Source organism: Cupriavidus phytohabitans, from assembly GCF_017815025.1.
GTDB lineage: Bacteria > Pseudomonadota > Gammaproteobacteria > Burkholderiales > Burkholderiaceae > Cupriavidus.
This window is the reverse complement of the sequence record NZ_JAGIQB010000009.1, coordinates 113,944-171,614: the sequence shown is the minus strand read 5'-3', so window position 1 is coordinate 171,614 and position 57,671 is coordinate 113,944. Positions and strand designations below refer to the sequence as shown.

The 57,671-nt window shown below is 67.4% G+C and carries 47 protein-coding genes and 1 other RNA gene (2 of these 48 only partly in view); 36 read left to right on the top strand and 12 right to left on the bottom strand.

Annotated elements, in window-relative coordinates; genetic code table 11:
* The 6 genes from J8I34_RS08785 to trxA form a co-directional block, all read right to left on the bottom strand.
* On the bottom strand, positions 1–1,352 hold the 5' portion of the coding sequence (locus J8I34_RS08785) for an MATE family efflux transporter (RefSeq protein ID WP_209805836.1). The gene continues 1 nt to the left of window position 1, outside the view; 1,352 of the gene's 1,353 nt are visible here — the first part of the coding sequence; the start codon lies at positions 1,350–1,352; its stop codon straddles the left edge of the window (only 2 of its three bases are visible, at positions 1–2).
* Positions 1,353–1,468: 116 nt separating this feature from the next.
* A complete protein-coding gene (locus J8I34_RS08780) occupies positions 1,469–3,256 on the bottom strand; it encodes an ArnT family glycosyltransferase (RefSeq protein ID WP_029046115.1) in 1,788 nt (595 codons plus the stop codon).
* A gap of 270 nt (positions 3,257–3,526) precedes the next feature.
* A complete protein-coding gene (locus tag J8I34_RS08775; RefSeq protein ID WP_012353195.1) occupies positions 3,527–3,787 on the bottom strand; it encodes a type B 50S ribosomal protein L31 in 261 nt (86 codons plus the stop codon).
* Between the two features lie 205 nt (positions 3,788–3,992).
* Positions 3,993–4,844, bottom strand: coding sequence for a M90 family metallopeptidase (locus tag J8I34_RS08770; RefSeq protein ID WP_209805835.1), 852 nt, complete (start codon positions 4,842–4,844; stop codon positions 3,993–3,995).
* A gap of 92 nt (positions 4,845–4,936) precedes the next feature.
* Positions 4,937–6,199, bottom strand: coding sequence for a transcription termination factor Rho (gene rho / locus J8I34_RS08765; protein WP_029046117.1), 1,263 nt, complete (start codon positions 6,197–6,199; stop codon positions 4,937–4,939).
* Between the two features lie 180 nt (positions 6,200–6,379).
* Positions 6,380–6,706, bottom strand: a complete 327-nt coding sequence (gene trxA, locus J8I34_RS08760) for a thioredoxin TrxA (protein ID WP_029046118.1) — start codon at positions 6,704–6,706, stop codon at positions 6,380–6,382.
* A 443-nt stretch (positions 6,707–7,149) separates the two neighbouring features.
* Here trxA and J8I34_RS08755 point away from each other — a divergent pair, with 443 nt between their 5' ends.
* From J8I34_RS08755 to J8I34_RS08745, 3 genes are all read left to right on the top strand, one after another.
* The gene (locus J8I34_RS08755; protein WP_116322035.1) at positions 7,150–7,422 is read left to right on the top strand and encodes a hypothetical protein; all 273 of its coding nucleotides are present in this window, start codon (positions 7,150–7,152) and stop codon (positions 7,420–7,422) included.
* A 174-nt stretch (positions 7,423–7,596) separates the two neighbouring features.
* A complete protein-coding gene (locus J8I34_RS08750) occupies positions 7,597–10,512 on the top strand; it encodes a PD-(D/E)XK nuclease family protein (protein WP_135705518.1) in 2,916 nt (971 codons plus the stop codon).
* Positions 10,509–14,132: a UvrD-helicase domain-containing protein gene (locus J8I34_RS08745; protein WP_245175838.1), complete on the top strand. Its 3,624-nt coding sequence runs from the start codon at positions 10,509–10,511 to the stop codon at positions 14,130–14,132. The genes J8I34_RS08750 and J8I34_RS08745 overlap by 4 nt, the downstream gene beginning before the upstream one ends.
* Positions 14,133–14,345: 213 nt before the next feature.
* On the opposite strand, the gene ffs is transcribed toward J8I34_RS08745, so the two are convergent.
* Positions 14,346–14,444, bottom strand: an RNA gene (ffs, locus tag J8I34_RS08740) — signal recognition particle sRNA small type.
* 218 nt (positions 14,445–14,662) lie between these two features.
* On the opposite strand from ffs, the gene J8I34_RS08735 reads away from it, so the two are divergent.
* From J8I34_RS08735 to J8I34_RS08685, 11 genes are all read left to right on the top strand, one after another.
* Positions 14,663–17,146, top strand: coding sequence for an adenosylcobalamin-dependent ribonucleoside-diphosphate reductase (locus tag J8I34_RS08735; protein WP_195431964.1), 2,484 nt, complete (start codon positions 14,663–14,665; stop codon positions 17,144–17,146).
* A 120-nt stretch (positions 17,147–17,266) separates the two neighbouring features.
* Complete coding sequence (locus J8I34_RS08730; RefSeq protein ID WP_209805834.1) at positions 17,267–19,606, top strand: DNA polymerase III subunit gamma/tau; 2,340 nt, start codon at positions 17,267–17,269, stop codon at positions 19,604–19,606.
* Positions 19,607–19,679: 73 nt separating this feature from the next.
* Positions 19,680–20,012, top strand: a complete 333-nt coding sequence (locus tag J8I34_RS08725; protein WP_012353187.1) for a YbaB/EbfC family nucleoid-associated protein — start codon at positions 19,680–19,682, stop codon at positions 20,010–20,012.
* 20 nt (positions 20,013–20,032) lie between these two features.
* Positions 20,033–20,647, top strand: a complete 615-nt coding sequence (gene recR, locus J8I34_RS08720; RefSeq protein WP_029046124.1) for a recombination mediator RecR — start codon at positions 20,033–20,035, stop codon at positions 20,645–20,647.
* Positions 20,648–20,703: 56 nt separating this feature from the next.
* Positions 20,704–21,609 carry a LysR family transcriptional regulator gene (locus J8I34_RS08715; RefSeq protein ID WP_029046125.1) on the top strand — a complete coding sequence of 302 codons (906 nt, stop codon included), beginning with the start codon at positions 20,704–20,706 and terminating at the stop codon, positions 21,607–21,609.
* A 184-nt stretch (positions 21,610–21,793) separates the two neighbouring features.
* On the top strand, positions 21,794–22,990 hold the full coding sequence (locus J8I34_RS08710) for a CaiB/BaiF CoA transferase family protein (RefSeq protein WP_209771769.1): 1,197 nt from the start codon (positions 21,794–21,796) through the stop codon (positions 22,988–22,990).
* Positions 22,987–23,955, top strand: a complete 969-nt coding sequence (locus J8I34_RS08705; RefSeq protein ID WP_209805833.1) for a hydroxymethylglutaryl-CoA lyase — start codon at positions 22,987–22,989, stop codon at positions 23,953–23,955. The genes J8I34_RS08710 and J8I34_RS08705 overlap by 4 nt, the downstream gene beginning before the upstream one ends.
* 50 nt (positions 23,956–24,005) lie before the next feature.
* Positions 24,006–25,034 (top strand): Bug family tripartite tricarboxylate transporter substrate binding protein, encoded by a 1,029-nt coding sequence (locus J8I34_RS08700; RefSeq protein WP_209805832.1) that lies wholly within the window; start codon positions 24,006–24,008, stop codon positions 25,032–25,034.
* Between the two features lie 285 nt (positions 25,035–25,319).
* Entirely contained in the window at positions 25,320–26,363 is a 1,044-nt protein-coding gene (locus J8I34_RS08695) for an ABC transporter substrate-binding protein (protein WP_209805831.1), read from the top strand.
* 116 nt (positions 26,364–26,479) lie between these two features.
* Entirely contained in the window at positions 26,480–27,292 is an 813-nt protein-coding gene (locus tag J8I34_RS08690; RefSeq protein ID WP_209771791.1) for an ABC transporter ATP-binding protein, read from the top strand.
* A 41-nt stretch (positions 27,293–27,333) separates the two neighbouring features.
* Complete coding sequence (locus J8I34_RS08685; RefSeq protein ID WP_029046131.1) at positions 27,334–28,125, top strand: ABC transporter permease; 792 nt, start codon at positions 27,334–27,336, stop codon at positions 28,123–28,125.
* Here J8I34_RS08685 and J8I34_RS08680 read toward each other — a convergent pair.
* Together J8I34_RS08680 and J8I34_RS08675 are read right to left on the bottom strand one after the other, a co-directional pair.
* Positions 28,097–29,551 (bottom strand): sensor histidine kinase, encoded by a 1,455-nt coding sequence (locus J8I34_RS08680; protein WP_209805830.1) that lies wholly within the window; start codon positions 29,549–29,551, stop codon positions 28,097–28,099. The two genes, J8I34_RS08685 and J8I34_RS08680, sit on opposite strands and share 29 nt — an antisense overlap.
* Positions 29,548–30,240: a response regulator gene (locus J8I34_RS08675; RefSeq protein ID WP_029046132.1), complete on the bottom strand. Its 693-nt coding sequence runs from the start codon at positions 30,238–30,240 to the stop codon at positions 29,548–29,550. Before J8I34_RS08675 ends, J8I34_RS08680 begins: the two co-directional genes overlap by 4 nt.
* Positions 30,241–30,489: 249 nt before the next feature.
* Here J8I34_RS08675 and J8I34_RS08670 point away from each other — a divergent pair, with 249 nt between their 5' ends.
* Positions 30,490–31,548, top strand: a complete 1,059-nt coding sequence (locus J8I34_RS08670) for a porin (RefSeq protein ID WP_209805829.1) — start codon at positions 30,490–30,492, stop codon at positions 31,546–31,548.
* Between the two features lie 203 nt (positions 31,549–31,751).
* Here the strand turns inward: J8I34_RS08670 and J8I34_RS08665 are convergent, their stop codons facing one another.
* A complete protein-coding gene (locus J8I34_RS08665) occupies positions 31,752–32,726 on the bottom strand; it encodes an NADPH:quinone oxidoreductase family protein (RefSeq protein ID WP_209805828.1) in 975 nt (324 codons plus the stop codon).
* 231 nt (positions 32,727–32,957) lie between these two features.
* On the opposite strand from J8I34_RS08665, the gene surE reads away from it, so the two are divergent.
* Genes surE through J8I34_RS08640 form a run of 5 tightly spaced genes read left to right on the top strand, consistent with a single transcriptional unit; the run spans position 32,958 to position 37,549 of the window.
* Complete coding sequence (gene surE, locus J8I34_RS08660) at positions 32,958–33,710, top strand: 5'/3'-nucleotidase SurE (protein ID WP_029046135.1); 753 nt, start codon at positions 32,958–32,960, stop codon at positions 33,708–33,710.
* 28 nt (positions 33,711–33,738) lie between these two features.
* On the top strand, positions 33,739–34,656 hold the full coding sequence (locus J8I34_RS08655; RefSeq protein ID WP_029046136.1) for a protein-L-isoaspartate(D-aspartate) O-methyltransferase: 918 nt from the start codon (positions 33,739–33,741) through the stop codon (positions 34,654–34,656).
* An 8-nt stretch (positions 34,657–34,664) separates the two neighbouring features.
* Positions 34,665–35,525, top strand: coding sequence for a peptidoglycan DD-metalloendopeptidase family protein (locus J8I34_RS08650; protein WP_029046137.1), 861 nt, complete (start codon positions 34,665–34,667; stop codon positions 35,523–35,525).
* A 6-nt stretch (positions 35,526–35,531) separates the two neighbouring features.
* Complete coding sequence (gene rpoS / locus J8I34_RS08645) at positions 35,532–36,713, top strand: RNA polymerase sigma factor RpoS (protein ID WP_209805827.1); 1,182 nt, start codon at positions 35,532–35,534, stop codon at positions 36,711–36,713.
* Complete coding sequence (locus J8I34_RS08640) at positions 36,710–37,549, top strand: 3'-5' exonuclease (RefSeq protein WP_029046139.1); 840 nt, start codon at positions 36,710–36,712, stop codon at positions 37,547–37,549. Before rpoS ends, J8I34_RS08640 begins: the two co-directional genes overlap by 4 nt.
* Positions 37,550–37,582: 33 nt before the next feature.
* Here the strand turns inward: J8I34_RS08640 and J8I34_RS08635 are convergent, their stop codons facing one another.
* Positions 37,583–38,437 (bottom strand): endonuclease/exonuclease/phosphatase family protein, encoded by an 855-nt coding sequence (locus J8I34_RS08635; RefSeq protein ID WP_209771881.1) that lies wholly within the window; start codon positions 38,435–38,437, stop codon positions 37,583–37,585.
* Between the two features lie 236 nt (positions 38,438–38,673).
* Here J8I34_RS08635 and rlmD point away from each other — a divergent pair, with 236 nt between their 5' ends.
* Entirely contained in the window at positions 38,674–39,978 is a 1,305-nt protein-coding gene (gene rlmD / locus J8I34_RS08630; protein WP_245175846.1) for a 23S rRNA (uracil(1939)-C(5))-methyltransferase RlmD, read from the top strand.
* 67 nt (positions 39,979–40,045) lie between these two features.
* Here rlmD and J8I34_RS08625 read toward each other — a convergent pair whose 3' ends face one another.
* Positions 40,046–40,750 carry a Bax inhibitor-1/YccA family protein gene (locus J8I34_RS08625; RefSeq protein ID WP_029046142.1) on the bottom strand — a complete coding sequence of 235 codons (705 nt, stop codon included), beginning with the start codon at positions 40,748–40,750 and terminating at the stop codon, positions 40,046–40,048.
* Between the two features lie 374 nt (positions 40,751–41,124).
* Here J8I34_RS08625 and ndk point away from each other — a divergent pair, with 374 nt between their 5' ends.
* The 15 genes from ndk to J8I34_RS08550 form a co-directional block, all read left to right on the top strand.
* A complete protein-coding gene (gene ndk, locus J8I34_RS08620) occupies positions 41,125–41,550 on the top strand; it encodes a nucleoside-diphosphate kinase (RefSeq protein ID WP_012353167.1) in 426 nt (141 codons plus the stop codon).
* Positions 41,551–41,587: 37 nt separating this feature from the next.
* A complete protein-coding gene (gene rlmN, locus J8I34_RS08615) occupies positions 41,588–42,742 on the top strand; it encodes a dual-specificity RNA methyltransferase RlmN (protein ID WP_209805826.1) in 1,155 nt (384 codons plus the stop codon).
* Positions 42,739–43,518, top strand: a complete 780-nt coding sequence (pilW, locus tag J8I34_RS08610) for a type IV pilus biogenesis/stability protein PilW (RefSeq protein ID WP_209805825.1) — start codon at positions 42,739–42,741, stop codon at positions 43,516–43,518. The genes rlmN and pilW overlap by 4 nt, the downstream gene beginning before the upstream one ends.
* Complete coding sequence (locus J8I34_RS08605) at positions 43,511–44,509, top strand: RodZ domain-containing protein (RefSeq protein WP_209805824.1); 999 nt, start codon at positions 43,511–43,513, stop codon at positions 44,507–44,509. The genes pilW and J8I34_RS08605 overlap by 8 nt, the downstream gene beginning before the upstream one ends.
* Before the next feature lie 52 nt (positions 44,510–44,561).
* Complete coding sequence (ispG, locus tag J8I34_RS08600) at positions 44,562–45,854, top strand: flavodoxin-dependent (E)-4-hydroxy-3-methylbut-2-enyl-diphosphate synthase (RefSeq protein WP_209805823.1); 1,293 nt, start codon at positions 44,562–44,564, stop codon at positions 45,852–45,854.
* A 38-nt stretch (positions 45,855–45,892) separates the two neighbouring features.
* Positions 45,893–47,287 carry a histidine--tRNA ligase gene (gene hisS / locus J8I34_RS08595; protein ID WP_029046147.1) on the top strand — a complete coding sequence of 465 codons (1,395 nt, stop codon included), beginning with the start codon at positions 45,893–45,895 and terminating at the stop codon, positions 47,285–47,287.
* Between the two features lie 86 nt (positions 47,288–47,373).
* Positions 47,374–48,006 (top strand): YfgM family protein, encoded by a 633-nt coding sequence (locus J8I34_RS08590; protein ID WP_209805822.1) that lies wholly within the window; start codon positions 47,374–47,376, stop codon positions 48,004–48,006.
* A 50-nt stretch (positions 48,007–48,056) separates the two neighbouring features.
* Complete coding sequence (gene bamB, locus J8I34_RS08585) at positions 48,057–49,232, top strand: outer membrane protein assembly factor BamB (protein WP_209805821.1); 1,176 nt, start codon at positions 48,057–48,059, stop codon at positions 49,230–49,232.
* Positions 49,233–49,457: 225 nt separating this feature from the next.
* Positions 49,458–50,801, top strand: a complete 1,344-nt coding sequence (gene der, locus J8I34_RS08580) for a ribosome biogenesis GTPase Der (protein WP_209805820.1) — start codon at positions 49,458–49,460, stop codon at positions 50,799–50,801.
* A 211-nt stretch (positions 50,802–51,012) separates the two neighbouring features.
* Complete coding sequence (gene hfq / locus J8I34_RS08575; protein ID WP_029046151.1) at positions 51,013–51,252, top strand: RNA chaperone Hfq; 240 nt, start codon at positions 51,013–51,015, stop codon at positions 51,250–51,252.
* A gap of 277 nt (positions 51,253–51,529) precedes the next feature.
* Positions 51,530–52,774: a GTPase HflX gene (gene hflX / locus J8I34_RS08570; RefSeq protein ID WP_035877109.1), complete on the top strand. Its 1,245-nt coding sequence runs from the start codon at positions 51,530–51,532 to the stop codon at positions 52,772–52,774.
* 161 nt (positions 52,775–52,935) lie between these two features.
* On the top strand, positions 52,936–54,294 hold the full coding sequence (hflK, locus tag J8I34_RS08565; protein ID WP_029046152.1) for an FtsH protease activity modulator HflK: 1,359 nt from the start codon (positions 52,936–52,938) through the stop codon (positions 54,292–54,294).
* An 11-nt stretch (positions 54,295–54,305) separates the two neighbouring features.
* Positions 54,306–55,214, top strand: a complete 909-nt coding sequence (gene hflC / locus J8I34_RS08560) for a protease modulator HflC (protein WP_209771937.1) — start codon at positions 54,306–54,308, stop codon at positions 55,212–55,214.
* A 193-nt stretch (positions 55,215–55,407) separates the two neighbouring features.
* Positions 55,408–56,559 (top strand): ATP phosphoribosyltransferase regulatory subunit, encoded by a 1,152-nt coding sequence (locus J8I34_RS08555; protein ID WP_029046154.1) that lies wholly within the window; start codon positions 55,408–55,410, stop codon positions 56,557–56,559.
* Positions 56,560–56,644: 85 nt separating this feature from the next.
* Positions 56,645–57,671, top strand: the 5' portion of a protein-coding gene (locus J8I34_RS08550) for an adenylosuccinate synthase (RefSeq protein WP_063238110.1). 314 nt of this gene lie beyond the right edge of the window; 1,027 of the gene's 1,341 nt are visible here — the first part of the coding sequence; its start codon is at positions 56,645–56,647; its stop codon lies beyond the right edge, outside the window.

Genomic DNA, 57,671 nt, shown 5'->3' with positions numbered 1-57,671 from the left:
CAGTCCTCCACCTCGGCGCTTACCCGCGCGAAATACCGCACCAGCAATCCGCCGGCAATGGCAAGGCTTACGCTGTTGGCCAGCCAGAACCCACTGGCCCCCTGGGTGAACGCCGGCAGGCCTTCGATCAGGCCGAACCCCAGCACATAGCCGCCGCCCAGCCCGATGCCCCACAACGACCCGGCGTAGATCAGCGTTGGAATCACCGCGATCTTGTAGGCGCGCAGGATAAACGCCGTCATCACCTGCACGGCATCGAACGCCTGGTAGAAGGCCACGAACAGCACCAGCGGCAGCGCGGCCGCCACCACGGCGGGATCGCTCGCATAGGCGTGCAGGATGGGTTCGCGCAGCAGCCACAGCAGCAACCCGGTCAGCATGGCCAGTGCCACGGCCGCACGGATGCCGCGCCAGGCAATGCGGCTTGCACCGGCGAGATCGCGTGCGCCGACATGCTGCGCGACCAGCGTCGAGGTGGCGATGCCCAGCGACAGCGGCAGCATGTAGGCAACGGCGCCCAGATTGGCGATGATCTGGTGCCCCGCCAGGGTGACCGTGCCCAGCCGCGTGATAAAGATCGACATCAGCGTGAACGAGGTGATCTCGATCAGGTAGGTCAGCCCCATCGGCACGCCCAGGCGCAGCAGCGCGCGCAGCGGCGCGGCTGCCGGCCAGCTCCAGGTGGCGAAGATCCGCAGCGGCCGGTAGGCGGCGCTGTGGCGCAGGATCAGCAGCCCGGCGATGCACCACGTCCAGCTGATCAGCGTCGAGGCCAGCCCGCAGCCGGGACCGCCCATGGCGGGCACACCCAGGCCGCCGTGGATAAACCAGGCATTGAGCGGAATCTTCAGCGCCAGCCCGCCGACCTGCAGCACCGTGACCATGATCGGGCGCGACATCGCATTGTTGAGCGCCGAATAGATGCGGAAGGCGAGCGCCGCGGGCAGCCCGAAGGCGCCGAAATGCAGGTAGGCGGTGGCCTTCTCGACCAGCTCGGGCGGCGCCTTGGCGAAGGTCAGCAGTGGTGCCGGGAAGGCCAGCAGCAGCACCCCGGGGACCGCCAGCGCGGCGCCAAGCCACGCGGCCTGCCGCACCTCGGCGCCGATCGCCTCGACGCGGCCGGCGCCATAGAGCTGGCCGGCGACAGGCGCCAGCGCCTGCAGCACGCCCATCAGGCTGATATAGATCGTGATGTAGATCGAACCGCCAAGGCCGACGGCCGCAAGATCGGTGGCGGAAGCGCGGCCTGCCATCACGGTGTCGATAACGCCGAAGGCGATCACGGCCAGCTGGCCGGCCAGTACCGGCGCGGCCAGGCTGAAGATGCGGCGAAGGTCTTGGAACAGGGTCATTCAGGCCTCAGGGGCGATGTCAGGGGCGTAGACCGGGCACGATGCCCGCAGCCGCCTGCGGCCGGAATGGTTCGATGGCCCTGCGGGAGCTTAGCGGGGCTCGTACCGGTGCTGGATCAGGGCTGCCGCGGCAGGCGGCGGCGCGGCAGGTCGGGACGCGGGTGCACGGCGCGCGCGGTATCGACCAGCCGGTACATGCGGAAGCGCTCGTCGCGGTCCGCGGGGCGGCGGCCTTCCCAGATCAGCCGCCATTCGAAATGCGAGATATTGCCGGGCTCGCCATAGTCCACCGCATCGTGGCGCAGCAGTACGTCGCAGCCGTCGCCGGGTCCGCCAAAGCGGATATGGCCGAAGTAGGCGAACGACGCCAGCTGCGCATCGCCCATGCGGATCGGCTGCACGCACTGGTATGCGGGCGGCAGCGCCATCGCCGCGGCCTGCGCCACGTCACGGTAGGTCTTGCCGTAGTTGATCGACGGCAACCACAGCGTCATCGCCATCACCCACATCAGCGTGGTGCCGGCGGCCGAGATCACCACCGGCCGCCAGATCTGCTTGGGCGCGCGCGACAGGCGCCAGCGCACGATCAGCACCCAGGCAATGGTCGCCGCCAGCGCGATCAGCACCGCGGTGATCGTGAACTCATGCTGGTAGCCCGGCAACTGGCGAAACACGTTGCGCGCGACGCGCGGCGGCCAGCCGGTGGTCTTGGCGATCCACATGAACCAGACCGTGCCGCCGAAGATGGTGAAGAACAGCAGCGCGAACCAGTCGATCGCGTTGATCACGCCGCGCGCCAGCGTCGGCAGCGCGAAGGCTGCCAGCACCGCCATCGGCGGCAGCAGCAGGATGAACTGCACGTCGCCGCCGCTGCGTTGCAGGAACAGCAGCACCACGACAGGCAGCAGCACCGCCAGCGGCATGGCCACGTGGGCGGCACGGCGCATGCCGGCCCAGGCAACCCATGCCCACGCCGCGATCGGCCAGACCGGCCACGTGTACAGGAACAGGTTGCGCATGTTGAAGCCGAACGTCTGCATGTTCGGCGAACCATAGTTGCGCCGGTCATAGCGCGCCCATTCGCGGATAAAGGTCACGGCTTCGGTACGGTCCATCGCGCCGAAATACGCCGCGGCCAGCCAGGCCGCGACGATTAGCAGCGCCAGCGGGATGCCGATGGCGGCAAGCCGACGCCACGGCAGCGGCTTGCACGCCAGCGCGCAGACCGCGGTGCCGAACAGCAGCGCCAGCGGCAGGATGGGGCCGCTGGCCAGCGCCAGGCCGCCGAGCGCGGCGCCATAGACCAGGCTGCCCATCAGCGGCTTGTCGAGGCTACGCACCAGCGCATACAGCGCCAGCGCGATGAAGGCTACCTGGCCAACCTGCGGCGTGGTCTCGTGCCCGCGCATGGCCAGGCCGACGCAGGCGAGGAAGATCAGCAGCGCGCCGTCGGCCAGCGTGCGGCCATAGTCGCGCGCATTGGGCTGGCCGCCGAACGCATAGGCGAACGGCTGGACCTCGTCGCGCCGGCCCAGCAGGTAGGTGCTGTACCAGATGCAGGCGCAGGTCGAGAAGAAGAACAGGGCTGTGGCCAGGCGCGCGGCGTCGGTGGGTCCCAGCCAGCTGCCGAAGCCGCGGATCATCAGGGCGCCGATCCAGAACACCAGCGGGCCGTCTTCCGTGAAGGGCCGGCCGACGATGTTCGGCATCAGCCAGTCATGCAGGCCGCCGGTAGCCAGTTGCCACATCACTCCGAAGCCGGCGGCGTCCTCGTTCTTCCACGGATCGCGGCCGAACAGGCCAACCAGGCCGTAGATGATGCAGATCGCCAGCAGCAGCGCGCGCGGCAGGGCGCCGGTCGCGGCAGCGGTCAACTGGACGGGTGAAGTATTGGCTTGACGCATCGATGCTCGGGTCGGGCCGTGGCGCAATGGCGCGAAGGCCACAGTATCGCGCATGCGGCGGCCGCGAGGGCCGTGACATGCCGTAGAAGCCTCACGCGGGTGAGGGATTCCGGTGGATACAACAGTGAACAGTGCCGGCGCCGGTCGGCCGGTGGCACGCAACTGGCGGGCACAAAAGAAAAGAGGCAGCCGATGCTGCCTCTTTGCTGGTTCGCGCCGGCCCGGAGCATCTGTCCGCGGGCCGCGCGAAGCGGGGTTCGCCGAAAGCGATTACTTCGCAGCCTTGCCCAGCTTGTTGCCGAACTTCTGGCGGAACTTCTCGACGCGGCCAGCCGTGTCCATGATCTTCTGGGTGCCGGTGTAGAACGGGTGCGATTCCGACGAGACTTCGATCTTGGCCAGCGGGTATTCCTTGCCGTCCTTCACGATCGTGTCCTTGGTCTGGATGGTCGAGCGGGTGATGAAGCTGAAGTCGCTGGACATGTCCTGGAACACGACTTCGCGGTAATTCGGGTGAATGCCTTCTTTCATGATGAGTCCTTTCTGGTTGGGTAGCCAGTCCGTTGCGATCCGCGCTTTACTGCTGAATTCACCGCTGAAAACACGACGCGTCGACGAACGAACCACTTGCCGGTAACGGGCAAACCGGAATTATGGCAGAAAAACAATGACTTGGGGAAGAGTAAGAGGCATATCACGCGCTGCCCGGGCTGGAAGGCTGGATATGACTTTTTACTCACATCGCTGCGGGATCCTGGCGATAAAAAGAGGCTAGCGACTCGTAGATAACCGGCCAATGCCGGGACAGGCCGCCCGGCTCGACAAAAAATGCTTCCGACGTCACCGCAAAGAATTCGCCGGGTGTCTCGCTACCGTATGGGTCGATGATGCGCAGCGCCGGCGGCAGCCGTTCGGGATGCTCCCAATCCGACTCCTTGCGCGCCTCCCACGCCTCGGCAAAGCGGTCGTACTCGGTGAGGAAGGTTTCCGCCCACGCTTCAGCATCGATATCCGGATGCAGCACGCGCGAGAAGGGCGGTACGCCGTCCGGCTCGCCGTCGAGCATGTCCAGCTTGTGGGCAAACTCATGGATGACCACGTTGTAGGTGTCGGCCGGCAACTCGTGTTCGCTGTCGATGCCGGCGCCCGGCGTGTGCACGTCCGGCCAGGACAGGATCACGGGGCCATGTTCCCAGGCTTCGCCGCTGGCTTCCTCCACCACGCCGTGCACGAGGCCGATCTCGTCCTGCACGGTACGGCGGATAATGAATTCGCCGGGGTACAGCACGATGCCGTGCCAGCCACGGTACCACGCCAGCCCAAGCTTCAGGATCGGCACGCACGCCTGCACGGCGACGCTGACGACCATGTCGTCGGCCAGCGGCAGTTCGTGCGCGGTGGAGTATTCCTTCTCCGCAATGAACAGCGTGGCCAGCTCGCGCAGGGCGGCCAGGTCTTCGCTGCCATAGCGCTGCACGAACGGCAGCGTGGCGATGGTGCTCTCCCACAGGTCGTCGGGGATCGCATAGTGCTCCAGCTTGCGGGCCCTGGAGCGGGTGCGCAGGAAGGCAGTCAGTTTGCCGAGCATAGGAAACCCATCGGACAACAAAAAAAGCGTGCCGTGGCACGCCTTTTTGTTCGTCTTACGGCGCGTCTCTGAGCGGTATGCCGCAGCGAGGCTTAGCCGCCTCTGCGCATCATATCGAAAAACTCCGCGTTGTTCTTCGTGGCCTTCATCTTGTCCATGATGAACTCCATGGCCTGCACTTCGTCCATGTCGGAGATGAACTTGCGCAGCACCCAGATCTTCTGCAGGATGTCCGGCTTGATCAGCAGTTCTTCGCGGCGCGTGCCCGACTTGTTCAGGTTGATCGACGGGTAGACGCGCTTCTCGGCCAGGCGGCGTTCCAGGTGCACTTCCATGTTGCCGGTGCCCTTGAACTCTTCATAGATCACGTCGTCCATGCGGCTGCCGGTTTCGATCAGCGCAGTGGCGATGATGGTCAGCGAACCACCTTCTTCCAGGTTGCGCGCGGCGCCGAAGAAGCGCTTCGGACGCTGCAGCGCGTTGGCGTCGACACCGCCGGTCAGCACCTTGCCCGAGGCCGGCACCACCGTGTTGTAGGCACGCGCCAGGCGGGTGATCGAGTCCAGCAGGATCACCACGTCGCGCTTCAGCTCGACCAGGCGCTTGGCCTTCTCGATCACCATTTCGGCGACCTGCACGTGGCGGATGGCCGGTTCGTCGAAGGTGGACGCTACCACTTCGCCGCGCACCGAACGCTGCATCTCGGTCACTTCTTCCGGACGCTCATCGATCAGCAGCACGAACAGGTCGGCTTCCGGATGATTGTTGGCGATCGCGTGTGCAATGTGCTGCAGCATCACGGTCTTGCCGGACTTGGGCGAGGCCACCAGCAGCGCGCGCTGGCCGCGGCCGATCGGCGCGATCATGTCGATGATGCGGCCGGTGATGTTCTCTTCCGCCTTGATGTCGCGTTCGAGCGTGAGCGGCCGATTCGGATGCAGCGGCGTCAGGTTCTCGAACATGATGCGGTTCTTGACCGCTTCGGGAGGCTGCCCGTTGACCTTGTCCACCTTCACCAGCGCAAAGTAGCGCTCGCCGTCCTTGGGCGTGCGCACTTCACCTTCGATCGAGTCGCCGGTATGCAGGTTGAAGCGGCGGATCTGCGACGGGCTGATGTAGATATCGTCCGTGCTGGCCAGGTACGAAGTCTCCGGCGAGCGCAGGAAGCCGAAGCCGTCTGGCAGAACTTCCAGCGTGCCGTCTCCGAAGATGGTTTCGCCCATCTTGGCGCGCTTCTTCAGGATCGCAAACATCAGTTCCTGTTTGCGCATCCGCTGTGCGTTGTCGATCTCGAGCGTTGCCGCCATTTCGAGAAGCGCAGACACGTGAAGCGATTTGAGTTCTGTCAGGTGCATAGACGAGGGGTACAGATTTGCCCGGACGGGCGAGACTGAAAGAGAAGGGGGAAAAATGAGCGAACGCTCGGGGAGTTGTTGGTGGCATCTTAGCACAATCCGACCGGTGCGCCAGGGTGTGGCGCACGCACGTCGGATCGTGACAAAACCGGAGCGGCTGGTCTGGCTCCGGTGCGCAGCTTACAGGTTGCCGTCGAGGAAGGCAGTCAGTTGCGACTTGGACAGCGCGCCGACCTTCTGGGCCGCGACCGCGCCGTTCTTGAACAGGATCAGCGTCGGGATGCCGCGGATGCCGAACTTGGCCGGGACCTGCTGGTTTTCATCGACATTGATCTTGGCGACCTGCAGCTTGTCGCCATAGTCCTTGGCGACTTCGTCCAGGATCGGGGCGATCATCTTGCAGGGGCCGCACCATTCGGCCCAGAAATCGAGCAGGACGGGCTTGTCGGACTGGAGGACGTCGGCGTCGAAGGAGGCGTCGCTCACATACTTGATTTGTTCGCTCATGGCGGAAAACCTCTGGTTTCGCTCTGTTTATGTTGAAGGCCGGGAAACTGGGTAGGGCAGAACCGTAACCTTACACGAGATTGCGCGGACCCGCCGGGGACGCCATTGCCGCCTGCCGGCTGGCTCTGGCGGCCGTAGCCGCGCCCGTTGCTGCCGATATGTTACCAGTTTGCCGATTTTCAAGACCGGCACCGGTGTGGGGCTGAAAACCCGCCGGCAACGGTAATGATTCTGCTGCAATCGGGTGATTAGTAGAAATGCTTATTTTCAATGGCGCCAAGAGATTCAGCCAATCGGGGTGGGTGCCATGGCGTGCACATGGGGGCGCGGCGCAGTGCCGGATCCGCGTTGCGTGCGCGTAGAATAGAAAGCGGGCCGCGCGCCGGCCGGCCGATCCTCACGAACCCTGCTCTCCCCAGAAGGCCATCGACAAGGTCATCGATATGAACACCGATCCCCGCAAGCCTACCCAGCCCGAGTCCGGCCAGGCGCCGGACGTGGACCACCTGAGCGATGCGCTGGACCATATCAGCAGCGCGGTCGAGACCAACAGCATTGCCAGCGGCGCCGCCAAGGGCCTGGTCTACAGCATCATCGAGACGCTGGGTACCCTGGTGGGCGACCCGGACCTGCCCGAGCATGCGCGCTCCGGCTACGAGGGCCTGCTCGAGACCGCGCGCGAGATCCGCGCCAGGCTGGAGGGCGGCACGCACTGAGCGGCCCGCCCGCGCGCAAGCCGCTCCGCCCACCGGGGCCCTTCCATGAATCGCCGCCGGCCGTGCTGGCCGGCGGCGTGCGGTATTCTCTTTGCCCCCTGACGCCCTGACGCCTGACTTCTTCCCCGACCGATGCAGTTACCGCAGCCACGCCGCGCTGCGGCTCAAGAGCCCATGACGTCGCTGAGTTTTCGCCCTGGCCCTGATTTCCTCGAGCAGGCGGCCACTGCTGCCTGGTTTTTCCTGGACCGCTGCGGCGCGCCCGAAGCCGGCGCACACGTAGTGGTGCCGACCGCCGCGCAGATTCCTGGCGTGCGCGAGGCGCTCGATGCCGCCGCGCGTGCGGCCGGACGGCCGCGCCTGTTGCCGCGCGTGCTGACGCTGGGCCACTGGCTGCTGGACCTGCCGCCCGACGGCACGCCGTTACGCAGCCATGCGGCGCGGCTGTTGGCGGTGCAACAGGCCGTGCGCGGGCAAGAATGGCTGCGCCGCGCCTTCGGCGCGCAGAACGAGACCGCGGCGTGGGGCCTGTCGCAAACGCTGCTTGCGATTTGCGACGAGCTGAATGCGCGCTGGCTCGAGGACGCCGCCATCCGCGATGACGACGACATTGACGGCGACGACCGCGCCGCGTTGCTGCAGGGCGCGCTGGAACGCACCTACTCGCACCTGTCCGAACGCTTCCTCGGCGAAGAGGCGCGCATCGTGCTGGCGTTCTGGCAGGCGCTGTCGGGGCCCGACGATCCGCTGCCGGCGCGGCGCCGCGCGCTGCGCGAACTGTCGCAGCAGCTGCGCGGCCCGGTGGTGTGGATCGCGCCGACGCCCCCTACGCCGCTCGAAGCCGCGTTCCTGCGCGATGCCGCCGAACTGGTGCCGGTACTGCAGGTCGGGTACGACTGGGCGGGGCAGGGAGATGTGGACTCCGATGCGGACGCCGCCGACTGGTACCAGACGCTGCTGTCGCTGTGGCCCGAAGCACGGATTGCCGAAGATGGAGACGTCACTGCGCCGCCCGCCATGCCGGCACTGCCCGAACAACGCCCGGCCATCCGCGTGATCGGCAGCGCGCGCTTCGAGGACGAAGCCGCGGCCGCAGCGGCGCAGCTGGTGCAATGGCTCAACGAAGGCCGCCGCCAGGTTGCGCTGGTGGCCCATGACCGCGTGGTGGCGCGGCGCGCGCGGGCGCTGCTGGCGCGTGCCGGCGCACCGGTGCGCGACGAGACCGGCTGGAAGCTGTCGACCACACGCGCGGCCGCCGCGCTGATGCGCTGGTTCGACCTGCTGGTGCGCGACGGCGATACCGCGGCGCTGCTCGACCTGTTGAAAAGCCCGTTCTGCCTGCCCGATTTCGCCGAGCGCGGCGCGGCCATCGCGCTGCTGGAGCGCCAGGTGCGGCGCGAGGGCATCACCGGCGGCTGGCCGCGCCTTCGGCAATTGTTCGGCAGCGTACCGACCAGCGCGCCCGAGCCTGGCAGCTACGAGGACGAACAGGCGGACGAACAGGCGGACGAGGCAGCCCAGGCGCCGCGTCGCGCCGCACGTGCATTGGTCGCCGTGTTGGCCGACGAGGCGGCACGCTGGCCGCGCGGCCTTGCGCAGCATCCGCTGGCAACGTGGCTGGAGCGGCTCGACGGCATGCTCGACGGCCTTGGCATGCGCGCCGCGCTGGCCGCCGACGATGCCGGCAGCCAGCTGCTCGACGCACTGGCCCGGCTGCAGGAGCTGCCGCACGATGAAACCGGCGGCCACGCCACGCTGTCGCAGGGCGAGTTCCGCGCCATGTTGTCGGCGCTGCTCGAATCGGTCGCATACAAGGAGCCTTCGGCAAGCGGCCCGGCGCGCATCACCATCCTGCCGCTGAACGGCGCGCGCATGCGCCGTTTCGAGGGCGTGGTGATCGTAGGTTGCGACGATGCGCAATTGCCGTCGAGCGCGGCCGAGCTGATGTTCTTCTCCAACCAGATGCGCCGCGAGCTGGACCTCGAAGACCGCGAGGCGCGCTTCGCCCAGCAGGCGCGCGACCTGGCGGAGGTGCTGCTGAACAACGCCGACGTGGTGATGACCTGGCAGCGCTTCGGCGGCCGCGGCGAACCGCATCACGTGTCGGGCTGGATCGAGCGGCTGGCGGCATGCTGCGCACGCAGCGGCGTCGTCATCGACGGCAACGCCGTGCCGCAGGCCCATGAAACCTTCGCCGAACCGCAAGGCATGCCCGCGCCGTCCGCGTTGCCGGAGCTGGTGCCGCAGCGCTGGAGCGCGCAGGCCTACAACATGCTGCGCCGCTGCCCGTACCAGTTCTTCGCCGGCCGCATGCTCGGCCTCGCCGGGCTCGAGACCGTCAGCGACGAACTGGAAAAGCGCGAGATCGGCGAGCACCTGCACCGCGTGCTGCTGCGCTACCACAAGGACCTGCACGCGCGCCGCGAGCGCGGCGAAACGCTGCCGCAAGACCAGCGCCTGGCGCGGCTGCGCGAGATTTCGGACGATGTGTTCGGCGCGCTGATGGCCGAGGACGGCAATGCCATTGCCTATTACCGGCGCTGGTGCGAGGTGCTGTCGTCGTATGTCGCCTGGCAGTCGGCGCGCGAGGCCGAGGGCTGGTTCTGGCGCGGCGGCGAGCTCGATGCCGGCATCGACCTGCCCATGCCCGACGGCCAGCCCTTGCGGCTGACCGGACGCATCGACCGGCTCGACCAGGGGCCGGACGGCGCGCATGCGGTGCTCGACTACAAGACGCAGAGTGCCACGCGGCTCAAGCGCAAGCTGGCCGAGGTCGAGGAAGACTGCCAGCTGCCGTTCTACGGGCTGTTGCGCGCCGATGCGGTGGACGGCAGCTGGGTGTCGCTTGAAGGCGCGAAGGAAAGCGCGCGCGACACCTCGGCGGCAGCGCAACGCGAGGTCGGGCTGCCCGACTTCCAGGCCGCCGTCACCTGGCTCGAACGGCAGATGCGCCATGACGTGATGCGGCTGCGGCAGGGGGCTAAGCTTCCAGCATTTGGCGATGCCTCGGCCTGCGTGTATTGCACCGCCCGCGGCCTGTGCCGCAAGGGCTTCTGGGAATCCACCGCCGTGCCGGTGCTGAAAACATGATGGTCCACGATCCGCTCAATACCCAGGTCCAGCCTTACCAGCGCGATGGCCATCCCGTGTCGGAGGCCGAGTTCACCTGCGCGGCCTGCGATCCTGCGCGCTCCGTCGTGGTCGAGGCCTGCGCCGGCAGCGGCAAGACCTGGCTGCTGGTGGCGCGCCTGGTGCGCCTGCTGCTGGCCGGCGCCGCGCCGCACGAGATCCTCGCGATCACCTTCACGCGCAAGGCCGCCGAAGAAATGCGCGACCGCCTGCTGGAAGTGCTGGCGCAACTGTCGCGCGATCCCGACGACGACGTCATCGCCGCGCTGGTGCAGCGCGGCCTCAGCCCGGAAGCAGCGCGCGAGGCGCTGCCGCGCGCGCGCCGCCTGCACGCGCAGGTGCTGGCCGCGCCCGGGCGCATGGCCATCGATACCTTCCACGGCTGGTTCGGCACGCTGCTGCGCGGCGCGCCGCTGGCGTCGGGCATCGTGCCCGGCGCGTCGCTGCGCGAAGATGCGTTGCGCATGAAGCGTGAAGCGTGGGCGCCGGTCTGGCGCGCGCTGGCCACGCCGCAATACGAAGACCTGCGCGCCGCATGGGAAACGCTGGTCGACACCGTGGGGGACTTCCAGGCGCGCGCGCTGCTCGACGCCATGTTCCACGCCCGCAGCGAATGGTGGGCGATGCAGGAGGGCGGCAGCCCGCTGCAGGCGCTGTCCGACTGCCTTGGTGAAGACGCCCAGGGCGACGTGCTGCTGCAGGCGCTGGCCGACGAAGGCTGGCGCGATGCCTGCGAGACGCTGGCACTGCGCCTGGGCGGCGGCGGCAAGACCGAGCAGACCCATGCCACGCGCATCACCGACGCGCTGATGGCCATTACTGCCTGGCGCGAAGCCGGCGCGGCGCCGGGCAAGGCCGCCGAACGCGTGTTCGCACAATTGCGCGCGGCGTTCTTCACCACCACGGGCGAGCCGCGCTCGCTGCGCCGGACCAACGCCCTCGTCAAGGCCGCGGGAGGCGAGGGCATGGTCGATACGCTGCTCGACCAGCATGCTTCCATCTGCGCGATGCTCGACGAGATCAGCGCCCGCTGCTGCGAGGCCGCGGTGCTCGCCATCAACCAGGCGCTGTTCTGCATCGGCGACGCGTTGCTGACGCGCTACCAGCAGCACAAGCAGGAACAGCGCGCGATGGACTTCGCCGACCTGGAATGGCAGGCCGCGCAGCTGATGTCCGACGAAGAGACCGCGACCTACCTGCAGGTGCGGCTCGATGCGCGCTACCGCCACCTGCTGCTCGACGAATTCCAGGACACCAACCCGCTGCAGTGGCGCATCCTGCAGGGCTGGCTGGCTGGCTACGCAGGCCTGGGCGAGCGCCCGACGGTGTTCCTTGTGGGCGATCCCAAGCAGTCGATCTACCGCTTCCGCCGCGCCGACGCGCGCCTGTTCGGCGCTGCCGGCGAGATGCTGCGCGACGCGTTCGGGGCGACGGTGCTGCGCACCAACCGCACCCGGCGCAATCGCGCCGAGGTGCTGGAGTGGGTCAATGCCGTGTTCGACGCGGCGCGCGCGGAAGGGCGCTACCCGCTGTACGAGACGCAGACCTCGGCGCTGGCCGAAGGCGGCGGTCCGGTGTGGCTGCTGCCGCTGGTAGAGGCCGAAGAGAAAGCCGAAGGCAAGGCGGGCGACAGCGAAGCGAGCGAGACGGAAGCGCAGGCCGGCGACGGCGCCATGCACCGCGACACGCTGCTGCAGCCGCGCCGGCAGGCCGGCGATTCGCTGCGCCTGGAGGAAGGCCGGCGCGTGGCCGCGTGGCTGCGCCATGTGCGCGACACCGTGCCGGTCCACGAGAACGGCGCCACGCGCCCCGCCCGCTGGAGCGACATGCACCTGCTGGTGCGCCGCAAGACCCATCTCGCCGACTACGAGCGCGCGCTGCGCGAGCGGGGCATCCCATGCCTGAGCCCGCGCCGCGGCGGCCTGCTGGCCACGCTGGAAGCGCTGGACCTGTCGGCCTTGCTGGCCTTCCTGATGACACCGGAGTCCGATCTCGATCTCGCCCATGTGCTCAAGAGCCCGCTGGTCGGCGCGACCGACGATGACCTGCTGGCCCTGGCGCAGCTGGAAGGCGAGGGCGGCTGGTGGGCGCGCATCGAAGCCAGCGGCCTGCCCGGGCACGTCTCGGACGCATTGCGCGCAGGCGTGCCGCGGCTGCGCCAGTGGCTGCGCGTCGCGCCGCACCAGCCGGTGCACGACCTGATCGACCAGATCTTCCACGGCGGCGAAGTCCGGCGCCGTTATGCCGAAGCCGCGCCGCCGGATATCCGCGAGCAGGTGCTGGCCAATCTTGATGCCTTCCTGAAGCTGTCGCTGGATCTGGACGGCGGCCGTTACCCGAGCCTGCCCAAGTTCATCGACGAGCTGCAGGAGATCCGCCGTGGCGACGAGGGCGAGAGCCCCGACGAAGGCGGCATGGGCGACAACGCCGAAGACGTCGAACCGGCGGAGGACGATGCCGCCTTTGCCGGCCTCGACGCAGTTCACATCCTGACCGTGCATGCGGCCAAGGGCCTGGAGGCGCCGTTCGTGGTGCTTCTCGATGCCAACCACAGCGATCCCGCCGCGGACAAGGGCGGGATCCTGGTCGACTGGCCGCCGTCGTCGCCGGTGCCGCGGCATTTCTCGGCGTATGGCAAGCGCAGCGAACGCGGACTGGCGCGCGCGCCGATGTTCGAGGCCGAGGCTGCGCTGGGCGAGCGGGAGAATTGGAACCTGCTCTACGTCGCCATGACGCGGGCGCAGCAGGGCCTGCTGGTCAGCGGCGTGAAGGGCCGCGCCAGTCGCGCCGCCGCCGGCGAGAACAACGCGGAAATCGCCGGCAGCTGGTACGTGCGGCTGCAGGGCGCGGGCGTGGGCGAGATGTTGCCCGCGTACCCAGGGCAACCGGAACAAGCGGGCGACAGCGAGGCGCCAGTACTGGCACGCCTGAGCGAGCCGGTGCGCTTCACCGACTTCCGCCTGCGCTACCGCGACGCCGGGGCGCTGCCATCGTTCGAGGACGACGCGCGGGCCGAGGAGGATCCGTCGGCAGACGACGGCATCGTCTTCAACGCCGCGGCAGCCCGCCACGGCGAACTGGTGCACGCCCTGCTGGAGCGGCTGACGCGCTATCCGGAAGCCTTTGCCGGCATTCCGGACATCGACACGGTGCTGCGCTGGTTCCCGCTCACCGGCGCGCATACCGTCGAGGCACGGCAAGCGTGGCGCGAGCAGGTAGATGAAGCGCTCGCGGCGGTGCGCGCGATGCTGGGCGCGCCGGCGCTGGCGCCACTGCTGTCGTCGGACGAGGCCGGCAGCGCGCGCAATGAAGTCGAGCTGTATGACGCGCGCGGCCGGCTGCTGCGCATCGACCGGCTGGTCGAGTTCGACGACCGCGTCGTCATCGTCGACTACAAGCTGAGGCTGCTGCCGCAGGAGCACGCCGCCTATCGCGCGCAGCTGGGGCGCTACGTGGCGGCGGTCGCGCCGCTGTTCCCGGGCAAGCGCATCGAGGCCGGCGTGGCCACTGCCGACGGCCAGTGGATTCCCGCCGAGCGGCTGGCGCCGCCGATGCTGACGCAGCAGGGTTCGCTATTCTGAGTGGCGATCGCGCCGGACAGCTTCCGCAAATCGGCGCAGAATGGGCCGTGGGTGCGCCGGGTCCGGCGCGCGCCAGATGGCATGCTGTACTAAAGTGACAGGGACGGCGCTGCAGGCGGCGTGCGCATGTCGATGCGGAAACGATGCGGAAAGCTGTTCGCGTAAGCGTGGGGTGAAGCGGTGGAAGGGTGAAGCAGGAGGGATAGCGGGGAGGTGGACGAGCCTGACCCTCGGCACTGGTGGAAAACGGCTGTGGCTGCTTCGTTCCCGACCTGACCAGGTTGACCGCGCCACCATGCGAGGAGGCCCGTCCGAGCGGCATTGTAACCTAGTCCGAGGCATCGCGTCGAATTGCCTTGTCCGCCACGGGTCATTGCATGCGGCAAGGCGCCGGCTTGATCTGGCGCAGGCAGTGCAGGCCGCGCTGGCCCGACCATGACAGGCCGCCGCATTGCAGCGGCGCGGCGCGCCGGCGATGCGCGTCCCGGATCCACCGATTCACCCAACCTCGGAGCGTGGTGAGCCCAGACATGAACGCAAACGACCAGATCATTCACGGTGCCATGGCGCCGCAGGAAATCTCCACCGAAGTCCTGATCGAAAAATACGCCAAAGGCGAAGAAGGCAGCATTGCCGACGTCAGGCAGCGTGTGGCGCTGGCGCTGGCCCAGGCCGAGCCGGAGGACCAGCGCGAGGCCTGGAGCGCGCGCTTCCTGTGGGCGCAGGAAAACGGCTTCGTGCCCGCCGGGCGCATCAATTCCGCCGCCGGCACCGGTATCCAGGCCACGCTGATCAACTGCTTCGTGCAACCGGTGGGCGACTCGGTGTCGGAAGCGCGCGACGGCCGGCCCAGCATCTACACCGCGGTGGCGCAGGCGGCCGAAACCATGCGCCGCGGCGGCGGCGTCGGCTATGACTTCTCGGCGATCCGGCCGGCGGGCGCGCTGGTGCGTGCGACGCATTCGCGCGCGTCGGGGCCGGTGTCGTTCATGAAGGTATTCGATGCCTCGTGCGCGACGGTGGAATCCGCCGGCGCGCGCCGCGGCGCGCAGATGGGCGTGCTGCGCTGCGACCATCCCGATATCGAGAGCTTCATCCACGCCAAGGACAAGGGCGACCTCACCAACTTCAATATCTCGATCGGCGTCACCGACGAATTCATGCGCGCGGTGCAGGCCGACGGCGAGGTCGAGCTGATCCATGAAGCCGAGCCCGGCGCCGACATGATCGCCGCCGGCGCCTATCGCCGCGACGACGACCAGTGGGTGTACCGCCGCCTGCCGGCACGGCAGCTGTGGGATCAGGTGATGCAGGCCACCTACGACCACGCCGAGCCTGGGATCCTGTTCCTGTCGCGCATCAATGCCGACAACAATCTCTATTACTGCGAGCGCATCGAGGCCACCAATCCCTGCGCCGAGCAGCCGCTGCCGCCGTATGGCTGCTGCTGCCTGGGTTCTATCAACCTGACGCGTTTCGTGCGCCAGCCGTTCTCGCCGCAGGCTGAATTCGACTTCGATGCCTTTGCCGAAGTGGTGCGCGTGGCCACGCGCATGCTCGACAACGTGCTCGACGTGACCTTCTGGCCGTTGCCCGAGCAGCAGGCCGAGGCCCACGCCAAGCGCCGCGTCGGCCTGGGTTTCCTGGGGCTGGGCAGCGCGCTGGTGATGCTGGGCCTGCGCTACGACACCGAGCCGGCGCGGCAACTGGCGGCGCGCATTGCCGAGCGCATGCGCGACGAGGCCTACCTGGCCTCGACCGAACTGGCGGCGCTGAAGGGCGCCTTCCCGCTGCTGGATGTCGACGCCTACCTGCAGAGCGGCTTCGCCAGCCGGCTGCCGCAGGCCGTGCGCGATGCCATTGCGCGCAACGGCCTGCGCAATTCGCACCTGCTGTCGATCGCGCCGACCGGCACGATCACGCTTGCCTTTGCCGACAATGCCTCCAACGGCATCGAGCCGGCCTTCTCCTGGACCTACAACCGCCGCAAGCGGATGCCGGACAACAGCTACCGCTCGTTCGAGGTGGCGGACCACGCCTGGCGCCTCTACCGTCACATGGGCGCCGACATGGCGCAGCTGCCGGACAGCTTTGTCACGGCGCTGCAGATGTCGGCGCTGGACCATATGCGCATGCTGGAAGCGGTGCAGCCGTATATCGACACCAGCATCAGCAAGACCGTCAACGTGCCGGAGGACTATCCGTACGAGGCCTTCCGCCACCTGTACCTGGAGGCTTGGCAGGCGGGGCTGAAGGGGCTGGCGACCTATCGCCCCAATCCGGTGCTTGGCGCGGTGCTGTCGGTCGACGCGCCAGCGGCAGCGCCTGCTGCGGTGGCCGACGACAACCCGCTGGTGCGCCCGTTCAACAGCCGGCCGGTCGGCGACCTGGAGGGCGTGACCTCCAAGGTCGAATACCTGACCTACGAAGGCCACAAGACCGTCTACCTGACCGTCAATTTCATGCGCGTGGCGGGCGTCGCCGACGGCAGGCCCGTGGCCATCGAGCGGCCGGTGGAGTTCTTCATGCCGGCGGGGCAGCGCAGCGAGGGCCAGCAGTGGATCACCTCGACCATGCGGCTGCTGTCGATGGTGGCGCGCTCGGGCGGCTCGGTCGCCAAGGCGCTGGCCGACATGCGCAACGTGGTGTGGGACAAGGGTACCGTGCGCTATGGCTCGCTGGTGCGGCAGGACGGCACCGAGGTGCCGCGCTTCCATGACTCGGAAGTGGCGGCGCTCGGCTATGCGCTGCAGCGCATCCTGATCAAGCGCGGCTTCCTCGATGCGGAAGGCGGGCAGGTGCCGGTGGCGGCGCTGGCAGCCCGCCTGGCGCAGCGCGAGGCGGGCGGGGCGGCGGCCGCGGAGGCCGGGATCGCGGTCCAGGCCGGCGCCGGCGTGGCCACTCCCGGCGTGGGCACCGGCAAGCCTTGCCCGGAGTGTGGCGCGCACGCCCTGCACAAGGTCGACGGCTGTGCGAAATGCGCCAATTGCGGCTACGTGGGCGAATGCGGCTGAGGCCGTCCCGCGCCTGAAACCCGCCAGCGGCGCGGCGCCGCTGGCAGGCCTGCGCTCCAGGCCGCAAACTCCGGCCCCGCCGCGGGTTGCGGGCGGTCGCCATTTGCTACAATCGCCGCCATGAGTTATCAAGTTCTAGCGCGCAAATGGCGCCCCAGGGATTTCACCACGCTGGTCGGCCAGGAGCACGTGGTCCGCGCGCTCACGCACGCGCTGGAACAGCAGCGGCTGCACCACGCCTACCTGTTCACCGGCACGCGCGGGGTCGGCAAGACCACGCTCTCGCGGATCCTGGCCAAGGCCCTGAATTGCACCGGCGCTGACGGTAACGGCGGCATCACCGCCCAGCCATGCGGGGTGTGCAAGGCCTGCACCGAGATCGACAGCGGCCGCTTCGTCGACTACATCGAGATGGACGCCGCCTCCAACCGCGGCGTCGACGAGATGGCGCAGCTGCTCGACAAGGCGGTCTACGCGCCGGGCACCGGGCGCTTCAAGGTCTACATGATCGACGAAGTGCACATGCTCACCAACCACGCCTTCAACGCCATGCTGAAGACGCTGGAAGAGCCGCCCGGGCACGTCAAGTTCATCCTCGCCACCACCGATCCGCAGAAGATCCCGGTCACGGTGCTGTCGCGCTGCCTGCAGTTCAACCTCAAGCAGATGCCGCCAGGGCATATCGTCTCGCACCTGGACCATATCCTGGCGCAGGAAGGCATTGCCCATGACGGCAACGCGCTGCGGCTGCTGGCGCAGGCCGCGCACGGCTCGATGCGAGATGCGCTGTCGCTGACCGACCAGGCCATCGCCTACAGCGCGGGACAGGTCTCCGAGGAAGCAGTGCGCGGCATGCTGGGCGCGATCGACCAGGGTTTCCTGGTGCAGCTGCTCGATGCGCTCGCCGCCGAAGATGGTGCCGCCATGCTGGGCATCGCCGATGCCATGGCCGACCGCAGCCTGTCGTTTGCCGGCGCGCTGCAGGACCTGGCTTCGCTGCTGCACAAGGTGGCGCTGGCGCAGGCCGTGCCGGCTTCGGTGCAGGAGGAATGGCCGGAGGCGGACGATGTGCGCCGCCTCGCCGGCGTGTTCGACGCGCAGGAGGTGCAGCTCTTCTACCAGATTGCCAACCTCGGCCGCAATGAGCTGGCGCTGGCGCCGGACGAGTACGCCGGCTTCACCATGACGCTGCTGCGCATGCTGGCGTTCCGGCCCTCGGCGTCGCCGGAGCCGACGCCCCCGACCGTGGCGCAAGGGCAGGGCGGCGGCGCCGCGCCGTCGCGGCCGCGCAGTGCGGCGCTGGCGGCCGATCCGGCCACGTCCCGGCATGCCGCCGTGGCGGCTGGGTCCGCACCGGCTGCTGTCACGGCGCCGGTGCCGCCGGCGGCAAAGCCCGCCGCCCCGGCACCCGTCTTCGATCCGGTGGCCGAGCCCGCAGCACCAGTTGCGCCAGCCGCACCGGCCCGGCCCGCGCACGACGCCGCCATGTCGCCAGCCCGTGCCGCGCTGGCGGCCGCACGTGCCGCCTCCGCGCGCGGTGGCGCGCGCAATGCCCCGCCGCCTGCCGCGCCCGCCGCTGCAGCGGCTCCCGCGCAGCGCCCGCCGGCACAGCCTTTGCGCGCGCCGGGTGCCGCAGCCGTGAGCCGTCCCGCCGCGCCCCCGGCCCGGCCGGCCCCGCCGCCGCCCGCACAGGCCCAGGCACCGGCGCAGCCTTCGGCAGCGCCCGCCGGGCCGACCCCGGCCGCGCGCCGGCCTGAACCGGAATCGGTGCCGCCGTGGGAAATTGCCGGCGGCAGCGATGTGCCGCCATGGGAAGACCTGCCGCCGGACCTGCCTGTCATCGGTCCCTATGACAGCGACCCGGGCTACCGCGCGGACGAGCGTGACAATGGCTTCGGCGACAATGGTTTCAGCGAGCCGCCGGCCCGTGCCAATCCACGCAACGGCGCGGCCAGGCCCGCCAGCGCGCCCGTGCGCGAAGCCGAACCTGTGCGTGAGGTCGCCGCGCCGGCTGCACCCGCTGAGGGCGCCAAGCTCGTCGCCCCACGCCCGCCCGCAGCCGGCGAAGACGGCTCGCCGCCGGTCTTCACCGGCGACTGGCCGGCGCTGGCTGCCGGCCTGCCGCTCAAGGGCCTGGCGCAACAGCTGGCATACCAGAGCGAACTGACTCAGGTGGTCGGCAATACTTTCAACCTGCGCATCCCGGTGGCTGCCCTCGGCGAGAACGGCGTCGCCGAACGCCTGCAGCAGGTGCTGCGCGACCACTTCGGCCAGCCGGTGCGCGTGCTGTGCGAAGTCGGCGCGGTCGCGGTCACCGCCGCGGCGGCCGACGCCCAGGCACGTGCCGAGCGCCAGCGCGAAGCCGAGGCCGCGATCGAGGCCGACCCCTTTGTGCAAGGACTGCTGCGCGACTTCGGCGGCCAGATCGTGCCGGGCTCGATCCAGCCGCGCGCGGCCTGACGGCCCGGATCTGCCACCATCCGCCACGAATTCCCACCACAGAATTTCCTACCGAATCCAGGAGCGTTCCATCATGATGAAAGGTCAACTCGCCGGGCTGATGAAGCAAGCCCAGCAGATGCAGGAAAACATGAAGAAGATGCAGGAGCAGCTGGCCCAGATCGAGGTCGAGGGCCAGTCCGGCGCCGGTCTCGTCAAGGTGGTCATGACCTGCAAGAACGACGTCAAGCGCGTCACCATCGACCCCAGCCTGCTGGCCGAAGGCGAGGACAAGGACCTGCTGGAAGACCTGGTTGCCGCCGCCTTCAATGACGCTGTGCGCAAGGCCGAGGCCACCACGCAGGAAAAGATGGGCTCGATGACCTCGGGCCTGCCGCTGCCCCCTGGCTTCAAGCTGCCGTTCTGAAGGCAGGGGTGAAAGCGGGTGTGAAGGGTTCCGCGCCGACTTCGCTGCAGGCGCTGGTCGAGGCGCTGCGGGTGCTGCCGGGCGTCGGGCCCAAGTCCGCCCAGCGCATGGCCTACCACCTGCTGCAGCACGACCGCGAGGGCGCGCGCAAGCTGGGCGACGCGCTGCGCGGCGCGGCGGACCATATCCGCCACTGCCAGCGCTGCAATACCTTCACCGAGCAGGAGATCTGCGAAACCTGCCTGGACGACCGCCGCGACGCCGCGCTGCTGTGCGTGGTGGAAACCCCGGCCGACCAGGTCATGATCGAGCAGACGCTGACTTACCGCGGCAAGTACTTCGTGCTGATGGGCCGGCTCTCGCCGCTGGACGGCATCGGCCCGCGCGAGATCCACCTGGACCGGCTGCTGGCGCGCGCCACCGAGCCTGAGCTGGGCGGCCCGGTCGGCGAAGTCATCGTCGCCACCAACTTCACCAGCGAAGGCGAGGCCACCGCCCACTACATCGGCGAAATGCTCAAGGCGCGCGGCCTCAAGGTGTCGCGCCTGGCGCGCGGCGTGCCGGTCGGCGGCGAGCTGGAATACGTCGACGCCGGCACCATTGCGCGCGCGGTGATGGACCGCCGCACTCTCTGATCCCTGCGGCGCGGGGCGGCATGCCCGCGCCGGACTTTTCCGCGTCTGCCTGCCCCATGAACCTGGCCCGCTTCGATCTCGTCACGCTTGGCTTGTTCGTCGCCGTGGCGCGCCAAGGCAGCATCTCGGCCGGCGCGCGCCAGTCGCACCTGGCCGTGGCCGCCGCCAGCAAGCGCATTTCGGACCTGGAGAACGCGGTGGGCGCGCCGCTGTTTTTCCGCCATGCCGCCGGCGTCCAACTGACTGAAGCCGGGCAGGCCTGCTTCCACCATGCGCTGACCATCCTGCAGGATGTCGAGCGCATGGCCGGCGTGATGTCCGACTATGCCTCCGGCGTGCGCGGACAGGTGCGCGTCTGCGCCAACACATCGGCGATCACGCAGTTCCTGCCGGACGACCTGGCGTCGTTCATGCAGCGCCATCCCACCATCCGCATCGAACTGGAAGAGCAGAACAGCCGCGACATCGTTGCCGCGCTGGTGGAGAACCGCGCCGATGTCGGCATCTTTGCCGACCGCACCCCGGCGGCGGGGCTGATGACGGTTGAGTACCGCCAGGACGAGCTGGTCATCATCACGCCGCCCAACCATCCGCTGGCTGCGCGCGGCCCGGTGCGCTACGCCGATACGCTCGAATTCGACTTCGTCAGCCTGCCGCAGGAAACCTCGCTGGCGGCGCGGCTGCTCGAGGAAAGCAGCCGGCTCGACCGGCCCTTCCGGCTGCGCATCCAGGTGCGCAGCTTCGACGCCATGTGCCGCATGGTGATGGCCGGACTCGGCGTGGGTGTGCTGCCGCGCATCGCCGCCGAGCCGCACGTCAAGTCGATGGGTTTGTCGCTGGTGTCGTTGCAGGATGCCTGGGCGCGCCGCTCGCTACTGATCGGCCTGCGCGACCCGGCCGGGCTGACGGTGTCGGCGCGGCTGCTGATCACCCATCTGTGCGGGGATAAGGCGCCGTTCTGACGCCCGGGCGCCAGGCGCCCCCGGAGCCTTTCGCGTTCCGAGAAAACCCGCTTCTCCGATTGCCGATTCCTGGCTCGCCCCTGGCTGGGGCACACTCCGTGCCAATGACAGACGCGCCGGTATCGATCCCACGGATCGAATTTTCGCGGCGCAACAAATCCCCCGCATTGCACGGAGACACGCCATGGCGCAACAGATCCTCGAGGGCATCCGCGTCCTCGAACTCGGACAACTTATCGCCGGCCCCTTTGCCGCGAAGACCCTGGCCGATTTCGGCGCTCACATCATCAAGGTAGAGCCGCCCGGGCAGGGCGATCCGCTGCGCAAATGGCGCATGCTGCACGAAGGCACCTCCGTGTGGTGGGAAGCCCAATCGCGCAACAAGGAATCGATCTGCATCGACCTGCGCCAGCCGGAAGGGCAGGCACTGGTGCGCAAGCTGGCCGCCGAGGCCGACGTGCTGATCGAGAACTTCCGCCCTGGCACCATGGAGAAGTGGGGCCTGGGCTGGGACGTGCTGCATGCCGACAACCCGCGCCTGATCATGCTGCGCGTGTCGGGCTACGGCCAGACCGGCCCGAAGAAGGACGAGCCGGGTTTTGCCGCTGTGGCCGAGGCCATGGCGGGACTGCGCCACCTGACCGGAGAGCCGGGCCGCGCGCCGGTGCGCGCCGGGTTGTCGCTGGGCGACACCATCGCCGGGCTGCACGGCGCCATGGGCGTTCTGCTCGCGCTGTACCAGCGCGATGCGCGTGGCGGCGAAGGCCAGGTGATCGACGTGGCCCTCTATGAATCGCTGTTCAACCTGAGCGAAAGCCTGCTGCCGGAATACTCCGCCTTCGGCGCGGTGCGCCAGCCCGCCGGCGGGGCGCTGCCCGGCATCGCCCCGTCCAACGCCTACCCCTGCAGCAGCGGCGAATACGTGCTGGTGGCGGCCAACGGCGATGCCATCTTCAAGCGCATGATGCTGGCCATCGGCCGGCCCGACCTGGCCGATGACCCGGCGCTGGCGCAGAATGACGGCCGCGTGAAACGCGTCGACGAAATCGATGCCGCCATCGCCGACTGGACCCGCACGCAGACGGTGGAATCGGTGCTTGCCGTGCTGCGCGAGGCGCAGGTGCCGTCGGGCCGCATCTATACCGTCAAGGACATTGCCGAAGACCCGCACTACCGCGCCCGCGGCGTGATCGAGTCGGTGACCTCGGCCGGCGGCCTGACCGTGGAAGTGCCGGGCGTGGTGCCCAGGCTGTCGGCGAGCCCGGGCGGCATCCATGACCGCGCGCCCACGCTGGGCGAGCATACCGATGCAGTGCTGAAGCAGGCGGGCTTCGATGACGCCGCCATTGCCGACCTGCGCGCCCGCAAGGTGATCGCATGAGCGCCGCCGCCCAGCTGCGCGGCCCGGCCCGCGTCGAAATCAATGAAGTCGCGCCGCGCGACGGTCTGCAGATCGAGCCGGTGGTGGTGCCTACCGACGGCAAGGTCGCCTTCGTCGACGCGCTGTCGGCGTGCGGCTTCGCGCGCATCGAAGCCACCTCGTTCACGTCGGCACGGGCCATCCCCGCGCTGGCAGATGCCGAAGCGGTGATGCACCAGATCCAGCGCTTCACCGGCGTGCGCTACACGGTGCTGGTGCCCAACCTGCGCGGCCTGGAACGCGCGCTGTCGTGCCGGCCGGACGAGGTCAACCTGGTGATGTCGGCCAGCGAGACGCACAACCGCGCCAACCTGCGCATGACGCGCGAGCAATCGCAGGCGCAGTTGCTGGCGATGATCGACGCCGCCAGCACGGCCGGCGTGCCGGTCAATATCTCGCTGTCGACGGTGTTCGGCTGCCCCTTCGAGGGCGAGGTCGAGGCCGGCGCAGTGATGGCGCTGGCCACGCGCTTCGCCGAAGCCGGCGCGGCGGGCATCACGCTGTGCGACACCACCGGCATGGCCTATCCCACGCAAGTGGCCGCGCTGTGCGAGCGGTTCCAGGCGGCGCTGCCCGGCACCGGCCTCACCATCCACCTGCACAACACGCGCGGCATGGGCCTGGCCAATGCGCTGGCGGCATGGGAGACCGGCGTGGCCCGCTTCGACGCGGCCGCTGGCGGCCTCGGCGGCTGCCCGTACGCGCCCGGTGCCAGCGGCAACGTCAGCACCGAGGACCTGGTCCACATGTTCGACTGCATGGGCGTGCAGACCGGCGTCAACCTCGGTGCGCTGCTCGATGCGGTAGCCGGCCTGCCCGCGCTGGTCGGCCGCGACATCCACAGCCAGTTGCTCAGCGCCGGCCCGCGCCTGCGCACGCACCAGCCGCCGGCATGGATGGCGGAGCATTTCGCGGCGCAAGCCTAGTGCCGCACCCGGACAACAACAAGACATTGGCAATACAAATGGAGACCCTCATGAAGCAAGCCCTTCAACGCATCGCTGCCAAGCCCACCACCACCTTCGCCAACCGGCGCAAGGCCGTCGCCGCCACGCTGGCGGCTCTCGGTGCCGCGTGGCTGGCGCCTTCCGCGCTGGCGCAGGACGCCTATCCCAGCCGCCCGGTCACGCTGGTGGTATCCGCCGCGGCAGGCGGCACCACCGACATCGCGGCACGGATGATTTCGGAGCCGCTGTCCAAGGCGCTTGGCCAGCCGGTCGTGGTCGACAACAAGCCCGGCGGCAACGGCGGCATCGCCGCGCAGCTGGTGGCGCGCGCCAAGCCGGACGGCTACACGCTGATGCTGCAGTACTCGGGCTTCCACGTGATCACGCCGCTGCTGATGAAGAACCTGTCGTGGGATCCGGTCAAGGACTTCGCGCCGGTGGCCAATATCCTGTCGGCGCCGCAGGTGCTGGTGGTGCGCCAGAGCCTGCCGGTCAAGTCGCTGAAGGAACTGGTGGCATATGCCAAGGCCAACCCGGACAAGCTCAACTACGCGTCGTCGGGTAACGGTTCGCTGCAGCACGTTTCGACCGAGCTGCTGAACCAGATGGCCGGCACCAGGATCGCCCACGTCCCGTACAAGGGCACCGGTCCGGCCATCACCGACCTGCTGGGCGGCACGGTCGACCTGACCATGACCACGCCGCCCCCGCTGATGGGCCATATCGCCGCGGGCAAGCTGCGCCCGCTGGTGGTGACCAGCAAGACGCGCCTGCCCAGCCTGAAGGACGTGCCGTCGGCACCCGAGGCCGGCTATCCCGATCTCGACGTGTCGTCGTGGTTCGCGATGTACGCGCCGGCCGGCACGCCCAAGGCCGTGGTCGACAAGCTCGCCGGCGAGATCGAGAAGATCATGCGCACCGAAGCCTTCCGCAAGAAGGCCGAGGAACTGGGCGCCGAGGCGAAGTACATGAACCCGCAGCAGCTGGCGCAGTACCAGAAGGCGGAACTGGCGCGCTGGGGCAAGGTGATCAAGTCCGCCGACATCCACGCCGAGTAAGGAGCCCGAATCTTGTCTCCCCTCTCCCATATGGGAGAGGGGCGGGGGAGAGGGCAGAGATTTCCACGAACTCAGGCGCCACGATGCTTGCCAACGCTGGCCCTCTCCCCCAGCCCCTCTCCCGCACGCGGGAGAGGGGAGCACACCCGCACCCGCCTAGGTAGAGATACCGATGCGGACTCACCATCCACCCGGTAGCATCGCAACTTGCCGCACGGCGGCACGCCGTCCTTTTGCGCATCGCCGTCCGAATCCAAACGGACAGGAAACGGGTAGGAGACAAGCATGTATAACAAGAAACTCTGGAAGCAGTTCCTGATCGCGCTGGCGCTGTTCCTGGCCGGCTGGTTCACCTTCGGCCATGCGCAGGCACAGGGCAAGCCGGAGAAAACCAAGGTCACCATCGCGGTCGGCGGCAAGAACCTGTTCTACTACCTGCCGCTGACCATCGCCGAACGCCAGGGCTACTTCAAGGACGAAGGCCTGGATGTCGAGATCGTCGACTTCGCCGGCGGCGCCAAGGCGCTGCAGGCCGTGGTGGGCGGCAGCGCCGACGTGGTCTCGGGCGCCTACGAGCACACCATCAACCTGCAGGCCAAGGGCCAGCGCTACCAGGAATTCGTGCTGCAGGGCCGGGCGCCGCAAATCGTGCTGGTGGTGTCGAACAAGACCATGCCCGACTTCAAGTCGATCGCCGACCTGAAGGGCAAGAAGATCGGCGTGACCGCGCCCGGGTCGTCGACCAACATGATGGCCAACTTCGTGCTGGCCAAGCATGGCCTGAAGCCGTCCGACGTGTCCTTCATCGGCGTGGGCGCCAGCGCTGGCGCCGTGGCTGCCATGCGTTCGGGCCAGATCGATGCGATGGCCAACCTCGACCCGGTGATCTCGATGCTGACGCAGAAGAACGAGGTGCGCGTCGCTTCGGACACGCGCACGCTCAAGGACACGCAGGCAGTGTTCGGCGGCAGCATGCCGTCGGGCTGCCTGTACGCCTCGCAGGCCTTTATCCAGCAGAACCCCAACACCACGCAGGCGCTGACCAATGCCATGGTGCGCGCGCTCAAATGGCTGCAGAAGGCGGGTCCGTCCGACATCGTCAAGACCGTGCCGGAAAGCTACCTGCTGGGCGACCGCGCGCTGTACCTGGCCGCCTGGGAAAAGGTCAGGGAAGCGATTTCGCCGGACGGCACCATGCCGGCCGATGGCCCGCGTACCGCGCTGAATACGCTGCAGCAGTTCGACGCCCAACTGAAGGGCAAGCCGGTCAAGCTGGAAGAGACCTACACCAACGCCTTTGTGCAGAAGGCCAACGCCAAGTACAAGTAAGACCGTATCGCGCACGGCACCGGCCCGCTGTTCACAGCGGGCCTTTGCTTTGCGGCAGCGGCGGCCACTCCATCATCACTCGCCAGCGGCACGGCCGGCGAAAAACACGGTGCACCATGAGCATTCCCGCACTCTCCCTCGACAAGGTCACCTGCACCTTTGTTTCGCGCGATGACCGCAGCCAGCGCTATACCGCGGTCAAGGACGTCACGCTGTCGATCCAGCCGGGCGAGTTCGTCTCGGTGGTCGGCCCGACCGGCTGCGGCAAGTCCACGCTGCTGAACGTCGGCGCCGGCCTGCTTGAGCCTTCCACCGGCGAGGTACGCGTGTTCGGCGAGCCGCTGCGTGGCATCAACCGGCGCGCCGGCTATATGTTCCAGACCGAGGCGCTGATGCCATGGCGCAGCGCGCTCGACAACGTCGTTGCCGGCCTCGAGTTCCGCGGCGTGGCGCGCGCCGAGGCCGTGCGGCAGGGCGAGGACTGGCTGCGCCGCGTGGGCCTGGGCGGCTTCGGCGACCGCTATCCGCACCAGCTTTCCGGCGGGATGCGCAAGCGCGTGGCGCTGGCGCAGACGCTGGTGCTGGACCCGGACATCATCCTGATGGACGAACCGTTCTCCGCGCTCGATATCCAGACGCGGCAGCTGATGGAGAACGAGGTGCTGGACCTGTGGGCCGCCAGGCGCAAGGCCGTGCTGTTCATCACCCACGACCTGGACGAGGCCATTGCCATGAGCGACCGCGTGGTGGTGCTGTCCGCAGGGCCGGCCACGCATCCCATCGGCGAGTTCGCCATCGACCTGCCGCGCCCCCGTGACGTGGCCGAGATCCGCAACCATCCGCGCTTTGTCGAACTGCACGCCGCGATCTGGGACGTGCTGCGCGAGGAAGTGCTCAAGGGTTACGCGCAGCAGCGCAAGGTGGCCTGAGCCCGCCCATTGCAACGTCATCACAACGACAACCAATCCCGATGGCATTCCGTAACGACTCCAAAGGCATGCTGCGCGTCTGGCAGCTGCTGGTGCTGGTGGTGATCCTGGGCGTCTGGCACATCGCCACGCGCTCGCAGCAGGTTGCCTTCTTCTTCGGCGAACCGCTGATGGTCGCGCAGCGGATCTGGAGCTGGTTCTTTATCGAGCGCGATATCTACCTGCACCTGGGCGTGACGCTGCTCGAGACCGTGCTGGCCTTCGGCATCGGCACGCTGGCGGGCCTCGGCGTGGGCTTGTGGCTGGCGCTGAGCCCGATGACCTCGGCGATCCTGGATCCCTATGTCAAGGCGATGAACTCGATGCCGCGCGTGATCCTGGCGCCGATCTTTGCGGTGTGGTTCGGCCTGGGAATCTGGTCGAAGGTGGCGCTGGCGGTGACGCTGGTGTTCTTCATCGTCTTCTTCAACGTCTACCAGGGCGTCAAGGAAGTGAGTCCGGTGGTGCTCGCCAATGCGCGCATGCTGGGCGCCAGCCAGCAGCAGCTGCTGCGCCATGTGTACCTGCCGAGTGCCACCAGCTGGGTGTTTTCGTCGCTGCATACTTCGGTGGGCCTGGCCTTTGTCGGTGCGGTGGTGGGCGAGTACCTGGGCTCGGCGCGCGGCGTGGGCTACCTGATCCTGCAGGCCGAGGGCACCTTCGACATCAACACCGTGTTCGCCGGCATCGTGGTGCTGACCGCGTTTGCGCTGATGCTGGACTGGATGGTCGGCGTCGGCGAGAAGCGGCTGATGAAGTGGCAGCCTAGGAGCGGGGAGACGGAGAAGCTGTAGGCTCGACCGCATCCTCGGCCTCATCCTCGGCTTCCGCCATGCCGAAACGGACCGAGGCGGTCAGTCCGCCACCGGGCGTCCCTGACAGCACCACGCTGGCGCCGTGCAGCCGCGCGATCTCGCGCACGATCGACAGGCCCAGCCCGGTGCCTTCCGCGGACTGTCCGCTCTCGCCGCGATAGAAGCGGCGGAACACCGCCTCGCGTTCGGCAGGCGCAATGCCTGGCCCGTTGTCCACCACCTGCAGCACCGGCATGCCGCCCGACAGTGCAACCCGTACGGTGACCACCGCGCCTCGGCCCGCATAGCGGATCGCATTGTCGATCAGGTTGCCCGTCATCTCCTGCAGCAGCTCTGGCTGTCCGTCGAGCGGCACCGGACCCTCCTGCTCGAATCCCAGGTCGACCTGGCTGCCCCGCGCCACCGGTGCCCATTCCAGCGCCACGCCCTGCGCCAGCGTATCGAGCCGCAGTGGCCGCAGCGTCGGCGCGTAGCCCGCGTCCGGCTCCAGTCGCGACAGCGACAACAGCTGCTGCACGCCCTTGGACGCATGCCGCACGGTGCCGTGCAGCAGCCGCATATGCTCGCGCACGCGTTCGCCATCGCGTTCTCTCAATGCCAGTTCGGACTGCGCCTGGATGATCGCCAGCGGTGTCTTGAGCTGGTGCGCGGCATCGGCAAAGAAGCGCTTGCGCGCCTGCACCATGCGATACAGCCGCGCCATGTACTGGTTCAGCGCCTGCACCAGCGGCTTCATCTCCGCAGGCAGGTCCTTCTGCTCGATCGGGTCCAGCTGGGTGCCGCGGTGCGCGACGGTGTCGGAAAGCCGGTGCAGCGGCCCCAGTCCGCGGCGCACGCCGAACCAGACGATGCCCAGCGCCAGCGTCACCAGCACCAGCTCCTGCAGCAGCGATCCGACCAGGATGTCGCGCGCCAGCAACTGGCGCGGCTCGATGGACTCGCCGACCAGCACCCACACCAGCCGCGTGCGCGCCGAGCCGACGTCGTGGACCGGCAGCGGCTGCGCGGCCATGCGCAGGGGCTGTTCGCGGAACTCGGTGTCGTAGAACACGGTGCGGTAGAGCTGCAGCGGCGCTTCGGCGGGCATCGGCAGGTCGTCGTAGCCGGTCACGGTGGCGCCAGCTTCGTCGCGGATGCGGTAGTAGATGTGCGGACCGGCCTGGTCGTCGAACAGCTCCAGTGCGAGATTGGGCAGGTCCACGTCAAGCCGCCCCTCGCGCAGCCGGATGCCTTCGCGCATGGCGCGCAGCGACGCTTCCAGGGTGCGGTCGAACGCGGTATGCGCGGCCGACATGGCGCGCTGGTATGTGAGCCAGGCATCGAAGGCGAGCAGGCCCATCAGCGGCACCAGCAACCACAGCGACAGCTGCAGCCGCAGGCTGGGCGGCCGGCGCGCAATCTTCATTGCGGACGCGCACAGGCCGACGCCGGCCGCGACTCGAGCAGGTACCCGAGGCCACGCAGCGTGACGATGGCCACGCCGCTGCCATCGAGCTTCTTGCGCAGGCGGTGCACGTAGATCTCGATTGCGTCCGGGTTCACCGATTCATCGATGCCGAAGATCTTCTCCGACAGGGCTGCCTTGTTGACCGCGCGGCCGTCGCGCAACAGCAGGACTTCCAGCACGGCGCGCTCGCGGCCGGTCAGCGCCAGCAACTCGCCGTGCAGCATGAACGCGCGGCTGATGCTGTCGTAGTGGAGCGGGCCGAACGCCAGTTGCGTGTTGTCATGCCCGTGGCTGCGGCGGATCAGCGCGCGGGCGCGCGCCTCCAGTTCGGACAGGTCGAACGGCTTGGCCAGGTAGTCGTCGGCGCCAAGGTCGAGGCCGCGCACGCGGTCTTCCACCGAGCCGTGCGCGGTCAGGATCAGCACCGGCAGCGGATTGCGCCGCTGGCGCAGGCGGCGCAGCACCTCCAGCCCGTCGAGTCCCGGCAGGCCGAGGTCCAGGATCAGCAGGGCGTAGTCCTGGGTGCACAGCAGGCTGTCGGCGCTGCGGCCGTCGTGCATGCAATCGACCGTGAAGCCGGCCTGGCCCAAGGCCTGGCTCAGGGAGTTGGCAAGCATCACATTGTCTTCGGCAAGCAGGATACGCATGGAACAGGGGCAGGGCAGGAAGATCGGCAAAACGGCACGGCATCCCGCAGGCGTGCTGCAGGAACGGCTGAGGCCAGACTGATACAGCGATCTGCTGCGCCTTAGAAGCTAGGGAAACCCCCAACCCCGGGTAGCGCCGGCATGCGTGAATTGACCCGATTCCGAAAGCGAACTGAAAGTGCGCGTCGCCTACCATCCGCCCCGTTCCAGCATCAACACCACAACAACCACACAAACCAAGGAGACATCATGAAGCGCATGGTTATGGCAATCGCGACGATGGGGCTGGCTGCAGCCGGTTCGGCATCCGCCCAGTCGAGCGTGACCCTGTATGGGCTGGTGGACGCCGGTATCGAATACGTCAGCCATGCCGGCCCGGACGGGTCGGCGGTGAAGCTGATCTCGGGAGGCAAGAACACGTCGCGCTGGGGCATCCGCGGCAGCGAAGACCTGGGCGGCGGGCTCAAGGCCATCTTCAACCTCGAAAGCGGCATCGCCATCGATACCGGCCGGCTGGACACCGACAACACGCTGTTCGATCGCCGCGCCACCGTGGGGCTGTCGAGCCGGTATGGCCAGGTGGTGCTTGGCCGCACCTTCACCACCACCTACGACTTCATGCTGCCGTTCGACCCGATGGGCTATGCCCCGGCCTATTCGTGGGCCACATCGTCAACCGCCACCGGCGGCCGCAAGGACGGGCTGTTCTCGCGTGCGTCCAACGCGATCCGCTATGACGGCAGCTTCGGCGGCCTGAAGCTGGGCGCGACCATGGCGCTGGGCGAAGTGGCGGGTGATTTCAAGAGCTCGTCCAAGTACGCGCTCGGCGTCGGCTACAACGCCGGCAAGTTCGCCGCGGCGGCGACGTGGGACCGCCAGAACGGTGCCGGCGCCAGCACCACGCCGGCCGACAGCACCGACTACATCCAGGGCATCCACGCCGGCGCCAGCTACGACTTCGGCGGCCTGAAGCTGTTCGCCGGCTACCGCAACTACAAGCGCACCTTTACCACCGGCGCGCCGGACGACCGCAGCGACATGTACTGGGGCGGCGCGAGCTACGGCTTCACCCCGGCATTCACGCTGTACGGCGCGGTCTACAAGCAGAACATCAAGGGCGGCAACAATGCCGACCCGATCCTGTTCTCGCTGCGCGGCCAGTACGCGCTGTCCAAGCGCACGCTGGCCTACCTGTCGGTCGGCTATGCGGAGGCGCGCAACGGGCAGAACGTCAGCGTGTCGCGCGACCTGGTCGGCTATGCCAGCAACCAGACCGGCGTGATGGCCGGCCTGCAGCACCGCTTCTGACGGGAGCCGACTGGCGATTGACGATTGGGAACTGCCTGCCGCCCTGGCGTAGGGGTGTACGCCGACAAGGACGGCAGGCAGCTTGAGGCGCGTTGCCTCAGCGGGCGCAGGGCGTTGCCGCACGTCCTGCGCCCTTCTTTTATCGGCGGCCGGGCAGGGTGCCCGCCGCCCGGCGCGTGCCCAGGATCACGCTCTGGTCACGCTCACGGCACGATCACGATCTTGCCGGTCACCTTGCGCGCCTCCATGTCCTTGAGCGCCTGCGGTGCCTGTTCCAGCGGATAGCGCGCCGAGATATGCGGGCGGATCTTGCCTTCCTTCATCCAGCCCAGCATCTGCGCCATGTTGGCCTGGTTGGCCTTGGGCTCGCGGCGCACGAAGTCGCCCCAGAACACGCCCACCAGCGACGCCCCTTTCAGCAGCGCCAGGTTCAGCGGCAGCTTCGGGATCTCGCCGTTGGCAAATCCCACCACCAGGTAGCGGCCGCGCCAGCCGATCGAGCGGAACGCCGGCTCGGCATAGATGCCGCCCACCGGGTCGTAGACGACATCCGGGCCCGTGCCGTCGGTCAGCGCCTTGACGCGCTCGCGCAGGTCTTCGGTGCTGTAGTTGATCAACGCATCGGCACCGTGCTCCTTGCACACCGCCAGCTTCTCGTCGGTCGAGGCGGCGGCGATCACGCGCGCGCCGATGGCCTTGCCGATCTCGATTGCCGCGATGCCCACGCCGCCGGCCGCGCCCAGCACCAGCATGGTCTGGCCCGCCTTCAGCTCGCCGCGGTCGATCACCGCATGGTGCGAGGTGCCGTAGGTCAGCGTGAAGGCCGCGGCGGTCTCGAAGTCGATCCCCGGCGGCATCGGCACCACCGAGGCGGCGGGCGCCTTGGCCTGCGTGGCAAACGCGCCGTTGCCCAGGTAGGCGATGACCTTGTCGCCCGGCTTGACGTGGGTGACGCCTTCGCCCACCGCCTTGACCACGCCGGCCAGTTCGGAGCCGGGGCTGAACGGCAGGGCAGGCTTGGCCTGGTATTTGTTCTGGATGATGAGCACATCCGGGAAGTTGACCGCTGCCGCCTTCACGTCGATGACCACTTCGCCCGCGCCCGGCACCAGATCGGGCAGGGTTTCCACGGTCAGCGAATCAGGGGGGCCCCAGGCTTTGCACAGTACGGCTTTCATCTTGTCTCCGGTCGATGTTTGTGGCATTCGTGTGGCATTCCGCGCCAGTCAAGCTTATGCGGGCGGGCAGGGCAAGTGTAGCGTACAAATAGCACGGTCGTTCTGTTCCATGCCGAAGCCGCTGGAGCGGTTATTTGCGCCCTGCATAGCGTTTCGCGGAGTGCCCCGGAACATGGTGCCGGCGCGGCTCAGGGGGCGCTTGTACGGCGCGCGCTCAGGTACAATCGCGCCATGCATATCCTCCTTGCCAACGATGACGGTTATCTCGCGCCGGGACTGGCCGTTCTGCATGCTGCGCTCGCCCCGCTGGGCCGGATCACGGTCATCGCGCCCGAGCAGAACCACAGCGGCGCTTCCAACTCCCTGACGCTGCAGCGCCCGCTGTCGATCTACGAAGCGCGCGAAGGCGTGCAGAAGGGATTCCGCTTCGTCAACGGCACGCCGACCGACTGCGTGCACATCGCGCTGACCGGGCTGCTGGACGAGAAGCCAGACCTGGTGGTGTCCGGCATCAACCAGGGACAGAACATGGGCGAAGACGTGCTGTATTCCGGCACCGTCGCCGCCGCCATCGAAGGCTACCTGCTCGGCATCCCGTCGGTCGCCTTCTCGCAGGTCGACAAGGGCTGGGAGCATCTCGACGCAGCCGCGCGCGTCGCGCGCACCGTGGTCGAACGCATCATCGGCCAGCCGCCCGCCGAACCCTTCCTGCTCAACGTCAATATCCCCAGCCTGCCGTTCGAACACATCAAGGGCTATCGCGCCACGCGCCTGGGCAAGCGCCATCCTTCGCAGCCGGTGATCACGCAGGTGAACCCGCGCGGCGACACCAACTACTGGATCGGCCCGGCCGGCGATGCGCGCGATGCCAGTGAAGGCACGGACTTCCATGCCACCGCCGCCGGTTACGTCTCGCTGACGCCGTTGCAGCTCGACCTGACCCATCGCGGGCAGCTCGATGCGCTCGACCAGTGGTTGAAATAGGCAGCCGCTTCGCAGTGTCGCGCCCCCGATGAGTTCCACGCCCCGACGCAACAAGTTCCCCTTGCCGCTGGACGCGGTCGTCGAACGCAAGCCCGCACCGGCACGCACCGCCGGCATGCCTGCCGTCGACGCGCGGCGCACGGGCACGTCCGCACCGCCACCGAAACCGGCCAAGCCAAGGCTGCCGCGCACCGCGGCACCGGCGCCGGCGCCCGCACCCGCGAGCGCGGTGGAGCAGCGCGCCTCGGCGGCCACGGCCGGCGGCGGCGGCATGGCGTCCGCGCGCGCGCGCGCCGCGCTGGCGGCGCGGCTGCGCGCCGGCGGCATCCGCGACGAGCGCGTGTTGTCGGCCATCGCTGCGGTGCCGCGCCACCTGTTCGTCGAGCCGGGGCTGGCGTCGCAGGCGTATGAAGACGCCGCGCTGCCGATCGGCCACCAGCAGACCATTTCCAAGCCATCGGTGGTGGCGCGCATGATCGAGCTGCTGCGCGACGGCCTGGCCGCCGACACGCCGCTGGAGCGCGTGCTGGAGATCGGCACCGGCTGCGGCTACCAGGCCGCGGTGCTGAGCCAGGTGGCGCGCGAAGTCTTCTCGATCGAGCGCATCCGGCCGCTGCACGAGCAGGCCAAGGCGAACCTGCGCCCGCTGCGCGTGCCCAACCTGCGCCTGCACTATGGCGACGGCATGCTCGGCCTGCCGCAGGCGGCACCGTTCTCGGCCATCATCCTGGCCGCCGCCGGCATGGAAGTGCCACAGGCGCTGCTGGAACAACTGGAGGTAGGCGGGCGGCTGATCGCCCCGGTGGCCGTGGTGCCGCCGGCGGGCGTGCCCGGCCAGACCGTGACGCAGCAGTTGCTGCTGATCGAGCGGCGCAACCGACATCGCTTTCACAGAACCGCGCTTGAAGCCGTTTTCTTTGTGCCCTTAAAATCGGGCACCATCTGAGTCGAACTATGCACAACATCGTGAAATCGCAATATTTCGCACGCGCCGGTCAACTTTTTACGGCTTCTGCGCTGACGGCCCTGCTGGCCGCCTGCGCTAATTCGCCGATGCCGGCCCCTGTCGTTGACCGCACCTCCACCTCGGGCGCTGCCGCCGCCTCGATGGAGCCGGCCCCACCGGGATACTATCGGGTCAAGCGAGGCGATACGCTTTATCGAATCGCCCTGGAAAACGGCCAGTCGTACCGTGATGTCGCGACCTGGAACAACCTGTCCAATGTGAACCAGATCGAAGTTGGCCAGTTGTTGCGCATCGTGCCTCCGGGTGCCGACGTCAACGCTGCGCCCGGGGTTTCCACCACGCCGATTGCCCCGGCCACGGTGCAGGCCCAGCCGATCGACCAGGCGCGCCCGGTGGGCACGCCGGCAGTGGCAACCCCGGCCCCGTCAGCGCCCGCGGCGCCTGCCGCGGCGGCCGCCACGCCGTCCGCGCCGGTCGCCGATGGCGCGATGAAGCTGGCCTGGCCGGCAACCGGCCAGATGGTCGGTAAATTCGATGACAAGGGTAATAAGGGCATCGATATTGCGGGCAAGAAGGGCGATGCGGTGCTGGCTGCCGACGATGGCCGAGTGATTCACGTTGGCCCCTTGCGCGGCTACGGGAATCTTGTCATCATCAAACACAACGAGACATTTCTTACTGCGTACGGGCATAACGAGAAGGTGCTCGTGGCAGAGCAATCCGCGGTCCGCAAGGGCCAGAAGATTGCGGAGATGGGCAACAGTGATACCGACCGGGTGAAGCTTCACTTCGAAGTTCGCAAGAACGGAAAACCGGTTGATCCGATGCGGTACCTGCCGCCACAGTGAGGGTTCATGCCACGCCAGAAAACCGTCTCCTCCGGAACAACTGTCAGTAGGGCTCGCCGTCCAAAGCAGCCGGAAGTGAAGGCTGGTGTGGCACATCCCGACGAGCACGCCGACGCGCAAGCGTTCGAGCCAGATCTTGCTGCCGACCTGATTCCCGTGACCGACGAGCCGATCGCCACCTCCACTTCGGTGGGCCTGCGCGAATCGGACCTGCTCGCCGACGACAACGACCGCCATCTGCGCGATGACGACGATGACGAGTCTGAAGACGAGGAAGACAGCGAAGGCGAGAATGGCAGCGATGGCGCAGCGGCCGAGCACGATGATTTCCGCACGGTGCTGCATACCGAGCTGGCCGCCGACACCGTCCAGCATTACCTGAACCGCATCAGCATCAAGCCGCTGCTGTCCGCGCCGGAGGAATTGCATTTCTCCACGCTGGCCAAGGACGGCGACTTTGCGGCGCGCCAGGTCATGATCGAGCGCAACCTGCGGCTGGTGGTCAGCATCGCCAAGGGATACCTCAATCGGGGGGTGCCGCTGCTCGACCTGATCGAGGAAGGTAATCTCGGCCTGATGCATGCGATCGAGAAATTCGATCCGTCGCGCGGGTTCCGCTTCTCGACCTATGCGACCTGGTGGATCCGCCAGAGCATCGAGCGCGCCATCATGAACCAGGCCCGCACCGTTCGCCTGCCGGTGCACGTGATCCGCGAACTGAACCAGGTGCTGCGCGCCAAGCGCCATCTGGAGAAGGGCGGTACCGACGGGCGCGACGCCAGCCTGGAAGACATCGCCCACCTGCTGGGCAAGACGCCGGACGAAGTGCAGGACGTCCTGGCACTCAACGAACACACCACCTCGCTCGATACGCCGTTCGACCTCGATCCCGGCTCGAGCCTCCTGGATTTCCTCTCTGACGAGCACAACGCCGCCCCCGATCAGGAGGTGGCGCACCGCGAACTGGAAGGGCTGATGAAGCTCTGGCTCGCGCGCCTGTCGGAAAAGCATCGCTATGTGGTGGAGCGCCGCTTCGGCCTCAACCATATCGAACCAGCCACGCTGGAAGAGCTCGCCGAGGAGATGGGCCTGACGCGCGAGCGCGTACGCCAGATCCAGCAGGAGGCGCTGGTCAAGCTCAAGCGGCATTTCGCTTCGCAAGGTGTCAGGAAGGACGCCGTTTTATGACCCCTGTGCTGGTATTCGACATCGAGACCATTCCCGATGTCGCCGGCCTGCGCCGTTTGCATGACCACCCCGACGCGATGAGCGACGGCGAAGTCGCCGAACACGCCTTTGCCGCCCGCCGCGAGAAGACCGGCAGCGATTTCCTGCCGCACTACCTGCAGCGCGTCGCCGCGATTTCCTGCGTGCTGCGGCGCACGCACCGCGATGGTTCGGCCGTGTTCCATGTGGGCTCGCTCGGCACCACCGAGGACAACGAGGCCACGCTGATCCAGAAGTTCTACGAACTGATCGCCCGCTACAGCCCGCAACTGGTTTCATGGAACGGCGGCGGATTCGATCTCCCCGTGCTGCATTACCGCGGCCTCGTCAACGGCGTCACCGCGCCGCGCTACTGGGAGATGGGCGAGGGCCGCGACGAAGACAGCCGCGACTTCAAGTGGAACAACTACATCAGCCGCTATCACATGCGGCACCTGGATCTCATGGACCTGCTGGCGATGTACCAGCCGCGCGCCAGCGCGCCACTGGATGACCTGGCCAAGCTGTGCGGTTTCCCGGGCAAGATGGGGATGGATGGCAGCAAGGTCTGGCACGCATACCAGGCTGGCCAGCTCGACGAGATCCGCGCGTATTGCGAGACCGACGTCGTCAACACCTACCTGATGTACTGCCGTTTCCAACTGATGCGCGGCGGCATGTCGCCGCGCGAGTTCGACACGGAGATGGACCTTGTCCAGGAATCGCTGGCGGAGCTGCCCGGCGAGCAGTGGATGGAATATCTGCAGGCCTTCCGCCTGCAGCGCCTCACGCCCGAAGTCGACGACTTCGAGGATTGATCGCGCCGGCGCCCGCCGGCGTGCGCCACGGCCTTAGAGGTCCAGCGACAGCAGGATCGGCTGGTGGTCCGAGTCGGCGGTATCCGCGTTGATCTCGCAACGCCGGATCCGCGCGGCCAGGTTATCCGTCACGAACATGAAGTCGCAGGCGAACGGTGGCTCGGGCCATTGCTCCTTGTCATGGATGGCGCAGGTCGGCGCGTGCGGCTGGCCGGGATGCGTGAGCAGCCAGGCGTCGCGCCATGGCGTGGTGGCGTCGTCGAACGGCTCCAGCATGCGGCGATAGGCAATGTCGTCGGGTTTGCTGTTGAAATCGCCGCACAGGATGGCTTCGGCGGGGCGCGGTTCCGGCGTGAACGGCCCGGGCCACTTCTCGCTGCGGCCCGGGCGCCGCGCGTGGTCGCAAGCCTGGACATGCCAGTCGCGCAGGGCTTCGGCCTGCGCCGCGCGCTGGAGCGCCGAGTAATACTCAAGGTGCGTGCAGATCACGCGCAGTGGCTGTGTGCCGGCTTCGACGGTGACTTCCAGCGCAACGCGCGGCATCGACGCCACTTGCGGGTCTGCAGGCCACGGCAATGCGTGCCGGAATACCTCGCGTACTGATAGCCGCGTGGCGATCAGGTTGCCGAATTGCTTGTGTGTGCCGTTGCGGTCGCGCCGGTCCACGCCTGACGCAAAGAGCAGGTGATAGCCTGGCAGGAGGGCGGTCAGTTCGGCCACCTGGTCGATGCCCGGCTCGCCACGCAGTTCCCCGAAGCCGCGCGTGACTTCTTGCAGGCAGATCACATCGGCATCGGCCATCGCGCGCAGCGTGTCCACCTGCCGCGCCAGGTCCACACGTCCGTCCGCGCCGCGGCCCCACTGGACATTCCACGAAATCAGTTCCATACAACGCCTCCGTCGTTGACCCGGCCGGTCTGGCATACAATCGCCCTTTCGTAAAACAATACGTCAGGTTTTATCTGGTGTCCCAAGCCGTGTCCTCCCCACAAGAAACGTCCGCCGCCGTGCCCGAATCAGCCGCACCGGGTGCCGCTCCCGCCGCAAAAGAGTCCCGTGGCCGTGGCAATGCCAGTGGCAATGCTCCGGGCGCCGATCCGGTGGTGTCGATCGATAGCCTTGACATGGAGGCGCGCGGCGTCGGCCGCCTGGTCAACGAGGACGGCACGCCTGGCAAGGTGATCTTTGTCGAAGGCGCATTGCCCGGCGAGACGGTCAGCTATCGCAGCTATCGCCGTAAGCCCAGCTTCGAGCAGGCGCACCTCGGCGAAGTCCTGCAGGAATCGGTGATGCGCGTGAAGCCGGGCTGCCAGCATTTCGGCGTCTGCGGCGGGTGCTCGATGCAACACCTGGATTCGCGTGCGCAGCTGGCGATCAAGCAGCGCGTGCTTGAAGACAATTTGTGGCACCTGTCCAAGGTGAAGCCCGACGTGGTGTTCCGCCCGATCGCCGGGCCAGACTGGGGCTACCGCTACCGCGCGCGCTTGACCGTGCGCCATGTGGTGAAGAAGGGCGGCGTGCTGGTGGGCTTCCATGAGCGCAAGAGCAGCTACGTCGCCGACATGACGCGTTGTGAAATCCTGCCGCCGCATGTGTCGGCGATGCTGGTGCCGCTGCGCGAACTGGTGGCGGGACTGTCGATCCGCGACCGCATGCCGCAGATCGAACTGGCCGTCGGGCACGAAGTGACGGCGCTGGTGCTGCGTATCCTCGAGCCGCTGACCGACGCCGACAAGGACCTGCTGCGCGTCTTCGCCGACGCGTACAAGGTGCAGTTCTGGCTGCAGCCGAAGGGGCCGGACACGGTCTACCCGTTCTACCCGGCTGACGTCGAGCTGGCCTATACGCTGCCGGAATTCGGAATCCGCATGCCGTTCAAGCCGACCGACTTCACGCAGGTGAACCACCAGATCAACCGCGTGCTGATCGGCCGCGCGCTGCGCCTGCTCGATGCGCAGCCGGGCGACCGCCTGCTCGACCTGTTCTGCGGCATCGGCAACTTCACGCTGCCGCTGGCCACGCAGGGCAAGTCGGTGATGGGTATCGAAGGCAGCGAGGCGCTGACCACGCGCGCGCTGGCCAATGCGGATTACAACGGGCTGGCCGAGAGGACCGAATTCGCATGCCGCAACCTGTTCGAAGTCACGGCTGACGACATCGCCGCGCTGGGCCGCTTCGACCGCTGGCTGGTCGACCCGCCGCGCGAAGGCGCGCTCGCGGTGAGCAAGGCGCTCGGCGAGCTGGCACAGCAGGGCAGCGACGTGCTGCCGCAGCGCATCGTCTATGTGTCGTGCAGCCCGGCCACGCTGGCGCGCGATGCCGGCCTGCTGGTGCACGAGGCGGGCTACCGGCTGAGCGGCGCCGGCGTGGTCAACATGTTCCCGCACACCTCGCACGTGGAGTCGATCGCGGTGTTCGACCGCGGCTGATCGCTGCGTGCGTCCAAAAGAAAAGCCGGCCCACAGGCCGGCTTATTTCATGCCGCGGCGTTTGCCGTCATTCCCGGCTGCCGCCGAAGATGCCCAGCAGCGCCAGCAGGTTGACGAAGACGTTGTATACGTCGAGGTAGATCGCCAGCGTGGCGGTAATGTAGTTGGTTTCGCCGCCGTTCACCACGCGCTGTACATCGAACAGGATGTACGCCGAGAAAATACCGATCGCGATCACCGACACCGTGATCATCAACGACGGCAGCTGCAGCCAGATATTGGCAACGCTGGCCAGGATCAGCAGGATCACGCCGACGAACAGGAACTTGCCCAGGCCGGAGAAATCGCGCTTGCTGACGGTGGCGATGGTCGCCATCGCGCCGAACACTGCTGCCGTGCCGCCAAAAGCGTACATGATCAGCGCCGGTCCGTTGGAGAACGCCAGCGTCACGCTGATCAGCCGGGACAGCATCAGTCCCATGAAGAACGTGAACGCCAGCAACAGCACCACGCCCATGCTGCTGTTCTTGGTCTTCTCGATGGCGAAGAAGAACCCGAATGCAATGGCCAGGAAAAGGATCAGCGACAGGCCGGGGCTGCCCGCCATGAAGCTGAAGCCGGTGGCCACGCCGATCCACGCACCGAGCACGGTAGGGATCATCGAGAGGGCCAGCAGCCAGTAAGTGTTGCGCAAGACCCGGTTGCGAACGACGACGTCAGTGACGGTCGACGCACTATTGCCGAAACCGTAGGTATTCAGCTTGTTATCCATGGTGACTCCTGTCTCAAAACGGTGAGGCTGCCGGGCCTGTCCGAAAGAAAGAGAATATTCGGATCGACCGCGGACGGAACCATCGTCAATGTGGCATCTGGCCGGCCGAATTGCAAGGGCGGGGTAACCCAGCAGGCACCCGCATTCGCTGTTACAGCCGGTTTGGCGCCGCCTTCGTTTGACGGAGGGCGGGGCGTCGTGTTCCTGACATGACAAGGATGTAATGTGCCGCCAATGCGACTTGCGGCCGAAATGGGTCGCAGGACCCGTAGCACCAACGCCGGAGCGGTCCAGACCCTCGAAAGGGTCATCATCTTCGTGCTAGAATCGCACGTTTAATCCATTTGTAACCCCTTCATTTTTCGGAGTTTTTCATGGCGATCGAACGCACCCTGTCGATTATCAAGCCGGATGCCGTGGCCAAGAACGTCATCGGCCAGATCTACGCCCGTTTCGAGGCCGCCGGCCTGAAGATCGTTGCTGCCAAGATGGTGCACCTGTCGCGCGGCGAAGCCGAGCAGTTCTATGCTGTGCACAAGGAGCGTCCGTTCTTCAAGGACCTGGTCGACTTCATGGTTTCCGGCCCGGTCATGATCCAGGCCCTGGAAGGCGAGAATGCTATCGCCAAGAACCGTGACCTGATGGGCGCCACCGACCCGAAGAAGGCCGAGAAGGGCACCATCCGCGCCGACTTTGCCGACAGCATCGACGCCAACGCCGTGCACGGCTCGGACGCCGCCGAAACCGCTGCCGTGGAAGTTGCCTTCTTCTTCCCGGGCATGAACGTCTACAGCCGCTGATCGGCTGCTGACTGACACTGAAGCTGAGTTTGCCGTCATGAACCATCTCGTCAACCTGCTCGACTACGACGCGGACGCGCTCACCGCCTATTGCGGCGAGCTCGGCGAGAAGCCGTTCCGTGCGCGGCAACTGCAACGCTGGATCCACCACTATGGTGCCAGCAGCTTCGACGCCATGTCGGATCTCGCCAAGTCGCTGCGCGAAAAGCTCTCGACCCGGGCCGAGATCCGCGCGCCTGCCGCCATTACCGACAACCTGTCGGCCGACGGCACGCGCAAGTGGCTGCTCGACGTCGGCCAGGGCAACGCAGTGGAAACGGTGTACATCCCCGAGGAAACGCGCGGCACGCTGTGCGTCTCCTCGCAGGCGGGCTGCGCGGTCAACTGCCGCTTCTGCTCGACCGGCAAGCAGGGCTTTTCGCGCAACCTGACCACGGGCGAGATCATTGGCCAGCTGTGGATGGCGGAGTTCGCCATGCGCGAGCAGCTGGGCCGTGGCCCCAGGGACGACCGCGTCATCTCCAACGTGGTGATGATGGGCATGGGCGAGCCGCTGCTGAACTACGATGCCGTGGTGCCGGCCATGCGGCTGATGCTGGACGACAACGCCTACGGCCTGTCGCGCCGCCGCGTGACACTGTCCACCTCGGGCGTGGTGCCGATGATGGACCGGCTGTCGAAGGACCTGCCGGTGGCCCTTGCCGTGTCGCTGCACGCGTCCAACGACGCCTTGCGCGACGTGCTGGTGCCGCTGAACAAGAAGTACCCGCTGGCCGAGCTGATGGCGGCATGCCGCCGCTACCTGGAATTCGCGCCGCGCGATTTCATTACTTTCGAATACTGCATGCTGGACGGTGTCAATGATGGCGTCGAGCATGCGCGGGAACTGCTGAAGCTTGTCGCCGACGTGCCGTGCAAGTTCAACCTGATCCCGTTCAACCCGTTCCCCGAGTCGGGCCTGAAGCGTTCCAACAACGAGCAGATCCGGCGCTTCGCGCAGGTGCTGATGGACGCCGGCATCGTGACCACCATCCGCAAGACGCGGGGCGACGACATCGATGCCGCTTGCGGCCAGTTGGCCGGGGAAGTGAAGGATCGTACCCGTCTGGCCGAGCGCGGCAAGTTCGGCAAGATCACGCCACTGGTGCCGGTCAACGGCACCGGCCAGCCTCGGGAGGCTCGCCCTGCATGATCCGTCTGATCGCTGCAGCCCTGTTCGGGCTGTTGATGTTGTCCGGCTGCCAGCTGCCGCACACGCCGGCGCAGGATCTCCAGACCGCTTCCGGCCAGACCGATGCAAGGCGCCGTGCCAGCATCCGGCTGCAGCTGGCCACCAACTATCTCGAGGCCGGCCAGAATGCGGTCGCGCTTGACGAGATCAAGCAGGCGATCGCCATCGATCCATCGCTCGCGGATGCCTACCATGTGCGCGCGCTGATCTATATGAACATGAACGAGCAGGCGCTGGCCGACGACAGCTTCCGCACAGCGGTGTCGATGCGCGGCAACGATGGTGATCTGCTCAACAACTATGGCTGGTTCCTGTGCCAGTCGGGCCGCTATGGCGAAGCCGTGCCGATGCTGCAGCGCGCCGTGTCGGCACCGTCGGCGGGCGGCCCGGTGAAGCCGCTGATCAGCCTGGGGGCGTGCGAGCTGCGCCGCGGCAACAGCGCCGAGGCGGAAAAGAATCTGAAGGCCGCGCTGGGCTACGACCGCAACAACCCGGTGGCTAACACCAATCTGGCGTTGGTCTACTACCGGCGCGGCGATTTCGCGCAGGCCCGGCAGTATGCCCAGCGCGTCAACAGCAGCCAATTTGCCAGTGCGCAATCCCTCTGGCTGGGAGCGCGCATTGCACACCGCCAGGGCGATGGCCGCACGCAGGATGCGCTGGTCGCGCAGCTGCGCAGCCGCTTCCCCGATTCGCGTGAGTTGACCGCCTACGAACAAGGAGCATGGGATGAGTGAGCACGACCGCGCCGCAGGCCAGGCCGTACCGACGCAATACGTCGGCGGTGGCGCGCACGAAGGAGACCGCGAAGCCGCAGCGCGCGAAATTGGCGCGGCACTGGCGCGCGAGCGCGAGGCGCAGCGGATGTCGGTGGAAGACGTCAGCGCGCGCCTGAAGGTGGCGGCTCCGAAGCTGCGCGCGATCGAAGCCGGCGACCTGCAGGCGCTGCCCGATGTCACTTTCGCCAAGGGCGTGATGCGGGCCTACTCGCGCATGCTGCATGTCGATATCGACGCGCTGCTGGCGCGCTTCCAGCCTCCGGTGGCACCGGTCACCGAAATTGCACGCCAGCGCGAGGGCAGCCTCAATGCCGCGTTCGACGACCGCAATCGCTTCCGCACCGGCGGAGCCGGTGGGCGCTGGATCTGGCTGGCCCTGGTGGCGGTAGTGCTGGCCGCCGGTGGCTGGTTCGGCCTGGACCATATCCGCCAGTGGATCGATACCCGCGGCAGCGCGGCCGAGACTGCCACGACGGAGGAACATGCCGCTGCGCAATCGACAGAGCCCGGCACGGTGACCGCAGCGCTGCCGCCGGTAATGGCCGCCGCCGACTCGCCGGCGCCCTCGGCCGAAACCACACCGGCCACCGCGGTGGCTCCGGCTGCCGCGCCGGCATCGGTAGCGGTGGCCGTGCCTGCTGTTGCGCCGGTTGCAGCAACGCCTGCGCCGGCGCCCGCAGCGACGGCAGCGCTGGCAGCGGCGGCCGGTGAGGGGGAGCTGCAGATCCGCTTCGCCAGCGACACCTGGTATGAAATCCGCGACAGCAGCGGCAAGATCGTGCTGGGCGGCACGGCCAAGGCCGGCCAGGCGGTGTCCGGTGGCGGCAAGGCTCCGTACAAGGTGGTGATCGGCAACGTCAAGGGGATCGAGTCGATGACGCGCAACGGCACGCCGGTCGACCTGAAGGCAGCCAACCGCAACAACGTGGCGCGCCTGACGCTGCCCTGATCCGGGCCGGCGAGAGGTGCGGCGCAGTGCGTCTTTGCAAGGTGGTAATGCTATGAACCAACAGCTCTGTCTCCCGGTCCTGCCCGGCTCGCTGCCGCGCCGCCAGACGCGCCAGGCGCGCGTCGTGTGGGGCGATAACGTCGTGACCATCGGCGGCGACGCGCCGGTGCGCGTGCAGTCGATGACCAATACGGACACGGTCGACGCCATCGGCACGGCGATCCAGGTCAAGGACCTGGCGCGCGCGGGTTCGGAAATCGTGCGCATCACGGTGAACACGCCTGAGGCCGCCGCGGCAGTGCCGTCGATCCGCGAGCAGCTCGACCGCATGGGCGTCGACGTGCCGCTGGTGGGCGACTTCCACTACAACGGCCACAAGTTGCTGCAGGACTATCCGGCCTGTGCCGAGGCACTGTCCAAGTACCGCATCAACCCCGGCAACGTGGGGCAGGGCGCCAAGCGCGATACGCAGTTCGCGCAGATGATCGAGATGGCGTGCCGCTACAACAAGCCGGTGCGCATCGGCGTGAACTGGGGCAGCCTGGACCAGGACCTGCTGGCGCGCATCATGGACGAGAACGCGTTGCGCGCCGAGCCCTGGCCCGCGCAGAGCGTGATGATCGAGGCGCTGATCACGTCGGCGATCGATTCGGCGAAAAAGGCCGAAGAGGTCGGCCTGGCGGGCAGCCAGATCATCCTGTCGTGCAAGGTATCGCAGGTGCAGGAGCTGATCGCGGTCTACCGCGAGCTGGCGCGCCGTTGCGACTATGCGTTGCACCTGGGCCTGACCGAGGCCGGCATGGGGAGCAAGGGCATCGTCGCGTCCACCGCGGCGCTGTCGGTGCTGCTGCAGGAAGGCATCGGCGACACGATCCGCATCTCGCTGACGCCGGAACCCGGCGCGCCGCGCGAGAAGGAAGTGTATGTGGGGCAGGAAATCCTGCAGACCATGGGCCTGCGCAACTTCACCCCGATGGTGATTGCATGCCCGGGATGTGGCCGCACCACCAGCACGGTGTTCCAGGAGCTTGCGGCCAGCATCCAGGCGTACCTGCGCGAGCAGATGCCGCATTGGAAAACCGCCTATCCGGGCGTCGAGGAAATGGATGTGGCCGTGATGGGCTGCATCGTCAACGGCCCGGGCGAGAGCAAGCACGCCAATATCGGCATTTCGCTGCCGGGCTCGGGCGAGTCGCCCGCCGCGCCGGTGTTCGTCGACGGCGTCAAGGTGAAGACGCTGCGCGGCGAGCGTATTGCCGAGGAATTCCAGGCGATCGTGGACGAGTACGTTCGCACGCATTACGGCCCGGGCGCTGCACGGGCCAATAGAGAAGTGGCAGCCTGAGCCGCACCGGCCAGGCCCGAGAAGCTGACAAGAACAGAATGACGCAATCCGATAACGCAGCCGCCGCCGGCGCTGCCAAGACTGAACCGAAGGCCGAACTGAAGGCCGAGCAGAAGGTGAAGCCCGCCAAGGCCCTGCAGGGCGTGAAGGGCATGAATGACATGCTGCCGGCCGACGCGCCGCTGTGGGAGCATTTCGAGAATGCCGCGCGCGCCATGCTGCGCGCCTACGGCTACCAGCAGCTGCGCACGCCAATCGTCGAGCACACGCAGCTGTTCGTGCGTGGCATTGGCGAGGTGACCGACATCGTTGAGAAGGAGATGTACTCCTTCACCGATGCGCTCAACGGCGAGCAGCTGACGCTGCGTCCCGAAGGCACCGCCGCCGCCGTGCGCGCGACCATCGAGCACAACCTGCTGTACGACGGCCCCAAGCGCTTGTGGTACACCGGCCCGATGTTCCGCCACGAGCGCCCGCAGCGCGGCCGCTATCGCCAGTTTCACCAGCTGGGCGCCGAGGCGCTCGGCTTCGCCGGTCCGGACGTCGACGCCGAGATCATCCTGATGTGCCAGCGCCTGTGGGACGACCTGGGCCTGACTGGCGTGCGACTGGAAATCAACTCGCTGGGGCAGGCCAATGAGCGTGCCGCCCACCGCGAAGAGCTGATCAAGTACCTGGAGGGCTTCCAGGACATCCTGGACGAGGACAGCAAGCGCCGCCTGTACACCAACCCGCTGCGCGTGCTGGACACCAAGAACCCGGCGCTGCAGGAAATGGCCGCCAACGCGCCCAAGCTGATCGACTTCCTGGGCGAAGAGTCGCTGGCCCACTTCGAGGGCGTGCAGCGCCTGCTCAAGGCCAACAACATTCCGTTCAAGATCAATCCGCGCCTGGTGCGCGGGCTGGACTACTACAACCTGACGGTGTTCGAGTGGATCACCGACAAGCTCGGCGCGCAGGGCACCATCGCCGGCGGTGGCCGCTATGACCCGCTGATCGCGCAGATGGGCGGCAAGCCGGCACCGGCTTGCGGCTGGGCCATGGGCGTCGAGCGCATCATCGAGCTGATCCGCGAAGAGGGCGTGGTGCCCGACGCCGTGGGTTGCGATGTCTACCTCGTGCATCAGGGCGAAGCCGCCGCGCAGCAGGCCATGATTGCGGCCGAGCGGCTGCGCGATGCCGGCCTGGACGTGGTGCTGCACGCCAGCGCCGACGGCAAGGGCGGCAGCTTCAAGTCGCAGATGAAACGCGCCGACACAAGCGGCGCAGCCTATGCCGTTATCATTGGCGACGACGAAGTGGCCGCTGGCGTGGTCCAGGTCAAGGAACTTCGCCAGCGCGATCAGGCCGAAGGCGGTGGGCAACAGGCCACGGTGCAGGCCGAGGGACTGGTCGACTACCTGATCGACGCCATGGTCGGCGCCAGCGAGTAAGCGCGGAATAGCGCGGAATATGCGCGCATCGGCCCCACCGTCATCCAAGACGCCCGTATCCAACCAACGCAGGTGATTGCCTCGACATGGCTTACGATCTAGAAGAACAGGAACAGCTTGAGAATCTGAAGGCCTGGTGGCGCCAGTACGGCAATGCGCTGACCTGGGTGCTCATCGCCGCGCTGCTGGCGTTTGCCGGCTGGAACGGCTGGAAGTACTGGGAGCGCAAGCAGGCCGGCGAGGCCGCGGTGCTGTACGAGCAGGTGCTCAAGGCCGCCGAGGCGCGCGACGTCGAACGCGTCACGCGCGCCGCGACCGACCTGGAAAACAAGTTCGGGCGTACCGCCTATGGCCAGATGAGCGCGCTGGTCGCCGGCCGCGTGCTGTACGACGCGGGCGACCTGGCCGCGGCCAAGACCCAGCTGCAGTGGGCCGTCGACCACGGCGACGAAGAATACGCGCATCTGGCGCGGGTGCGCCTGGCCGGCGTGCTGCTCGACGAAAAGGCCTATGACCAGGGCCTGGCGCTGCTGAAGGACGAACCGCCGGCAGCGTTCGCGTCGCTGTATGCCGACCGCCGCGGCGACCTGCTCGCCGCGCAGGACAAGCGCGACGACGCGCGCGCGGCCTATCGCAAGGCGCTGGACAAGCTGGGCGGGACCGAGCCGGCCACGCGCCAGATCATCCAGTTCAAGCTCGATGCGCTAGGCGCGGCCTGATGCGGCCGCACGCGCTTTGTGGCATCACGCAAAACCAGGATCGTAACCTTATGACGTCAGTGCTTTCCCGTGCCGTACATCGCCATCCCGCCCGCACCGTGACCCGTGCGCTGGTGGCGGCTGCCTGCCTGGCCGCGCTGGGCGGCTGCTCGCTGTTCAGCAAGGAAAACAAGCACCCGCCCGCCGAACTCAAGCCGGTTTCGGCCACGCTGACGGTGCGCCAGGCGTGGAAGGCCGATGTGGGCAAGAGCGGCCCGTATTCGATGCAGCCCGCCGCGGCGGGCAACAATGTCTACGTGTCGTCCAACAACGGCAACTTGATGGCGCTGGAAGGCGCCTCCGGGCGCGTGCTGTGGAAGGCCAAGACCGATCTGGACCTGACCTCCGGCCCGGGCAGCGATGGCTCGGTGACCGCGGTCGCCGGCGAGAAGGGCGCGATCTACGCCTTTGACGCCAGCGGCAAGCAGATCTGGAAGAAGCAGGTCAACGGCGAGGTGCTGTCCGCGCCGCTGGTCGGCAACGGCCTGGTGGTGGTGCGCACCACTGACACGCGCGTGTTCGGCCTCGACGCCGGAACCGGCGAGCGCCGCTGGATCTACCAGCGCTCGCAGACGCCGCTCAACCTGCGTGCCGCGATGGGCATGGTGTTCGCCGGTGACGGCATCGTGATGGGCTTCCCCGGCGGCAAGCTGGGCGTGCTGACGCCGGGCAACGGCGTGCTGCGTTGGGAAAGCACGATCTCCTATCCCAAGGGCGTGTCCGAGATCGAGCGCCTGAACGATGTCACCGGCCAGCCGATGATCAGCGGCCGCCAGGTCTGCGCCACCACCTTCCAGGGGCGCGTGGCCTGCCTCGAGCTGGCCACCGGCCAGCCGCAGTGGGGCAAGGATTTCTCCTCGCCGAGCGGTCCCGCGCAGGATGACAATGCGATCTATGCCAGCGACGAGCAGTCGGTCGTGCATGCCTTTGACCGCCAGAACGGCGCCGAGCGCTGGAAGAACGACCAGATGCGCAACCGCCGCCTGGGTGCGCCGCTGGCACTGGGTCGCTCGGTGGTGATGGGCGACTTCGAAGGCTATGTCCACTTCCTGTCGCGCGAGGACGGCCAGGTCGTCGCCCGCATGAAGACCGATGGCAGCGCCATCACCGCCGCGCCGGTGGTGGCGGGGCAGACGCTGGTGATACAGACCCGCGACGGCGACGTCTTCGGGTTCCAGCCGGGCTGACCAGCAAGCAGTGCGCGCTGCCGTACACCTGTCGGTACGGTGCGCGCCGAATCCGGTAGCATGATCCCTGGTCGTGCGGCAAATTGCGCAGCGGGTTGCTGACCGGCGCCGCGCCCCGACAGGACAAGCGGCATGGCGCACCCAGCGGGTGCGCGTGCTGTCGGATCCATTGACTCCGGAGTAACCGGGGGACGGCAGGTGCCGGCCCCCGTTTCCGTTTATTGCATGAAACCAGTTATCGCACTTGTCGGCCGTCCCAATGTGGGGAAGTCGACGCTATTCAACCGCATGACCCGGTCGCGCGACGCGCTCGTCGCCGACCTGCCGGGCCTGACGCGCGACCGCCACTATGGCGAGGGCCGCGTCGGCGAGCGTCCGTTCCTTGCCATCGATACCGGCGGCTTCGAGCCGGTGGTCAAGGAAGGCATCGTCGCCGAAATGGCCAAGCAGACCAAGCAGGCGGTGGTCGAGGCCGACGTGGTGATCTTCATCGTCGACGGCCGCCTGGGCCTGGCGCCGCAAGACCGCGCGATTGCCGACTACCTGCGCAAGACCGGCCGGCGCATCATGCTGGCGGTCAACAAGGCCGAGGGCATGAAGTACACCTCGGTCGCCGCGGATTTCTACGAACTCGGCATGGGCGATCCGTACGCGATCTCCGCTGCCCACGGCGATGGCGTGCGCGAACTGGTCGACGAGGCGATCGAGCTGGCCGTGCAGGAGCGCCCGGAACTGGCCGCGGAAGAGCCCGCTGACGGCAGGGGTGTCAAGATCGCCATCGTCGGGCGCCCCAATGTGGGGAAATCCACGCTGGTCAACACGCTGATCGGTGAAGAGCGTGTGATCGCGTTCGACATGCCGGGCACGACCCGCGACGCCATCTACGTGGAATTCGAACGCGGCGGCAAGCCTTATACGCTCATCGACACGGCGGGCCTGCGCCGGCGCGGCAAGGTGTTCGAGGCGATTGAAAAATTTTCAGTGGTCAAGACGCTGCAATCGATCGCCGATGCCAACGTCGTGATTCTGCTGCTGGATGCGCAACAGGACATTTCCGACCAGGACGCGCATATCGCCGGCTTTATCGTTGAATCCGGACGCGCTCTGGTGGTCGGCGTCAATAAATGGGACGGGCTGGATGGCCATACCCGCGACCGCATCAAGCACGACCTCGAGCGCAAGCTGCAATTCCTGAATTTCGCGAATTTCCACTTTGTGTCGGCGCGCGAGCGCACCGGCATCGGCGCGCTGATGCGTTCCGTCGATGACGCCTATGCCGCGGCCATGGTCAAGCTGCCGACGCCGCAGCTGACGCGCGTGCTGCAGGAAGCCGTGGAATTCCAGCAGCCCAAGCGCGTCGGCGCGTCGCGTCCCAAGCTGCGCTATGCGCACCAGGGTGGCTCGAATCCGCCGATCATCGTGATCCATGGCAACGCGCTGTCGGGGGTCGCGGAGACCTATCGGCGCTATCTGGAAAACCGTTTCCGTGCGGCATTCAAGCTCAAGGGCACCCCTCTGCGCATCGAATTCCGTACGAACAAAAACCCGTACGCGGACTCGAAGGATTGAGTCCGGAATCGGATCCTTGGCGGGCCAGTTTTCGTTTGCGTTCGTTTGGAACTGCGGCTAAATTCACGGTAGCAGGGGGGTTCCCTGTGCATTGACGCCGACTTGGTACCGTTTTTGATCTTTTTTCTGGCGCGTTTTTGCGCCGATTGACTTGAACCGGGGAGTTCCATCCCCATCATTCACCACTAAACCTATAAATTTGGAGTGTGCCATGAGCAACAAAGGGCAACTGCTACAAGACCCGTTCCTGAACGCGCTGCGCAAAGAGCACGTGCCGGTGTCCATCTACCTCGTCAATGGCATCAAGCTGCAAGGCAATATCGAATCGTTCGATCAGTACGTCGTGCTGCTGCGTAACACCGTGACGCAGATGGTCTACAAGCATGCGATTTCCACCGTCGTTCCGGCGCGCGCGGTCAACTTCCGCGTGGATGATTCCTCCGAGAACTGATCTGCCTCGCGGCCGCGCAAAGCTGCGGCCGCCGACCCAAGGCATCGGCCTGGCAGCCCGCAGGGTTGCACCGATGCCCGGTACCGGTGCGCCAGCGCGGCCGGTGCCTGCCGGATTGGCGGCGCACCTCGCCGCCGCGGCCTTCCGCCCGGTGCGGGTAGCCATTCCGGCTGGGGCCAGGGCAGGACGGGACTTCCGTCGGTCATCCCCTGAAACCATCGGAAAGCGTTCCGCTATTCCTCGCTATTCCTAATTCCCAGCGCATTCGCGCCATCCCTTGGATCCCAGAGCTACTTCCAATACTGCCCCGTCGCGCGCCATTCTCGTCGGCGTCGATTTCGGCAAGCACGACTTCGAGGAAAGCCTCAGCGAACTTGCCTTGCTGACCTCCACTGCCGGCTCGCTGCCGGTGCATACGCTGACGGGCCGCCGCTCGCGGCCGGACCCGGCGCTGTTTATTGGCTCAGGCAAGGCCGAGGAGCTGAAGGAAGCCGCCGACGCGCTCGACGCCGACGTGGTCGTGTTCAACCACGCGCTCAGCCCGGCGCAGCAGCGTAACCTCGAGCGCTTCCTGAACCGCCACGTGATCGACCGCACCGGCCTGATCCTGGACATCTTCGGTCAGCGTGCGCAGAGCCACGTCGGCAAGGTGCAGGTCGAGCTGGCGCAGGTGACGTACCGCGCCTCGCGGCTGGTGCGCGCGTGGAGCCACCTGGAGCGTCAGAAGGGCGGTATTGGCATGCGTGGCGGCCCCGGCGAGCGCCAGCTCGAGCTGGACCGGCGCATGCTGGACGACCGTGCCAAGCGGCTCAGGGCGGACCTGTCGCGGCTGCAGCGCCAGCACAGCACGCAGCGGCGCGCACGCGCGCGCAACGATACGCTCAGCATTTCGCTGGTGGGCTATACCAACGCGGGCAAGTCGACGCTGTTCAATGCGCTGACCAAGGCGCGCGCTTACGCGGCCGACCAGCTCTTTGCCACGCTCGATACCACCTCGCGCCGGCTGTTCCTGGACGGGCTGGGCAACGTGGTGCTGTCGGACACGGTCGGATTCATCCGCGACCTGCCCACGCAGCTGGTGGCGGCGTTCCGTGCCACACTCGAGGAAACGGTCCATGCCGACCTGCTGCTCCATGTGGTCGATGCCTCCAGCCCGGTGCGCCATGAGCAGATCGAACAGGTCAACCGCGTGCTGGCCGAGATCGACGCGTCCGACATCCCGCAGATCGTGGTGATGAACAAGATCGATGCGGCGCCCGAACTGCTGGAGCAGGGCCCGCGCATCGAGCGCGATGAAGATGGCATTCCCACGCGGGTGTTCCTGAGCGCCCGCGAAGGCATCGGCCTGGATGCGCTGCGCGAATCGGTGGTCGAGGTGGCCCAGTGGCTGGCCAGCCGCCCGCCGGAGCCTGCGCCCTATGATCAGCGGCTGGGTGACGCCCATCTGTATGAGGACGGTAGCGACAGCGACGATCTGGCAGGCGATGGCGCCGATGGCGCCCAGTCGGGGGTAAGGTCCTGAGCCGGGCCAGCGCGGCTTTTCGCGCGGCCTGGATGCCGCAGCGGTGCTTCGGCGGCCCGGTTTGGCGTGCCTTTCCACGGATTGGTCGCGATTTGGGCAAATGTGGCGCAGATGACTGCTAGAATCCCCCTGTTACAAACTTCCCCGGACCCGTGCACTTCATGCCCCAGTTTCCCCGGAATGCTGATTCGAGCCTGATACCAGGCAGCCGTTTCGCGCCACGCGCGGGCTGGCAGCGCCTGCGCGCCATCTTCTCGCTGAACGATCCGCGCTGGGGTCGCAATGGTGACGACGACGAGAAGAAGGACGGCCGCGACGACAACCGCCAGCAGAACCAGCGCCCGCAGCAGGATGGCGGCCCGCCGGACCTGGACGAACTGTGGCGCGACTTCAACCGCCGCCTGAATGGCCTGCTCGGCCGCAAGGAAAATGGCGGTGGCGGCAACCAGGGCTTCGGCGGCCCGCGCACCCCGGGCAAGAGCTCGGGCGTGGGCGTCGGTGTGATCGTGGCCGCGGTGGTCGGCATCTGGCTGGCCAGCGGCTTCTTCATGGTGCAGGAAGGCCAGACCGCCGTGATCCTGCAATTCGGCAAGTTCAAGTATTCGGCCGGTCCCGGCATCAACTGGCGGCTGCCCTGGCCGGTCCAGTCGGCCGAGGTTGTCAATCTGTCGGCGGTGCGCTCGGTCGAAGTGGGCCGCTCCACGTCGATCAAGGACAGCAACCTGAAAGACTCGTCGATGCTGACGCAGGACGAGAACATCATCGACGTGCGCTTCACCGTGCAGTACGTCATCCAGGACGCTACCGAGTTCCTGTTCTTCAACAAGACCGACCGCGGCGGCGACGAGGAACTGGTGACCCAGGCCGCCGAGACCTCGGTGCGCGAGATCGTCGGCCGCAACAAGATGGATGCGGTGCTGTACGAGAACCGCGAGCAGATCGCGCAGAGCCTGGCCAAGTCGATCCAGGCCATCCTGTCGGCCTACAAGACCGGCATCCGCGTGCTGTCGGTCAACGTGCAGAGCGTGCAGCCGCCCGAGCAGGTGCAGGCGGCATTCGATGACGTCAACAAGGCCAGCCAGGACCGCGAGCGCGCGATCAGCGAAGGCCAGGCCTATGCCAATGACATCATCCCCCGCGCCAAGGGTACCGCGGCGCGCCTGAAGGAGGAGGCCGAGGCCTACCGCTCCCGCGTGGTGGCGCAGGCCGAGGGCGATGCCTCGCGCTTCCGCTCGGTCCAGGCGGAGTACGCCAAGGCGCCGCAGGTGACGCGCGACCGGATCTATCTCGAAACCATGCAGCAGATCTACAGCAATTCGACCAAGGTGCTGGTGGACGCGCGCCAGGGCAACAACCTTCTCTACCTGCCGCTGGACAAGCTGATGGCGCAAGGCGGCGATGGCCGTGCGGCCACCCCGGGTCAGCCGGGTGCCGGCGGCACGCCGGCACCGGCTCCCGAGACTTCGCCGGATACCCGGTCGCGCGAATCGCTGCGCAACCGTGACCGCGACTCGCGCTGAGGAGACCCGTCATGAACCGACTGATTTCCTTCTCGATTGGCTTTTTCATCCTGCTGGCCGTGGTGTCGTCGATGCTGTTCGTGGTCGACCAGCGCCAGTACGCGGTGGTGTTCGCCTTCGGCGAGATCAAGCAGGTGGTGCGTGAGCCCGGCCTGCATTTCAAGCTGCCGCCGCCGTTCCAGAATGTGGTCTTCATGGACCGCCGCCTGCAGACCATCGACGTGGCCGCCAACGAGCGCTTCCTGACCGCCGAGAAAAAGAGCATGGTGGTGGACTGGTTCGTCAAATGGCGCATTACTGATCCGCGCAAGTTCTTCGTCGCCTTTGGCGGCAACCTGCGTGGCGCCCAGGACCGCATGACCCAGCGTATCGACGCCGTGGCGCGCGAGGAGTTCGGCAGGCGCACCGTGGCCGACGTGGTCGCGGGCGAGCGCGAACAGGTGATGCAGGCTATCCGCAACGGCATGGTCGAATACGCCAAGTCGGTGGGCGTCGAGATCCTGGACGTGCGCCTGAAGCGCGTCGACCTGCTGCCGGCGATCAGCGAATCGGTGTACCGGCGCATGGAGGCCGAGCGCAAGCGCGTGGCCAACGAGCTGCGCTCCACCGGTGCCGCCGAGGGCGAAAAGATCCGCGCCGACGCCGACCGCCAGCGCGAAGTGGTGCTGGCCGAGGCCTATCGCGATGCCCAGGTGATCAAGGGCAATGGCGATGCCAAGGCGTCGCAGATCTACGGCGATGCCTTTGGCCGCGACCCGCAGTTCGCGCAGTTCTGGCGCAGCATGGAAGCGTATCGCAACACCTTCCGCGACAAGCGCGACGTGCTGGTGCTGGAGCCAAATTCCGACTTCTTCCGCTACATGCGTTCCAGCGGCGGTGCCGCGGCGGCCGCGTCCGGCGGATCCGGAGGCAAGCGCTAGAACGTCCGCTTGTCCGTGCGGCGAATTGACGAAACCCCGGCTTGCCGGGGTTTTGTCCGGCTGGAGCCATCATTGCCGAGTGATGGACCGGGCGCGCCGGGAGGCAAGACCGCGGCAACAATGTGCCGGGCGCGGCCCGGCACCGCGGGCGCGGAGCCCGCGGGGTAACCGAATGACCGAAAAGAGATTCACCATGTCCAACCATTGGCTGCTGCCAGAAAACATTGCCGACGTGCTGCCGTCGGAAGCGCGCAAGATCGAAGAACTGCGCCGCCGCATGCTGGACCTGTTCCGCACCTACGGCTACGAGCTGGTGATGCCGCCGATGCTGGAGTACCTGGAGTCGCTGCTGACCGGTACCGGTCATGACCTGGACCTGCGCACGCTCAAGCTGGTGGACCAGCTGTCGGGCCGCACCATGGGCCTGCGTGCCGATATCACGCCGCAGGTGGCGCGCATCGACGCCCACCTGCTGAACAGGCCCGGCGTGACGCGCCTGTGCTATGCCGGCAACGTGCTGCACGCGCGCCCGGCGGGCTTCCATGCCACGCGCGAGCCGATCCAGATCGGCGCCGAGATCTACGGCCACGCCGGCCTCGAAGCCGACGTCGAGATCCAGGAGCTGATGCTGGCCGCGCTGCAGGCGGCGGGCCTGTCGGAGATCCGCATCGACCTGTGCCACGCCGGCATCCTGGAGGCGCTGCTGGCCGGATTGCCGTCGATCCGCAAGACCGAGGACGCGCTCTTTGCCGCGCTCGAGACCAAGGACGTGCCCGCGCTGCGCGAGCTGACCGCGGGCATGCCGCAGACCGAACGCGATGCGCTGCTGGCGCTGCCAACGCTGTACGGCGGCGTGGAAGTGCTGGACCGCGCCCGCGCCACGCTGCCGGCGAGCCCGGCGATCGGCCGCGCGCTGGACGAACTCGCAGCGCTGGCGGTGCAGGTGCGTGGCGCCAGCGTCAATATCGACCTGTCGGACCTGCGCGGTTACCACTATCACAGCGGTGTGATGTTCGCGGCCTACGTGGCGGGCCTGCCCAACTACGTGGCCCGTGGCGGGCGCTATGACAAGGTGGGCGAAGCCTTCGGCCGCGCTCGCCCGGCGACGGGTTTCTCGCTCGACCTGCGCGAAGTGGCGTCGCTGTCACCGGTGGAAGTGCGCGCCCAGGCGATATTCGCACCCTGGGATGCGGACCCGGCACTGCGGGCGGCGATTTCCGCGCTGCGTGCCGCCGGCGAGATCGTGATCCAGTCGTTGCCCGGCCATACCCACGAGCTCGACGAATTCAACTGCGATCGCCAGCTGGTGCGCCAGGATTCCAGCTGGGCCGTGGTGCCGCGCTGACGCAGGGCGAGCAATCCCGGCCAAAAATCGGGAATCGCCCTGCAACAAGAGTAGAATACGTTTTTAACCTATTGACCAAAGCAATATGTCCGCATCCGCAGTAGGCCAGGGACGCAATGTCGTCGTGATCGGCACCCAGTGGGGTGACGAAGGCAAAGGAAAAATCGTCGATTGGCTTACCGACCATGCAAAGGGCGTGGTGCGGTTCCAGGGAGGCCACAACGCCGGCCACACCCTGATCATCGGCGGCAAGAAGACCATTCTCCGCCTGATCCCGTCGGGCATCATGCGCGAAGGCACGATCTGCTACATCGGCAACGGTGTAGTGCTGTCGCCCGAGGCACTGTTCCGTGAAATCGAAGAACTCGAAGCCGCCGGCCTGCAGGTGCAGAGCCGCCTGCGCATCTCCGAAGCGGCAACGCTGATCCTGCCGTACCACGTCGCCATCGACAAGGCGCGCGAAGCCCGTCGCGGCGCGGCCAAGATCGGTACCACCGGCCGCGGCATTGGCCCGGCGTATGAAGACAAGGTTGCCCGCCGCGCGCTGCGCGTGCAGGACCTGTTCGATCCCGAGCAGTTCGCCGAGCGCCTGCGCGAGAACCTGGACTACCACAACTTCATGCTGACCCAGTACCTGGGCGCCGAAGCCGTGGACTTCCAGCAGACGCTGGACGACGCGCTGGCCTTCGCGCCGCGCCTGGCCCCGATGGTGGCCGACGTGTCGGCCGAGCTGTACGCGGTCAATGCCGCCGGTGGCAACCTGATGTTCGAAGGCGCGCAAGGCACGCTGCTCGACGTCGACCACGGCACCTATCCGTTCGTGACCTCGAGCAACTGCGTGGCCGGTGCGGCCGCCGCGGGCGCCGGCGTCGGCCCGGGCCGCCTGAACTACATCCTGGGCATCACCAAGGCCTACTGCACGCGCGTGGGCTCGGGCCCGTTCCCGAGCGAGCTGTACGACAACGACAACCCGCAGCGCCAGGACCAGGTCGGCGTGCGCCTGGCCAACGTCGGCAAGGAATTCGGTTCCGTCACCGGCCGTCCGCGCCGCACCGGCTGGCTGGATGCCGCCGCGCTCAAGCGCTCGGTGCAGATCAACGGCGTGTCGGGCC

Excerpts from the sequence above, each read along its gene's own strand:
- J8I34_RS08685 (WP_029046131.1), top strand. The coding sequence starts at position 27,334 with ATGGCATTCCGTAACGACTCCAAAGGCATGCTGCGCGTCTGGCAGCTG.
- J8I34_RS08690 (WP_209771791.1), top strand. The coding sequence starts at position 26,480 with ATGAGCATTCCCGCACTCTCCCTCGACAAGGTCACCTGCACCTTTGTT.
- pilW (WP_209805825.1), top strand. The coding sequence starts at position 42,739 with ATGATCCGTCTGATCGCTGCAGCCCTGTTCGGGCTGTTGATGTTGTCC.
- rpoS (WP_209805827.1), top strand. The coding sequence starts at position 35,532 with ATGCCACGCCAGAAAACCGTCTCCTCCGGAACAACTGTCAGTAGGGCT.
- J8I34_RS08770 (WP_209805835.1), bottom strand. The coding sequence starts at position 4,844 with ATGCTCGGCAAACTGACTGCCTTCCTGCGCACCCGCTCCAGGGCCCGC.
- hflK (WP_029046152.1), top strand. The coding sequence starts at position 52,936 with ATGCCCCAGTTTCCCCGGAATGCTGATTCGAGCCTGATACCAGGCAGC.
- J8I34_RS08715 (WP_029046125.1), top strand. The coding sequence starts at position 20,704 with ATGAACCTGGCCCGCTTCGATCTCGTCACGCTTGGCTTGTTCGTCGCC.
- J8I34_RS08725 (WP_012353187.1), top strand. The coding sequence starts at position 19,680 with ATGATGAAAGGTCAACTCGCCGGGCTGATGAAGCAAGCCCAGCAGATG.
- J8I34_RS08730 (WP_209805834.1), top strand. The coding sequence starts at position 17,267 with ATGAGTTATCAAGTTCTAGCGCGCAAATGGCGCCCCAGGGATTTCACC.
- J8I34_RS08680 (WP_209805830.1), bottom strand. The coding sequence starts at position 29,551 with ATGAAGATTGCGCGCCGGCCGCCCAGCCTGCGGCTGCAGCTGTCGCTG.
- hfq (WP_029046151.1), top strand. The coding sequence starts at position 51,013 with ATGAGCAACAAAGGGCAACTGCTACAAGACCCGTTCCTGAACGCGCTG.
- trxA (WP_029046118.1), bottom strand. The coding sequence starts at position 6,706 with ATGAGCGAACAAATCAAGTATGTGAGCGACGCCTCCTTCGACGCCGAC.
- bamB (WP_209805821.1), top strand. The coding sequence starts at position 48,057 with ATGACGTCAGTGCTTTCCCGTGCCGTACATCGCCATCCCGCCCGCACC.
- ndk (WP_012353167.1), top strand. The coding sequence starts at position 41,125 with ATGGCGATCGAACGCACCCTGTCGATTATCAAGCCGGATGCCGTGGCC.
- rlmN (WP_209805826.1), top strand. The coding sequence starts at position 41,588 with ATGAACCATCTCGTCAACCTGCTCGACTACGACGCGGACGCGCTCACC.
- J8I34_RS08745 (WP_245175838.1), top strand. The coding sequence starts at position 10,509 with ATGATGGTCCACGATCCGCTCAATACCCAGGTCCAGCCTTACCAGCGC.
- J8I34_RS08700 (WP_209805832.1), top strand. The coding sequence starts at position 24,006 with ATGAAGCAAGCCCTTCAACGCATCGCTGCCAAGCCCACCACCACCTTC.
- J8I34_RS08640 (WP_029046139.1), top strand. The coding sequence starts at position 36,710 with ATGACCCCTGTGCTGGTATTCGACATCGAGACCATTCCCGATGTCGCC.
- J8I34_RS08735 (WP_195431964.1), top strand. The coding sequence starts at position 14,663 with ATGAACGCAAACGACCAGATCATTCACGGTGCCATGGCGCCGCAGGAA.
- J8I34_RS08635 (WP_209771881.1), bottom strand. The coding sequence starts at position 38,437 with ATGGAACTGATTTCGTGGAATGTCCAGTGGGGCCGCGGCGCGGACGGA.
- J8I34_RS08625 (WP_029046142.1), bottom strand. The coding sequence starts at position 40,750 with ATGGATAACAAGCTGAATACCTACGGTTTCGGCAATAGTGCGTCGACC.
- J8I34_RS08775 (WP_012353195.1), bottom strand. The coding sequence starts at position 3,787 with ATGAAAGAAGGCATTCACCCGAATTACCGCGAAGTCGTGTTCCAGGAC.
- rlmD (WP_245175846.1), top strand. The coding sequence starts at position 38,674 with ATGGAGGCGCGCGGCGTCGGCCGCCTGGTCAACGAGGACGGCACGCCT.
- surE (WP_029046135.1), top strand. The coding sequence starts at position 32,958 with ATGCATATCCTCCTTGCCAACGATGACGGTTATCTCGCGCCGGGACTG.
- J8I34_RS08555 (WP_029046154.1), top strand. The coding sequence starts at position 55,408 with ATGTCCAACCATTGGCTGCTGCCAGAAAACATTGCCGACGTGCTGCCG.
- J8I34_RS08695 (WP_209805831.1), top strand. The coding sequence starts at position 25,320 with ATGTATAACAAGAAACTCTGGAAGCAGTTCCTGATCGCGCTGGCGCTG.
- J8I34_RS08670 (WP_209805829.1), top strand. The coding sequence starts at position 30,490 with ATGAAGCGCATGGTTATGGCAATCGCGACGATGGGGCTGGCTGCAGCC.
- J8I34_RS08665 (WP_209805828.1), bottom strand. The coding sequence starts at position 32,726 with ATGAAAGCCGTACTGTGCAAAGCCTGGGGCCCCCCTGATTCGCTGACC.
- hisS (WP_029046147.1), top strand. The coding sequence starts at position 45,893 with ATGACGCAATCCGATAACGCAGCCGCCGCCGGCGCTGCCAAGACTGAA.
- J8I34_RS08780 (WP_029046115.1), bottom strand. The coding sequence starts at position 3,256 with ATGCGTCAAGCCAATACTTCACCCGTCCAGTTGACCGCTGCCGCGACC.
- J8I34_RS08605 (WP_209805824.1), top strand. The coding sequence starts at position 43,511 with ATGAGTGAGCACGACCGCGCCGCAGGCCAGGCCGTACCGACGCAATAC.
- J8I34_RS08675 (WP_029046132.1), bottom strand. The coding sequence starts at position 30,240 with ATGCGTATCCTGCTTGCCGAAGACAATGTGATGCTTGCCAACTCCCTG.
- J8I34_RS08755 (WP_116322035.1), top strand. The coding sequence starts at position 7,150 with ATGAACACCGATCCCCGCAAGCCTACCCAGCCCGAGTCCGGCCAGGCG.
- J8I34_RS08750 (WP_135705518.1), top strand. The coding sequence starts at position 7,597 with ATGACGTCGCTGAGTTTTCGCCCTGGCCCTGATTTCCTCGAGCAGGCG.
- J8I34_RS08650 (WP_029046137.1), top strand. The coding sequence starts at position 34,665 with ATGCACAACATCGTGAAATCGCAATATTTCGCACGCGCCGGTCAACTT.
- rho (WP_029046117.1), bottom strand. The coding sequence starts at position 6,199 with ATGCACCTGACAGAACTCAAATCGCTTCACGTGTCTGCGCTTCTCGAA.
- ispG (WP_209805823.1), top strand. The coding sequence starts at position 44,562 with ATGAACCAACAGCTCTGTCTCCCGGTCCTGCCCGGCTCGCTGCCGCGC.
- J8I34_RS08655 (WP_029046136.1), top strand. The coding sequence starts at position 33,739 with ATGAGTTCCACGCCCCGACGCAACAAGTTCCCCTTGCCGCTGGACGCG.
- hflC (WP_209771937.1), top strand. The coding sequence starts at position 54,306 with ATGAACCGACTGATTTCCTTCTCGATTGGCTTTTTCATCCTGCTGGCC.
- J8I34_RS08590 (WP_209805822.1), top strand. The coding sequence starts at position 47,374 with ATGGCTTACGATCTAGAAGAACAGGAACAGCTTGAGAATCTGAAGGCC.
- der (WP_209805820.1), top strand. The coding sequence starts at position 49,458 with ATGAAACCAGTTATCGCACTTGTCGGCCGTCCCAATGTGGGGAAGTCG.
- J8I34_RS08710 (WP_209771769.1), top strand. The coding sequence starts at position 21,794 with ATGGCGCAACAGATCCTCGAGGGCATCCGCGTCCTCGAACTCGGACAA.
- J8I34_RS08705 (WP_209805833.1), top strand. The coding sequence starts at position 22,987 with ATGAGCGCCGCCGCCCAGCTGCGCGGCCCGGCCCGCGTCGAAATCAAT.